Origin of the sequence: Pseudobutyrivibrio ruminis HUN009 (assembly GCF_000703005.1) — a bacterium.
GTDB classification, from domain to species: Bacteria; Bacillota; Clostridia; order Lachnospirales; family Lachnospiraceae; genus Pseudobutyrivibrio; species Pseudobutyrivibrio ruminis_A.
Genome location: NZ_JNLH01000001.1, coordinates 1,180,930 through 1,237,792, shown reverse-complemented (window position 1 = coordinate 1,237,792; position 56,863 = coordinate 1,180,930). Strand labels below are relative to the sequence as shown.

General features: G+C 39.3%; 65 protein-coding genes, 1 tRNA gene, 3 rRNA genes and 1 riboswitch (2 of these 70 running past the window's edge). Of the genes, 9 read left to right on the top strand and 60 right to left on the bottom strand.

Annotation, left to right across the window (positions count from 1 at the left end):
• The 38 genes from ftsH to rpsJ all read right to left on the bottom strand — a co-directional run.
• Positions 1-1,249, bottom strand: partial view of an ATP-dependent zinc metalloprotease FtsH gene (gene ftsH, locus BO15_RS0105640; protein WP_052169790.1) — the 5' portion only. Its footprint begins 755 nt before the window's first position; 1,249 of the gene's 2,004 nt are visible here — the first part of the coding sequence; its start codon is at positions 1,247-1,249; its stop codon lies off the left edge, out of view.
• A gap of 132 nt (positions 1,250-1,381) precedes the next feature.
• Positions 1,382-2,179, bottom strand: a complete 798-nt coding sequence (locus tag BO15_RS0105635) for an ABC transporter ATP-binding protein (RefSeq protein ID WP_033153112.1) — start codon at positions 2,177-2,179, stop codon at positions 1,382-1,384.
• Entirely contained in the window at positions 2,179-3,102 is a 924-nt protein-coding gene (locus tag BO15_RS0105630) for an ABC transporter permease (RefSeq protein WP_033153110.1), read from the bottom strand. Before BO15_RS0105630 ends, BO15_RS0105635 begins: the two co-directional genes overlap by 1 nt.
• Positions 3,103-3,175: 73 nt before the next feature.
• A complete protein-coding gene (locus BO15_RS0105625; protein ID WP_033153108.1) occupies positions 3,176-4,213 on the bottom strand; it encodes an ABC transporter substrate-binding protein in 1,038 nt (345 codons plus the stop codon).
• Between the two features lie 98 nt (positions 4,214-4,311).
• Positions 4,312-5,091 carry a glucose 1-dehydrogenase gene (locus BO15_RS0105620; RefSeq protein WP_033153106.1) on the bottom strand — a complete coding sequence of 260 codons (780 nt, stop codon included), beginning with the start codon at positions 5,089-5,091 and terminating at the stop codon, positions 4,312-4,314.
• Between the two features lie 125 nt (positions 5,092-5,216).
• A complete protein-coding gene (locus tag BO15_RS0105615) occupies positions 5,217-6,581 on the bottom strand; it encodes an MATE family efflux transporter (RefSeq protein ID WP_033153102.1) in 1,365 nt (454 codons plus the stop codon).
• 179 nt (positions 6,582-6,760) lie between these two features.
• Complete coding sequence (locus BO15_RS0105610) at positions 6,761-7,285, bottom strand: bL17 family ribosomal protein (protein ID WP_033153100.1); 525 nt, start codon at positions 7,283-7,285, stop codon at positions 6,761-6,763.
• A gap of 136 nt (positions 7,286-7,421) precedes the next feature.
• Entirely contained in the window at positions 7,422-8,381 is a 960-nt protein-coding gene (locus tag BO15_RS0105605; RefSeq protein WP_033153098.1) for a DNA-directed RNA polymerase subunit alpha, read from the bottom strand.
• Between the two features lie 174 nt (positions 8,382-8,555).
• On the bottom strand, positions 8,556-9,149 hold the full coding sequence (gene rpsD, locus BO15_RS0105600; RefSeq protein WP_033153092.1) for a 30S ribosomal protein S4: 594 nt from the start codon (positions 9,147-9,149) through the stop codon (positions 8,556-8,558).
• Between the two features lie 16 nt (positions 9,150-9,165).
• Positions 9,166-9,558 (bottom strand): 30S ribosomal protein S11, encoded by a 393-nt coding sequence (rpsK, locus tag BO15_RS0105595; RefSeq protein WP_015548335.1) that lies wholly within the window; start codon positions 9,556-9,558, stop codon positions 9,166-9,168.
• A gap of 35 nt (positions 9,559-9,593) precedes the next feature.
• Positions 9,594-9,962, bottom strand: coding sequence for a 30S ribosomal protein S13 (gene rpsM / locus BO15_RS0105590; protein WP_033153091.1), 369 nt, complete (start codon positions 9,960-9,962; stop codon positions 9,594-9,596).
• A gap of 204 nt (positions 9,963-10,166) precedes the next feature.
• On the bottom strand, positions 10,167-10,280 hold the full coding sequence (gene rpmJ, locus BO15_RS0105585) for a 50S ribosomal protein L36 (RefSeq protein WP_004604068.1): 114 nt from the start codon (positions 10,278-10,280) through the stop codon (positions 10,167-10,169).
• 126 nt (positions 10,281-10,406) lie between these two features.
• Entirely contained in the window at positions 10,407-10,625 is a 219-nt protein-coding gene (gene infA, locus BO15_RS0105580) for a translation initiation factor IF-1 (RefSeq protein ID WP_015548337.1), read from the bottom strand.
• Positions 10,618-10,884: a hypothetical protein gene (locus BO15_RS0105575; protein ID WP_033153089.1), complete on the bottom strand. Its 267-nt coding sequence runs from the start codon at positions 10,882-10,884 to the stop codon at positions 10,618-10,620. Before BO15_RS0105575 ends, infA begins: the two co-directional genes overlap by 8 nt.
• On the bottom strand, positions 10,875-11,675 hold the full coding sequence (gene map / locus BO15_RS0105570; protein ID WP_033153088.1) for a type I methionyl aminopeptidase: 801 nt from the start codon (positions 11,673-11,675) through the stop codon (positions 10,875-10,877). The genes BO15_RS0105575 and map overlap by 10 nt, the downstream gene beginning before the upstream one ends.
• Position 11,676: 1 nt before the next feature.
• Positions 11,677-12,321, bottom strand: coding sequence for an adenylate kinase (locus tag BO15_RS0105565; protein ID WP_033153087.1), 645 nt, complete (start codon positions 12,319-12,321; stop codon positions 11,677-11,679).
• A 101-nt stretch (positions 12,322-12,422) separates the two neighbouring features.
• Positions 12,423-13,739, bottom strand: a complete 1,317-nt coding sequence (gene secY, locus BO15_RS0105560; protein WP_033153086.1) for a preprotein translocase subunit SecY — start codon at positions 13,737-13,739, stop codon at positions 12,423-12,425.
• The gene (rplO, locus tag BO15_RS0105555) at positions 13,739-14,182 is read right to left on the bottom strand and encodes a 50S ribosomal protein L15 (RefSeq protein ID WP_033153085.1); all 444 of its coding nucleotides are present in this window, start codon (positions 14,180-14,182) and stop codon (positions 13,739-13,741) included. Before rplO ends, secY begins: the two co-directional genes overlap by 1 nt.
• A gap of 17 nt (positions 14,183-14,199) precedes the next feature.
• Positions 14,200-14,385, bottom strand: a complete 186-nt coding sequence (gene rpmD / locus BO15_RS0105550) for a 50S ribosomal protein L30 (RefSeq protein WP_015548343.1) — start codon at positions 14,383-14,385, stop codon at positions 14,200-14,202.
• Between the two features lie 13 nt (positions 14,386-14,398).
• Positions 14,399-14,908: a 30S ribosomal protein S5 gene (gene rpsE, locus BO15_RS0105545; RefSeq protein WP_033153084.1), complete on the bottom strand. Its 510-nt coding sequence runs from the start codon at positions 14,906-14,908 to the stop codon at positions 14,399-14,401.
• An 11-nt stretch (positions 14,909-14,919) separates the two neighbouring features.
• Positions 14,920-15,288: a 50S ribosomal protein L18 gene (rplR, locus tag BO15_RS0105540; RefSeq protein WP_028242192.1), complete on the bottom strand. Its 369-nt coding sequence runs from the start codon at positions 15,286-15,288 to the stop codon at positions 14,920-14,922.
• An 18-nt stretch (positions 15,289-15,306) separates the two neighbouring features.
• The gene (gene rplF / locus BO15_RS0105535; RefSeq protein WP_033153082.1) at positions 15,307-15,846 is read right to left on the bottom strand and encodes a 50S ribosomal protein L6; all 540 of its coding nucleotides are present in this window, start codon (positions 15,844-15,846) and stop codon (positions 15,307-15,309) included.
• Between the two features lie 84 nt (positions 15,847-15,930).
• Positions 15,931-16,332, bottom strand: coding sequence for a 30S ribosomal protein S8 (gene rpsH, locus BO15_RS0105530; RefSeq protein WP_033153079.1), 402 nt, complete (start codon positions 16,330-16,332; stop codon positions 15,931-15,933).
• 40 nt (positions 16,333-16,372) lie between these two features.
• Positions 16,373-16,558: a type Z 30S ribosomal protein S14 gene (locus tag BO15_RS0105525; protein ID WP_028234421.1), complete on the bottom strand. Its 186-nt coding sequence runs from the start codon at positions 16,556-16,558 to the stop codon at positions 16,373-16,375.
• A 10-nt stretch (positions 16,559-16,568) separates the two neighbouring features.
• Positions 16,569-17,114 (bottom strand): 50S ribosomal protein L5, encoded by a 546-nt coding sequence (gene rplE, locus BO15_RS0105520; protein WP_033153076.1) that lies wholly within the window; start codon positions 17,112-17,114, stop codon positions 16,569-16,571.
• 22 nt (positions 17,115-17,136) lie between these two features.
• Positions 17,137-17,448, bottom strand: a complete 312-nt coding sequence (gene rplX, locus BO15_RS0105515) for a 50S ribosomal protein L24 (RefSeq protein WP_015548349.1) — start codon at positions 17,446-17,448, stop codon at positions 17,137-17,139.
• Between the two features lie 13 nt (positions 17,449-17,461).
• Positions 17,462-17,830: a 50S ribosomal protein L14 gene (gene rplN / locus BO15_RS0105510; protein WP_015548350.1), complete on the bottom strand. Its 369-nt coding sequence runs from the start codon at positions 17,828-17,830 to the stop codon at positions 17,462-17,464.
• 18 nt (positions 17,831-17,848) lie between these two features.
• Entirely contained in the window at positions 17,849-18,103 is a 255-nt protein-coding gene (gene rpsQ, locus BO15_RS0105505) for a 30S ribosomal protein S17 (protein ID WP_028234423.1), read from the bottom strand.
• Between the two features lie 41 nt (positions 18,104-18,144).
• Positions 18,145-18,351 carry a 50S ribosomal protein L29 gene (gene rpmC, locus BO15_RS0105500; RefSeq protein WP_015548351.1) on the bottom strand — a complete coding sequence of 69 codons (207 nt, stop codon included), beginning with the start codon at positions 18,349-18,351 and terminating at the stop codon, positions 18,145-18,147.
• Positions 18,351-18,779, bottom strand: coding sequence for a 50S ribosomal protein L16 (rplP, locus tag BO15_RS0105495; protein ID WP_033153074.1), 429 nt, complete (start codon positions 18,777-18,779; stop codon positions 18,351-18,353). The genes rpmC and rplP overlap by 1 nt, the downstream gene beginning before the upstream one ends.
• A 1-nt stretch (position 18,780) precedes the next feature.
• A complete protein-coding gene (rpsC, locus tag BO15_RS0105490; RefSeq protein ID WP_033153072.1) occupies positions 18,781-19,440 on the bottom strand; it encodes a 30S ribosomal protein S3 in 660 nt (219 codons plus the stop codon).
• An 11-nt stretch (positions 19,441-19,451) separates the two neighbouring features.
• Entirely contained in the window at positions 19,452-19,841 is a 390-nt protein-coding gene (rplV, locus tag BO15_RS0105485; protein ID WP_033153070.1) for a 50S ribosomal protein L22, read from the bottom strand.
• Between the two features lie 22 nt (positions 19,842-19,863).
• The gene (gene rpsS / locus BO15_RS0105480) at positions 19,864-20,145 is read right to left on the bottom strand and encodes a 30S ribosomal protein S19 (RefSeq protein WP_028234427.1); all 282 of its coding nucleotides are present in this window, start codon (positions 20,143-20,145) and stop codon (positions 19,864-19,866) included.
• 11 nt (positions 20,146-20,156) lie between these two features.
• Positions 20,157-20,999, bottom strand: coding sequence for a 50S ribosomal protein L2 (gene rplB / locus BO15_RS0105475; RefSeq protein ID WP_033153067.1), 843 nt, complete (start codon positions 20,997-20,999; stop codon positions 20,157-20,159).
• 82 nt (positions 21,000-21,081) lie between these two features.
• Positions 21,082-21,381 carry a 50S ribosomal protein L23 gene (gene rplW, locus BO15_RS0105470; RefSeq protein ID WP_015548357.1) on the bottom strand — a complete coding sequence of 100 codons (300 nt, stop codon included), beginning with the start codon at positions 21,379-21,381 and terminating at the stop codon, positions 21,082-21,084.
• Entirely contained in the window at positions 21,381-22,001 is a 621-nt protein-coding gene (gene rplD / locus BO15_RS0105465; protein ID WP_033153066.1) for a 50S ribosomal protein L4, read from the bottom strand. Before rplD ends, rplW begins: the two co-directional genes overlap by 1 nt.
• Before the next feature lie 29 nt (positions 22,002-22,030).
• A complete protein-coding gene (gene rplC / locus BO15_RS0105460) occupies positions 22,031-22,714 on the bottom strand; it encodes a 50S ribosomal protein L3 (RefSeq protein ID WP_033153065.1) in 684 nt (227 codons plus the stop codon).
• Positions 22,715-22,950: 236 nt separating this feature from the next.
• Positions 22,951-23,262, bottom strand: a complete 312-nt coding sequence (rpsJ, locus tag BO15_RS0105455; protein WP_015548360.1) for a 30S ribosomal protein S10 — start codon at positions 23,260-23,262, stop codon at positions 22,951-22,953.
• Positions 23,263-23,781: 519 nt separating this feature from the next.
• Here rpsJ and BO15_RS0105450 point away from each other — a divergent pair.
• A complete protein-coding gene (locus tag BO15_RS0105450; RefSeq protein ID WP_033153063.1) occupies positions 23,782-24,669 on the top strand; it encodes a class I SAM-dependent methyltransferase in 888 nt (295 codons plus the stop codon).
• 30 nt (positions 24,670-24,699) lie between these two features.
• Entirely contained in the window at positions 24,700-26,070 is a 1,371-nt protein-coding gene (locus BO15_RS0105445; RefSeq protein WP_033153061.1) for an MATE family efflux transporter, read from the top strand.
• Positions 26,071-26,117: 47 nt separating this feature from the next.
• Here the strand turns inward: BO15_RS0105445 and BO15_RS0105440 are convergent, their stop codons facing one another.
• From BO15_RS0105440 to dapA, 8 genes are all read right to left on the bottom strand, one after another.
• Positions 26,118-27,620 (bottom strand): flotillin family protein, encoded by a 1,503-nt coding sequence (locus tag BO15_RS0105440; protein WP_033153060.1) that lies wholly within the window; start codon positions 27,618-27,620, stop codon positions 26,118-26,120.
• Between the two features lie 104 nt (positions 27,621-27,724).
• The gene (locus tag BO15_RS13115; RefSeq protein WP_052169789.1) at positions 27,725-30,001 is read right to left on the bottom strand and encodes a hypothetical protein; all 2,277 of its coding nucleotides are present in this window, start codon (positions 29,999-30,001) and stop codon (positions 27,725-27,727) included.
• Positions 30,002-30,012: 11 nt separating this feature from the next.
• The gene (upp, locus tag BO15_RS0105430) at positions 30,013-30,651 is read right to left on the bottom strand and encodes a uracil phosphoribosyltransferase (RefSeq protein ID WP_033153058.1); all 639 of its coding nucleotides are present in this window, start codon (positions 30,649-30,651) and stop codon (positions 30,013-30,015) included.
• A gap of 105 nt (positions 30,652-30,756) precedes the next feature.
• The gene (locus BO15_RS0105425) at positions 30,757-32,112 is read right to left on the bottom strand and encodes a uracil-xanthine permease family protein (protein ID WP_033153056.1); all 1,356 of its coding nucleotides are present in this window, start codon (positions 32,110-32,112) and stop codon (positions 30,757-30,759) included.
• A 114-nt stretch (positions 32,113-32,226) separates the two neighbouring features.
• A complete protein-coding gene (locus BO15_RS0105420; RefSeq protein WP_033153055.1) occupies positions 32,227-32,991 on the bottom strand; it encodes a TraX family protein in 765 nt (254 codons plus the stop codon).
• Positions 32,991-33,467 carry a KdsC family phosphatase gene (locus BO15_RS0105415; RefSeq protein ID WP_033153053.1) on the bottom strand — a complete coding sequence of 159 codons (477 nt, stop codon included), beginning with the start codon at positions 33,465-33,467 and terminating at the stop codon, positions 32,991-32,993. Before BO15_RS0105415 ends, BO15_RS0105420 begins: the two co-directional genes overlap by 1 nt.
• A 43-nt stretch (positions 33,468-33,510) precedes the next feature.
• Positions 33,511-35,046: a Na+/H+ antiporter NhaC family protein gene (locus BO15_RS0105410; RefSeq protein ID WP_033153051.1), complete on the bottom strand. Its 1,536-nt coding sequence runs from the start codon at positions 35,044-35,046 to the stop codon at positions 33,511-33,513.
• Entirely contained in the window at positions 35,033-35,917 is an 885-nt protein-coding gene (dapA, locus tag BO15_RS0105405; RefSeq protein ID WP_033153043.1) for a 4-hydroxy-tetrahydrodipicolinate synthase, read from the bottom strand. The genes BO15_RS0105410 and dapA overlap by 14 nt, the downstream gene beginning before the upstream one ends.
• Before the next feature lie 86 nt (positions 35,918-36,003).
• A riboswitch (Lysine riboswitch) is annotated at positions 36,004-36,194 on the bottom strand.
• A 106-nt stretch (positions 36,195-36,300) separates the two neighbouring features.
• Between dapA and BO15_RS0105400 the strand changes: the two genes are divergently transcribed.
• Both BO15_RS0105400 and BO15_RS0105395 read left to right on the top strand, forming a co-directional pair.
• A complete protein-coding gene (locus BO15_RS0105400; RefSeq protein WP_033153041.1) occupies positions 36,301-37,095 on the top strand; it encodes an N-acetylmuramoyl-L-alanine amidase in 795 nt (264 codons plus the stop codon).
• A gap of 28 nt (positions 37,096-37,123) precedes the next feature.
• Positions 37,124-38,086 (top strand): ion transporter, encoded by a 963-nt coding sequence (locus BO15_RS0105395; RefSeq protein ID WP_330372006.1) that lies wholly within the window; start codon positions 37,124-37,126, stop codon positions 38,084-38,086.
• Here the strand turns inward: BO15_RS0105395 and BO15_RS13110 are convergent.
• Entirely contained in the window at positions 38,072-39,562 is a 1,491-nt protein-coding gene (locus BO15_RS13110) for a diguanylate cyclase (RefSeq protein ID WP_081828567.1), read from the bottom strand. The genes BO15_RS0105395 and BO15_RS13110 overlap by 15 nt on opposite strands.
• A gap of 68 nt (positions 39,563-39,630) precedes the next feature.
• Positions 39,631-41,133: an NAD(P)H-hydrate dehydratase gene (locus BO15_RS0105385; protein WP_033153037.1), complete on the bottom strand. Its 1,503-nt coding sequence runs from the start codon at positions 41,131-41,133 to the stop codon at positions 39,631-39,633.
• A gap of 172 nt (positions 41,134-41,305) precedes the next feature.
• On the opposite strand from BO15_RS0105385, the gene BO15_RS0105380 reads away from it, so the two are divergent.
• Positions 41,306-42,895 (top strand): hypothetical protein, encoded by a 1,590-nt coding sequence (locus BO15_RS0105380; protein ID WP_033153035.1) that lies wholly within the window; start codon positions 41,306-41,308, stop codon positions 42,893-42,895.
• Positions 42,896-42,908: 13 nt separating this feature from the next.
• Positions 42,909-43,103: a hypothetical protein gene (locus tag BO15_RS0105375; RefSeq protein WP_033153033.1), complete on the top strand. Its 195-nt coding sequence runs from the start codon at positions 42,909-42,911 to the stop codon at positions 43,101-43,103.
• Between the two features lie 38 nt (positions 43,104-43,141).
• On the opposite strand, the gene rbr is transcribed toward BO15_RS0105375, so the two are convergent.
• Positions 43,142-43,684 carry a rubrerythrin gene (gene rbr, locus BO15_RS0105370; RefSeq protein WP_033153031.1) on the bottom strand — a complete coding sequence of 181 codons (543 nt, stop codon included), beginning with the start codon at positions 43,682-43,684 and terminating at the stop codon, positions 43,142-43,144.
• Positions 43,685-43,782: 98 nt separating this feature from the next.
• On the bottom strand, positions 43,783-44,085 hold the full coding sequence (locus BO15_RS0105365) for a DUF3303 family protein (RefSeq protein WP_049960421.1): 303 nt from the start codon (positions 44,083-44,085) through the stop codon (positions 43,783-43,785).
• Positions 44,086-44,368: 283 nt separating this feature from the next.
• On the opposite strand from BO15_RS0105365, the gene BO15_RS0105360 reads away from it, so the two are divergent.
• Both BO15_RS0105360 and BO15_RS0105355 read left to right on the top strand, forming a co-directional pair.
• The gene (locus BO15_RS0105360; protein ID WP_033153029.1) at positions 44,369-44,746 is read left to right on the top strand and encodes a hypothetical protein; all 378 of its coding nucleotides are present in this window, start codon (positions 44,369-44,371) and stop codon (positions 44,744-44,746) included.
• Positions 44,747-44,757: 11 nt separating this feature from the next.
• Positions 44,758-45,063 carry a hypothetical protein gene (locus tag BO15_RS0105355; RefSeq protein ID WP_033153028.1) on the top strand — a complete coding sequence of 102 codons (306 nt, stop codon included), beginning with the start codon at positions 44,758-44,760 and terminating at the stop codon, positions 45,061-45,063.
• Between the two features lie 36 nt (positions 45,064-45,099).
• Here the strand turns inward: BO15_RS0105355 and BO15_RS0105350 are convergent, their stop codons facing one another.
• The 6 genes from BO15_RS0105350 to BO15_RS0105325 form a co-directional block, all read right to left on the bottom strand.
• Complete coding sequence (locus BO15_RS0105350; RefSeq protein ID WP_033153026.1) at positions 45,100-46,230, bottom strand: SLC13 family permease; 1,131 nt, start codon at positions 46,228-46,230, stop codon at positions 45,100-45,102.
• 73 nt (positions 46,231-46,303) lie between these two features.
• Positions 46,304-46,376: transfer RNA gene (locus BO15_RS0105345), tRNA-Thr, on the bottom strand.
• 74 nt (positions 46,377-46,450) lie between these two features.
• A 23S ribosomal RNA gene (locus tag BO15_RS0105340) occupies positions 46,451-49,344 on the bottom strand.
• Between the two features lie 260 nt (positions 49,345-49,604).
• Positions 49,605-49,722: ribosomal RNA gene (gene rrf / locus BO15_RS0105335) — 5S ribosomal RNA — on the bottom strand.
• A 63-nt stretch (positions 49,723-49,785) separates the two neighbouring features.
• Positions 49,786-51,316, bottom strand: a 16S ribosomal RNA gene (locus BO15_RS0105330).
• The 16S, 23S and 5S rRNA genes sit together here with 1 tRNA gene alongside, the layout of an rRNA operon.
• Before the next feature lie 367 nt (positions 51,317-51,683).
• Positions 51,684-52,145 carry an RpiB/LacA/LacB family sugar-phosphate isomerase gene (locus BO15_RS0105325; RefSeq protein ID WP_033153024.1) on the bottom strand — a complete coding sequence of 154 codons (462 nt, stop codon included), beginning with the start codon at positions 52,143-52,145 and terminating at the stop codon, positions 51,684-51,686.
• 662 nt (positions 52,146-52,807) lie between these two features.
• On the opposite strand from BO15_RS0105325, the gene BO15_RS0105320 reads away from it, so the two are divergent.
• Positions 52,808-54,247, top strand: coding sequence for an EAL domain-containing protein (locus BO15_RS0105320; RefSeq protein ID WP_167541210.1), 1,440 nt, complete (start codon positions 52,808-52,810; stop codon positions 54,245-54,247).
• 34 nt (positions 54,248-54,281) lie between these two features.
• On the opposite strand, the gene BO15_RS0105315 is transcribed toward BO15_RS0105320, so the two are convergent.
• The 4 genes from BO15_RS0105315 to BO15_RS13105 all read right to left on the bottom strand — a co-directional run.
• Complete coding sequence (locus BO15_RS0105315; RefSeq protein WP_033153021.1) at positions 54,282-54,734, bottom strand: low molecular weight protein-tyrosine-phosphatase; 453 nt, start codon at positions 54,732-54,734, stop codon at positions 54,282-54,284.
• A 151-nt stretch (positions 54,735-54,885) separates the two neighbouring features.
• Positions 54,886-56,082, bottom strand: a complete 1,197-nt coding sequence (locus BO15_RS0105310) for a site-specific integrase (protein ID WP_033153019.1) — start codon at positions 56,080-56,082, stop codon at positions 54,886-54,888.
• Positions 56,083-56,174: 92 nt separating this feature from the next.
• Positions 56,175-56,378 (bottom strand): excisionase, encoded by a 204-nt coding sequence (locus BO15_RS0105305; protein ID WP_033153017.1) that lies wholly within the window; start codon positions 56,376-56,378, stop codon positions 56,175-56,177.
• A gap of 117 nt (positions 56,379-56,495) precedes the next feature.
• Positions 56,496-56,863: the 3' portion of a hypothetical protein gene (locus BO15_RS13105; RefSeq protein ID WP_157752321.1), read on the bottom strand. The gene runs 367 nt beyond the window's last position; the window shows 368 of its 735 coding nt (coding positions 368-735); its start codon lies beyond the right edge, outside the window — the gene reads right to left on this strand; it ends in the stop codon at positions 56,496-56,498.

Genomic DNA, 56,863 nt, shown 5'->3' with positions numbered 1-56,863 from the left:
TACGCTTATCTTTGACTGCTAAAATTGCAGCTTCGTTGATAATGTTTGCCAAATCAGAACCAACAAGACCTACTGATGCAAGTGCAATAGCATCCAAATCAACTGTTTCATCCATCTTTACATCCTTTGCATGAACTTTGAGGATTTCAAGACGGCCCTTTTGATCAGGCTTATCTACGATGATTCGTCTATCAAAACGACCTGGACGAAGTAAAGCTTTATCAAGCACTTCTGGTCTATTTGTAGCTGCAAGAATAAGTAATCCCTTGTTAGAATCAAAACCATCCATCTCTGAAAGGAGCTGATTTAATGTCTGCTCACGCTCGTCGTTACCGCCGCCGTAATGAGCGTCACGACTCTTACCAATGGCATCAATCTCGTCGATGAAAACGATACATGGCGCTACTTTCTGAGCTTCCTTGAAAAGGTCACGAACACGTGAAGCACCAACACCAACAAACATCTCTACGAAATCAGAACCTGCAAGTGAGAAGAATGGAACTCCTGCTTCACCTGCAACTGCTTTTGCAAGAAGAGTTTTACCTGTTCCTGGAGGGCCTACTAAAAGAGCACCCTTTGGAAGCTTGGCACCAATTTCTGTATATTTACGAGGATTGTGAAGGAAGTCTACCATTTCTTGTACAGACTCCTTTGCCTCATCCTGTCCTGCTACATCCTTGAATGTAACACCTGTAGCTTTTTCCATATTGTAAAGCTTGGCATTTGATTTGCCGACTCCCATTGGGCCACCACCCATACGTTTCATAAAGAAACCAAGAAGTACCCATAACAATACAATTGGAAGTACAAATGAAAGGACATTATAGATAATTGCTGCTGTGGAGTCAGCAATTGTACCCTCGTACTCTACACCGTGCTCATCCAACTTATCAAGCAAATCATCATCACGAAGATATGCTGTATAAAGCTTGACTGATGTAGACTGGCCTGTGCTCTCGTAAATCTGCTGAAGTGCACTAGCCTCGTCAGATGACATGCCGTATGTTTCGCCTTCAACAAGAGTGATATTGATAACGTCGTTATCAAAATTTACTTCCGCAACTTTGTCGTCTTCAACAAGCTGTAAAAACTCTGTGTAAGTAATCTCCTGATTTGAATTTGAACTAGCCCCTCTATACACCATGCTAGTAAAGAAAAGTGCCACAAGCACTAGTATTCCTAATGTGTAGAAAGGCTGACGATTATTCTTTTTATCTCCACCATTTTGGTTGTTATTATTCTCGTTCACAACTGCCTCCGTTTTGTAGAAAATTCTTATATTAATTTATCATAAAATAGTGGAAAAGTAATGATTTTAATAAAATTTTAATAGATATAAAAAAGAAAACCGCCTGCTATCTTTGCAGACGGTTTTCTTATTTTACTTTGATAAGATTTCAGTATCATTAGTGAACTCTGTTCCAGATACCTCTTCAAATTTATGTAAGAGATCCTCAATTGTAAGATTCTTTTTCTCTTCTCCGGAGATATTAAGAATAACTCTGCCTTCGTTCATCATAATAAGTCGATTTCCGTAATGAATAGCATCTCTCATGTTGTGAGTTACCATCATGGCTGTAAGGTTATTCTCTTTAATCAGCATATCCGTTATTTCTAGGACTTTTGCTGCAGTCTTTGGGTCAAGAGCGGCTGTATGCTCATCTAGAAGTAACACCTTTGGCTTCTGGATAGTTGCCATAAGAAGTGTAAGGGCCTGACGTTGTCCTCCTGAAAGCAAGCCTACCTTTGCTGTAAGTCTATCTTCCAAGCCTAGATCAAGCTGTTTAAGCATTTCATGGTATCTTTCTCTTTCAGATTTTGTAACACCCCAACCTAAACCTCTAGCTTTTCCTCTGCGGGCAGCCAGGGCCATATTTTCATCAATCTGCATATTTGCTGCAGTTCCTGTCATAGGATCCTGGAAAACTCTTCCCAAATAGCGAGCACGCTTATGCTCTGGAAGTCCAGTTACATCTACACCATCTATTGATATAGAACCTGCGTCTACTGGCCATACGCCTGCAATGGCATTAAGAAATGTGGATTTTCCCGCACCATTTCCACCAATAACTGTGCAAAATTCACCTTCCTCTAAATAAAGAGATGCGCCTGATAATGCCACTTTTTCATTTATAGTTCCCGCATTAAAAGTTTTTCTGATTTTATTAGCATTAAGCATTATCGTTTACCTCCTCTTTTTGCCGCCTTAAAGAAGGAGCTATTCATTTTGTTCTTTAAATATGGCACAGCAAGGAATATAGCAACGATTATGGCTGTGAACAGCTTCATGTCGTTTGCTGGCATCTTGAGCCACAATACGAATGCAATAAAAATGTAGTAAAGAATACCGCCTACAATTACAAAGCCAAGAGCAAGCCAAAATGTGCTCTTTTTCTTGAAAAATGCATTGCATAAAACATCGCCTATAATAATGGATGCAAGGCCTATTACGATTGCACCTCTACCCATATTTACATCGGCATTACCATTGAACTGAGCAAATAAAGCGCCTGCGAAGGCTACTAATGAGTTAGATACCACCAAGCCTAATGCCTTCATAACATTTACGTTAATGCCTTGTGCTTTTGCCATAGCTGGGTTTGTTCCTGTAGCACGAAGCGCTGAACCCATTTCTGTTCCAAAAAACCAGTACATGATAGCTATTATGATTACAGCAATAACAAATACTGTCATTAGAGCATCTGTTTTATATCTAAGTGAAACAGCCAAGTTGTACTTATCAACTGAAATAGGAGTATTTGGCTGATTTTTTGCAATTCTTAAGTTGATTGAATATAGTGCCAGTTGGGTTAGGATTCCCGCCAAAATATCAGGGATTCCAAGGACTGTATGCAATACGCCTGTAATCAATCCTGCTAAGGCTCCTGCAATCAAAGCTAGGACTAATGCAAGCACCCATGAGTGACCAGATATAATTACCATTGCTGCAACAGCTCCTCCTGTAGCAAAGGAACCATCTACAGATAGATCCGCAAAATTTAATAATTTAAATGTAATATAAATGCCCAGCGCCATTATTCCATATATTATTCCCTGTGCAACTGTTCCAGGCATTCCTGCTATTAATGTTTCAATTCCCATTTTAAACTCCAAAGAGCAAGGTCAAAACTACTGACCTTGCCCCAAAATAATTATATTTTGTTGCTAAATCTTATTATTCAGCCTCTTCTTCCATTTCAATTGCAACATAATCATCTGGAAGCTCAATTCCAAGTTCTTCTGCAATTACTGGATTGTATTCCTTTGTAAAATCCGTAGCGTACTGAATCTCATATGTTGCTGGATCCTGTCCATTAACGAGGATTTCGTAAGCCATAAGACCTGCAGCATATCCAATGTCATAGTACGAAATAGAAAGTGTTGCGATACCGCATCCCTTACAGATTCCTTCCTCACCAGCGATGATAGGAACACCTGCTGTAAGTGCTACATTGTTGATTGTCTCTGCGCAGCTTGCAGCAACATTATCTGTAGGAACATACAACACGTCGCTCTCTCCGCAAGCTGTCTGTACTACTGTTGCAACGTCTGCTGAGTCAGAGAATGTGTATGCTGTTACATTGTATCCATATTCCTCAAGATATGTAGTAATCTGATTTGCCTGATATAATGAGTTATCCTCACCAGAGCAATAGATAATTCCTACTTCTTTTGCATCTGGGAAAAGTTCATTTAACATTTCTGCCTGTCCATCAAGTGGAGCTAAATCAGATGTACCAGTTACGTTGATTCCTGTTGTGCCTTCCCAATCCTTAATTCCAAGTGCTGTTCCGTAATCTGTAATAGATGTAGCTACGATAGGAATAGAGTTTGTAGCTGTTGAGCTAGCCTGCATAGCAGGTGTAGCATTTGCCATAATCAAATCAACATTATCTGAAACAAATGAATTGGCAATTGTAGCACATGTTGCTGTATCGCCAGATGCATTCTGTACGTTGATTTCTACTTGATCCCCAAGTTTTTCTTTTAAAGCATCTGAAAATCCCTCTGTAGCTGTATCAAGGGCTGGATGCTGTACTAACTGAATTACTCCTACATTGTATGTCTGATTAGCATCTTCTGTAGTTTCCTCTGTAGTTTCGGTTGTTGTGGCTGTTTCTGCTTCCTTCTGAGCGGCTGCATCTGTACCGCAACCAACCATGCTAAGAACCATTACTGACGCCAAAACTGATGCAAGTATTTTCTTCTTCATGTTTTCCCCTCCTGATTATTCTTCTTTGATGTACTTTAGCACTTTTAATCACTAAAGTCAACAAGAACAAAAATATGGGCCAAATAGGCCCATATCTATTACATACATGTATATCCACCATCAACTGGAAGAATAACGCCGTTTACATATGTACTTGCTGGAGAAGCAAGGAAAATCGCTGCTGTATCAAGCTCGCCCTCTTTACCATATCTATTAAGAGGAATCATTGTCTTTGCATATTGCTGGAAAAACTCACTATCCAATGTCTCTTTTGTAAGTGGTGTTTCAAAGTATCCTGGGCAGATAGCATTAACTGTAATTCCTTTATTTCCCCACTCAGAAGCAAGGGCCCTTGTAAGATTTACAACACCACCCTTTGCGGCATGATAAGCAGCAGCTGGAGCAATATTATTTCCAACCAATCCATACATGGAGGCAATGTTGATAATACGTCCATATCCGGCAGGAATCATAGCCTTTTTAGCAATCGCTCTAGCCATCTTAAAGCTGCCTGTTAAATCAATGGCTACTTCTCCTTCAAATTGAGCATCTTCAACATCTTCGGCTGGTGTAGCACCTGAACCTGTACCAGCATTATTAATTAAAATATCAATTCTGCCAAACTCTTTAAGGACTGTATCTACTGCGGCATTTACTTTCTCAGTATCTGTAATGTCGCAAGGTACTCCTATAGCCTTTACGCCAAATGTGTCAGAAATCTCTTTTGCCACCTCTTCGATAAGATTCTGGCGGCGGGCAACTGCTACTATATTACATCCCTGCGCTGCCAATGCCTTGGCCATCTGTACGCCAAGACCTGATGAGCACCCTGTAATAAGCGCTACTTGACCTGATAAATCAAAATACTTTTTTTCCATAAAAACTTCCTCCTTTAATTTTATGCCATTGTATCAAAATCTCAGGAAAAATGTAAAAGCATTTTCGCATAATTTTGTATTTATTTTGTATTTTTCTGACAACTTGTTTGTTAATTATCAAACTTCTATATGTGGATAACATCATCAGCTTTGTATTTGCTTGTTAATTTATTGCAACAATAATAGAAACCAGGCACTAAGAACAAGTCTGCAAACAGCCATGCTACTGGACTGGCCCATATAGCGCCACTAAAACCTATCATTGGAACCAAGGTGAATGCAACAAGAATTCTAGCAATCATTTCCATCACGCCAGCGAATACTGCAAATGTTGAATACCCCATTCCCTGAATTGCAAATCTAAATATATTTACGCCAGCCAGTAATGTATATGTAATACTATTCGCAAGCAGGAACATCCTTGCTTGTTTAATAACAATGTCTGTAGAAGTAAACAAATGTAATATTGTACTTCCACCAAAATATAGAATGATAAAAATAATTATTGCATAAATTGTACCTAACATTTGAGCCGACCATACACCTTTACGAACTCTTTGAATATCCTTTGCGCCGACATTTTGACCAGCATATGTAGCCATGGTACCGCCTAGAGCATCAAAAGGACATACCACAAACATAGATACTTTTGAACCTGCAGTCATAGAAGCTACCGCTACCGTACCAAGGCCATTAACAGCCGTCTGCAATACAACCGAGCCGATTGCGGTTATTGAATATTGCAATCCAAATGGAAGCCCCATTGATATTAATACTGCTGTGTGGTGTGGTCCAAGTTTTAAATCTGACTTTGCAAGTTTAAGAATAGGGAATTTCTTTTTCATATAAATCAGGCAGCTTATACCCGCAATAAACTGAGATATAACTGTAGCAAGTGCTGGTCCATCTACGCTCATGCCCAAAACTATAATAAATACAATATCTAATACTATGTTGATTCCAGCAGCCATAATCAAAAAGTATGTTGGCGTTTTACTATCCCCTAATGAACGCATTATACCGGCTGTAAGGTTATATAAAAATGTTACTGGTATGCCAAAAAATATAATCGAAATATAGGAATATGCCAGCTTGATAATATCATTTGGGGTTTGCATAATCTCCAATATTTGATAACAAAAGATACTTACTACTAATGTTATAACAAGAGCAAATATGCCAGAAATAATAATCGAATTTCCTACAAATTTCCGCATTGAATCATAGGATTCTGCTCCAAATCGTTGGGCAACAGGAATTGCAAATCCCGAACAGACTCCTATACAAAATCCATTAATCAAGAAGTTAATAGAACCAGTTGAACCTACTGCAGCTAGTGCACTATCTCCCAAGGTTTGACCAACTATTATGGTATCCACAAGGTTGTACATTTGTTGGAATAGAAGACCAGCAAGCATTGGAATTGAAAAACCTAGTATAAGTTTCATTGGGCTTCCTTCGGTCATTTTCTTTGTGCTATCTGCTGCCATATAATAGTCCTCCGTTTAATTTCTTTCTTGCTCTTAGAATACACCAGATTTTATTTTTAATATAGTATTTATTTTAGTATTTTATATAATATTATAGATTTTTTACACCTGTGTTTTCTCCATTAATTTTACAATAAAAAAACCAGGACTAATGTCCTGGTTTAAAAAGCAAATATATATTATACAAGCTCAAGAACTACTTCCATAGCTGCATCGCCCTTACGTGGTCCGATCTTTACGATACGTGTGTAACCACCCTTGCGGTCAACATACTTTGGAGCAATCTCATCAAATACAAAGTTAGCCATATCAACCTTGTGTGTTTCGCTCTTCTTAGCACCCTTAGCTGTTGGTGTGTAAAGAACCTGCATCATCTGACGACGAGCGTGAAGTCTTGAAGGAGAATCCTTCTTAATCTTCTTGTCAACTGTATCGTATACAGTTACCTTCTTGCCATCAACAACTTCCTTTACTCTCTTACCATCTTTGTCCTTGCGTGCTACCTTAGCCTGAACTGTAACTTCTTCGAAGTTATCCTTTTCCTTAACACCAAGTGTGATGATGTGCTCAGCAATCTTCTTTACTTCCTTAGCCTTAGCCTCAGTTGTAACGATCTTGCCGTGATAAAGAAGCTCTGTTACCTGGTTTCTTAAAAGAGCTTTTCTCTGTGATGATGTTCTGCTTAATTTTCTGTACTTTGCCATTTCTTTTCTCCTTATAACTGGCGTTACAGGTGCTCATCGGTCTTATCCCGTAACTTGATTAATGGAAAGGCATGCGCGACAGTGCTCATCGGTCTTATCCGTCACGTATTATTTCCTGTTACTATATGCTTTCGAACTAGTCTTCTACCATTCTAAGTGAAAGACCAAGCTCGCTAAGCTTCTGCTCTACTTCTTCCATAGACTTGCGACCAAGGTTACGAACCTTCATCATGTCATCTGGTGACTTGTCGCAAAGCTCTGCTACTGTGTTGATACCAGCTCTCTTTAAGCAGTTGTATGAACGAACTGAAAGCTCAAGCTCATCAATGCTCATTTCAAGAGTCTTACCTGTTGTATCATCAGGCTTGTCAGCGATAACGCTAAGATCCTGAGCAGCATCTGAAAGGTTAACAAATAAATTTAAGTGCTCGCTGAGTACCTTTGCAGCCATAGAAACGGCTTCATCTGGACCCATTGTGCCATTTGTATATACATCAAGTGTAAGCTTGTCATAATCTGTAACCTGGCCTACACGAGTGTCCTCAACTGTCATATTTACACGCTCAACTGGTGTGTAAATTGAGTCAACTGCAATCTTACCGATTGGAGTATCTGGAGTTTTGTTCTTATCTGCAGAGATGTATCCACGATTCTTTGTAATTGTAAGCTCCATGTAAAGCTTGCAATCATTACCACCATTAAGATGTGCAATAACAAGATCAGGATTGATAATCTCGATATCAGAGTCAACCTGGATATCAGCAGCTGTAACAACTCCCTCTCCCTCGAACTCAATATATGCTGTCTTTGGCTCATCTGAAGAGCTATTATTTCTAATAGCAAGCTCCTTGATGTTCATTACGATTTCAGTAACATCCTCTTTTACACCTGGAATGGCACTGAACTCATGAAGAACGCCTTCAATCTTTATCTGGCTAACTGCAGCTCCTGGCAGAGACGAAAGCATAATTCTACGAAGTGAATTACCAAGTGTTATACCATATCCTCTCTCAAGGGGTTCAACAACGAATCTGCCGTATTTTTTGTCCTCAGAAATCTCTACGATTTCAATATTTGGGTTTTCAAAATTTAACACTACATTGCCTCCTTATTTCATAAATTATGAAACTTAATGTACTAGACTCTAAAAAAGGAATATTTAATAAATATTCCATCAGATTACTTATTGCCACATAGTAAAATTGTAACAAATCGCACTTATACAAGCAAGCTTGTATAAGTGCTTTTTGTAAACATTTACTAATAATTATTATTTTGAATATAACTCGACGATAAGCATCTCGTCTACTGGTACATCAATCTGCTCTCTATTAGGAAGCTCTTTAACTGTACCCTTAAGGTTCTCAGCATCAACATCAACCCACTCTGGAGTTGTTCTACCAGCTGTAACCTCTGCGATATCCTTGAATCTCTGAAGGCTCTTTGACTTCTCGCGAACTTCGATAACGTCGCCTGCCTTTACAAGATATGAAGGAACATTTACTGGCTTGCCGTTTACAAGGAACATCTTGTGATCAACAACCTGACGAGCTTCTTTTCTTGTACGAGCGAATCCCATACGGAATACTACGTTATCAAGACGGCTCTCAAGCATTGTCATAAGGTTTTCACCTGTCATACCCTTCTGACGGTCAGCCTTCTCATAATAATTACGGAAAGGCTTCTCAAGTACGCCATAAATGAACTTAGCCTTCTGCTTCTCCTGAAGCTGAAGAGCGTACTCAGACTTCTTGCCTCTTCCTCTATTCTTCTGTCTACGTGACTTTTTATCATATCCTAAAAATGTAGGATCTAAATCAAGAGATCTACATCTTTTAAGAACTGGTGTCTTATTAACTGCCATTAGATTTCCCTCCTAATTAGACTCTTCTACGCTTTGGTGGACGACATCCGTTATGTGGAACTGGAGTAACATCCTTGATTGTAAGAACCTGTACGCCGTTTGCATCGATCGCTCTGATTGCAGCTTCACGTCCTGAACCTGGTCCCTTTACGAATACATCTACACTCTTTAAACCGTGAACTAATGCAGCCTTAACTGCTGTCTCTGCTGCCATCTGTGCAGCATAAGGAGTAGATTTCCTTGAACCTCTAAATCCTAGACCACCAGCACTTGCCCATGAAAGAGCGTTACCCTGAGCATCTGTAATAGTAACGATAGTATTATTGAAAGATGCCTGAACATGTACCTGTCCGTGTTCAACGTTTTTCTTTACACGCTTTTTTGTTGTCTTCTTTGCAACTTTAGCCATAATTAAACTAACCTACTTTCTTTCTATGAATATAATTACTTCTTCTTATTTGCTACTGTACGCTTTGGACCCTTGCGAGTACGAGCGTTTGTCTTAGTCTTCTGTCCACGAACAGGAAGACCCTTTCTATGACGGATACCTCTATAGCATCCGATTTCCTGAAGTCTCTTAATATCAAGAGCAACTTCTCTTCTAAGATCACCTTCTACAGTCATAGTTTCGTCGATAACTGTGCTAATCTTCTTAACTTCTTCGTCAGTTAAATCCTTAACACGTGTGTTAGGATCTACACCAGCTGCTTCAAGAATCTTGTTTGAGCTTACTCTACCGATTCCGTAAATGTAAGTTAAACCAATTTCAATTCTCTTGTCTCTTGGTAAATCTACACCTGCAATACGAGCCATGTGTGTTTACACCTCCATAAATTTCTACTATTAATAAGCGATATAAGTAATACAGCTCCGATTGCTCGGCCTGAAATGTGTGTACACCCATATCTGGAACAAATTGGCCTCGGTATGATAGGCCTATTTATTATGAACAGCCTAAATTAGATACTCTTTAGACTGCAGCCGCACATAATAAAATGCTACATAAACAAACAGGAATTAACCCTGACGCTGCTTATGCTTTGGGTTCTCGCAGATAATACGAATGCTACCCTTTCTTTTGATGACCTTGCACTTCTCGCACATAGGCTTTACAGAAGATCTTACTTTCACGATTTTCCTCCTTTCCATGCCCTTTTATTCAAAGGTTGTGGTCAATCTATATTTGAACATCTTAAAAACGTCCGTTTAATAGTATACCGGGCGTTTTAATGTATGTCAACAAATTTTTAATTATTTTTATTTATCTCTCCAAATAATTCTTCCCTTAGAAAGATCATATGGACTCATTTCAATTGTAACCTTATCTCCAGGTAAGATACGGATGTAATTCTGTCTCAACTTACCACTGATATGAGCAAGAATCTGGTGACCATTTTCAAGCTCTACCTTAAACATAGCATTAGGAAGCTTTTCTACTACAACTCCCTCAACTTCAATAACATCTGCCTTAGACATCTTTGTTCCTCCTATTATAAACTTTAAGAATTCTTTTTATTGATACATCATCTAATGTTTTAATATCCTTTACTTCCTCTAAAACATCAGACGGAATATTTTTTATTAGCTGTAAATGAATTTTCTTTTTCTTTTTAGGCTTGGCAACCAATTTAGTTGTTCCATTTACAAGATAACAATACTCATCATCATCTTTGAGGACCAAGTATACCTGTTTCTTGTCATGTCCAGCCTTTGATGTTGCAAGCATTAAATCCATTTATTTCCCTCCGGATTTGCAAGTTCTGTAGGTGTAAGTGTTAAGATTTCTGGAGCACCATCAGTAATAACAATTGTATTTTCGTAGTGAGCAGATAATGACTCGTCCATTGTAACAACAGTCCATTCATCATCCATCCAAGCTACATCACAGCTACCTGCATTAATCATTGGTTCTACAGCAAGTGTCATACCTTTGATTAGTTTGGGACCTCTTCTAAATCTACGTCTGAAGTTTGGAATCTCTGGCGCTTCATGAAGCGAAGTACCAATACCATGTCCAACTAAGTCCCTAACTACTCCGTAACCAAAACTCTCTGCATAATCACCAATTGCACCTGATATATCATATAGATGATTACCAGCAGTAGCAAATTTCATACCTTGAAAGAAAGACTGACGTGTTCTTTCAATAAGAAGTCTTGCTTCTTCACTGATTTCTCCAACACCAACTGTACGAGCTGCATCGCTATGATAACCTTTGTAAAGCACTCCAGTATCCAAACTAACAATATCTCCATTTACAAGGATATGATCATCAGTAGGAATACCGTGAACAACTTCATCATTTACAGATACACACACACTTGCTGGATATCCATAAAGTCCTTTGAAGTTTGGCTCACATCCATAGCTTCTGATTACCTCTTCACCAAGTCGATCTACATCTAATGTAGACATTCCTTCGTGAATTTCTTTAGCTAAAGTTTCATGAACCTGCGCTAATATCTTACCAGCTTCACGCATCAATTGAATTTCTTCATCAGTTTTAATAGTTATAACTTCTGACATCTTAAGCTCCTAAAATAGCAGTGATATCCTCAAAAACCTTTTCCATAGGCTGAGTCCCATCAACAGACTTCAAAATGTCCTTACCCTTATAGTACTCAATAAGTGGCTGTGTCTGATCATGATAAACATCAAGTCTCTTCTTTACTGTCTCTGGCTTATCATCATCTCTTAATACTAACTGGCTACCGCATGTATCGCATACGCCCTCCTTCTTAGGTGGAATAGAAACGATATGATATGTAGCACCACAGTTTAAACATGCTCTACGACCTGACATTCTATTGATAATATTCTCATCTGGAACATCTACATCGATAGCATAATCCATTGACTGTCCAATCTTAGTAAGTGCAGCATCAAGTGCTTCTGCCTGAGGAATAGTTCTTGGGAATCCGTCTAATACAAATCCGTTCTTAGCATCATCCTGTGCAATGCGGTCCATTACAAGATCACAAGTAAGTTCATCTGGAACAAGCAAACCCTGATCCATGTATTCCTTTGCCTTTTTTCCAAGTTCAGTACCATTTTTAATGTTGGCACGGAATATATCACCTGTAGAAATGTGAGGAATTGAATACTTAGCAGCAATCTGCTTTGCCTGTGTTCCTTTGCCTGCACCAGGTGCACCTAACATAATAATCTTCATTCAACAAACCCTCCTGCTTAGATGTTTTGTAAAAAATTCTATAAAAAACACCTTAAGAGATACGCGAAAATCACGTATCTCCCTCAGTGTCAAAATGACAATTAGTCATTTAAAAATCCTTTATAATTACGAACCATCATCTGTGATTCAACCTGCTTTAATGTTTCTACGATAACACCAACAATAATGATGATTGATGTACCACCAAATGAAACACTAGCGCCAACCAAACCGTTAAAGACGATAGGAAGTAATGCTACGATTGAAAGACCAATTGCTCCAATAAAAATAACATGCTTTAAGATTGCTGTTAAATAATCTGAAGTAGGTTTTCCTGGTCGTATACCTGGAATAAATCCACCTGAACGCTTAAGGTTCTCTGCAATTTCCAAAGGATTGAATGTAATCTCTGTATAGAAATATGCAAAACCAATAATAAGTAATACGTAAACAAGTGCTCCAATTGTATAAATCCAATTTGAAGGATTGAACCAATTAGACTGACTCATTCCACTTAAAATCTTTCCCCAAACACCACTTGGCTGCTTGTTCAATAACTGAACAATCATAACAGGTGTCTGAAGTAATGACTGAGCGAAGATGACAGGGATAACACCAGCAGTGTTAACTCTCATAGGGATGATTGATGAATTGCCACCAACCTGTCTTCTTCCCTGAATCTTATTTGAATATTGAACTGGAATACGTCTCTCTGCGCTCTGGAGTATAACAACGAATACAACAAGAGCAATAATTATTGCAGCTATAATAACTGCAGCTAATACTGCCTTTGGAATCGTTTTTCCAGCCATAAATTGCTCATAGAGCTTTGTTAAATCAGAAGGGATACGGCTAATGATATTAATAGTAAGAACTATAGAAATACCATTACCAATACCCTTTTCTGTAATTCTCTCACCAATCCACATAAGTACTGCAGATCCAGCTGTAAGTGCTACAACAACAAGTACATAGTTGAGGAATGGAACTGAATACGTTACTAAATAACCACTTCTTCCAAAACCAACTGCCATTGCGATAGACTCACCAAGTGCTAAGGCGATTGTAAGATAACGAGTAATCTGTGTCATCTTCTTTCTACCCTGTTCACCATCACGCTGCATCTCTTCTAACTTAGGAAATGCAATTGTAAGCAACTGCATAATGATAGAAGATGTAATGTATGGAGTGATGTTCAATGCGAAAACTGACATTGATGAGAATGAACCACCAGTGATTGAATCAAAAAAGTTCAATGCACTATCACTATCCGCGAAGAGACTGCTAAAGGCATTGCCATTGATGCCAGGCACTGGAAGCAAGCTTCCAAGCCTAACAACAATAAGCATTAAAAATGTAAAACCAATTCGTCTTCTTAAATCTTTAATTTTAAAAGCATCGCGTAGTGTCTGAAACATTAGATCACCTCTGCAGTTCCGCCTAAGGCTTCAATCTTCTCCTTTGCGCTAGCACTAAAAGCGTTTGCCTGTACGTTGAGCTTCTTTGTAAGCTCACCACCGCCAAGAATCTTAACGCCATCGCGAGGGTTCTTGATGATACCACTCTCAACGAGTGTATCAACTGTTACAGTAGCACCATTATCAAATCTCTCTAAATAAGAAACATTGATACCAACGATTTCCTTTGTATTTCTATTCTTGAAACCACGCTTAGGAAGACGTCTGTATAAAGGCATCTGTCCACCTTCGAATCCAAGTCTAATGCTTCCGCCTGAACGAGCCTTCTGTCCCTTATGACCCTTACCAGCAGTCTTGCCATTACCTGAACCGTGACCACGGCCTCTTCTGAAATTATCACTATGCTTTGAGCCTTCTGCTGGCTGTAAGTTAGATAAATCCATTATGGCACCTCCTTCTATTAAATTTCTTCAACTTTTACTAAGTGATTGACCATTCTAAGCATTCCTCGAACGCTGTCGTTGTCAGGAAGCTCAACAGTCTTGTTGACCTTTCTAAGGCCAAGTGCTTCTACAGTCTTCTTGTTCTTTGGAACAGCACCGATTGTAGACTTTACGAGTGTTACTCTTAACTTCTTCTCTGCCATTTACCTTTCCTCCTTAAGCAAGAATGTCTTCAACTTTCTTGCCACGAGCCTTTGCTACTTCCTCAGGTGACTTAAGAGACTTAAGTCCTTCGATTGTAGCAAGAACAACGTTCTGCTTATTTGATGATCCAAGTGACTTTGTACGGATATTTCCGATACCTGCAAGCTCACATACGGCACGTGCTGGACCACCAGCGATGATACCAGTACCTTCTGGTGCCTTCTTAAGAAGTACAGAAGCGCCTGTGTGCTTACCCTGAATGTCGTGTGTAATACTATGGTTGTCATCAAGCTTAACTGTGATAAGCTTCTTCATAGCATCTTCCTTACCCTTGCGGATAGCTTCTGGAATTTCAGCTGCCTTGCCAAGTCCAGCGCCAACGTGTCCGTTCTTATCGCCTACTACAACAAGAGCTGTGAAACGCATGTTACGTCCACCCTTAACAACCTTTGTTACACGCTTAATTTCTACAACCTGCTCAGTTAACTCTAACTGGCTAGCGTCAATGATTTCACGTTTCATGTGTTCTCCTCCTAGAATTCTAATCCAGCTTCTCTAGCTGCATCTGCTAAAGCTGCAACCTTGCCGGCATAAATGTAACCACCTCTGTCGAATACGACTTCCTTGATTCCCTTTTCCTGTGCCTTCTTAGCAATAACTGTACCGAGCTTTGAAGCTGCTTCTACGTTATTTGTCTTTGCAAGATCTGCCTTAACGTCTGCGTCAAGAGTAGATGCTGAAACAAGTGTATTTCCGCATGTATCATCAATAACCTGAACATACATGTGATTGTTGCTTCTGAACACTGCTAAACGTGGTCTTTCTGCAGTACCGGCTAGAGTGTTACGAAGTCTTCTATGCTTTGTCTGGCGAATTACTGATCTAGATTTCTTACTTACCATTTTACATTCACTCCTTTACTATTTCTTACCGGTCTTACCGACTTTACGTCTAATAACTTCATCAGCGTACTTAATACCCTTACCCTTGTATGGCTCAGGTCTTCTCTTATCTCTGATGTTGGCAGCGTACTGACCAACCTTTTCCTTGTCGATACCCTTGATGATAATTTTATTTCCGTCAACTGTTGACTCGATACCCTCTGGATCTTCCATCTCTACTGGGTGTGAGTAACCAAGGTTAAGAGTAAGCTTCTTACCAGCCTTAGATGCTCTATAACCTACACCGTTAACTTCAAGAGTCTTCTCATAGCCTGTTGTAACACCAACAACCATGTTGTTGATAAGTGTTCTTGTAAGACCATGTAAAGACTTCATCTTCTTTAAATCATTAGGTCTAGTAACAACAACTTCTGCACCCTCAAGCTTAATGTCCATCTCTGATGGAAGTGTTCTCTCAAGAGTACCCTTAGGACCTTTTACAGTCACATGATTATTTTCTGCAATCTCAACTGTAACACCAGCTGGAACTGCGATTGGCATTCTTCCTATACGTGACATGCCCGTACCTCCTTAAATTTACTGTATGTCCGGCTTCTGTAACCGGGTTATACTTTAGGTAATTAGTTACTTGTTTGGATATGATTACCAAACATATGCAAGAACTTCGCCACCAACCTGAAGCTTACGAGCTTCCTTATCTGTGATGATGCCCTTGTTTGTTGAAAGGATAGCGATACCAAGTCCACCTAAAACGTATGGGATATCGTCCTTACCAGCATAAATACGAAGACCTGGCTTAGAAATTCTCTTAATACCAGAAATAATCTTCTCGTTCTTGTTTGCACCGTACTTTAATGTAACACGGATATCCTTGAAGTTACCATTATCAACGATGTCGTACTTTGTGATAAATCCTTCATCTACAAGAATGTCTGCAATTGCAACCTTCATCTTTGATGCAGGAACATCTACTGTATCATGTTTTGCAGTATTTGCATTACGGATTCTTGTAAGCATATCTGCTATTGGATCACTCATATTCATGATGCAATTTCCTCCTAATTATCAATCTGTGCTCGTTATCTTACCATGAAGCTTTCTTTACGCCAGGGATCTGTCCCTTGTAAGCTAACTCACGGAAACATACTCTACAAATACCATACTTTCTAAGGTATGCATGTGGACGACCGCAGATTTTGCAACGACTGTACTCTTGTGTAGAGAACTTTGCTGTGCGCTGCTGCTTTACTTTCATTGACTTCTTTGCCATAACTTTCCTCCTATGCTTCCTTAGCGAAAGGCATATTGAATAAACGAAGTAATTCTCTAGCCTCTTCATCTGTCTTAGCTGTAGTTACGAAGATAATGTCCATACCACGAGTCTTGTCAATCTTATCGTACTCAATCTCAGGGAAGATGATCTGCTCCTTGATACCAAGTGCATAGTTTCCTCTACCATCGAATGAATTAGGATTAACACCTCTGAAGTCACGAACACGTGGGAGTGCAAGATTGATAAGACGATCTGCGAACTCATACATCTTCTCTCCACGAAGTGTAGTCTTACAGCCAATTGCCATACCTTCACGAATCTTGAAGTTAGCAACTGAATTCTTTGCCTTTGTTGTAACAGCTTTCTGGCCTGTAATCATTTCCATATCCTTGACTGCAGACTCAAGAAGCTTAGCATTGTCCTTTGCTTCGCCAACACCCATGTTGACAACGATCTTTTCGATCTTAGGAACTTCCATAATATTCTTGTATCCAAACTTCTCAACCATTGCTGGTACGATTTCATTAAGATACTGATCTTTTAATCTACTCAACGAACTGTTCTCCTTTCTTCAATTAGTCAATAACCTCGCCGGTCTTCTTTGCAAAACGGACTTTTTTGTCTCCGTCCATCTTGAAACCAACACGTGTAGGCTGACCGTTATGAAGTAACATAACATTTGAAGCATCGATAGGAGCTTCCTGCTCGATGATACCACCTGCCTGGTTGGCCATGCTAGGCTTAACATGACGCTTTACCATGTTAACACCCTCAACTGTAACGGTGTTATTCTTCTTATCTACTGCGATAACCTTACCTTCGTTGTTTACATCGCCACCTGCGATTACACGAACAGTATCGCCTTTTTTAATTTTCATAGTTGCCATTCTACTCTTCCTCCTACAATACTTCTGGAGCGAGAGAAACAATCTTCATGAACTGCTTCTCACGAAGCTCTCTAGCTACAGGTCCAAAAATACGAGTTCCTCTTGGAGTCTTGTCATCTTTAATGATGACTGCAGCATTTTCATCAAACTTGATATAAGAACCATCTTTACGACGGGCACCTTTAACTGAACGAACAACTACTGCCTTAACAACGTCACCCTTCTTTACAACGCCACCTGGTGTTGCATCTTTAACGGTAGCAGTAATTACGTCGCCGATATTGGCATATCTTCTTGTAGATCCACCCATAACACGGATAACAAGGATTTCCTTTGCTCCTGTATTATCGGCTACCTTTAATCTACTTTCCTGTTGTACCATTATAGTAGCCTCCTTTAATTATTTTGCTCTCTCGATAACTTCAACAAGTCTCCATCTCTTATCTTTAGAAAGTGGTCTTGTCTCCATTACCTTTACTGTATCTCCGATGTGAGCGTCGCCGTTCTCATCGTGAGCCTTAAGCTTATATGTCTTCTTAACGATCTTGTTGTAAAGTGGATGCTTTACATTGTCACGGATTGCAACAACGATTGTCTTATCCATCTTGTCGCTTACAACAACACCTGTACGTGTTTTTCTTAAGTTTCTTTCCACGTTTTTGATCTCCTTTCAAATAATTAAGATTCATGAATTAATTAAGCATTCTTCTCAGCTTCTGTGATAACAGTCTGAATACGAGCGATGTTACGACGAACCTCACGGATTCTTGCTGTATTGTCTAACTGATTTGTAGCATTCTGGAATCTTAAGTTGAAAAGTTCTTTCTTAGCTTCTACGAGCTGAGCATTAAGCTCTGCTACTGAAGTGTTCTTTAAATCTTCTACGTACTTTGTATTCTTCATTATGCTTCACCGCCTTCTAAATCCTCACGGGAAACTATCTTGCACTTGCAAGGAAGTTTATGTGTAGCGAGACGAAGTGCTTCTCTAGCAACTTCCTCAGATACTCCTGAGATCTCGAATAATACACGGCCCGGCTTAACAACAGCTACCCAATATTCAAGTGTTCCCTTACCTGAACCCATTCGAGTTTCAGCAGGTTTTGCAGTAACTGGCTTGTCTGGGAAAATCTTAATCCAAACCTTACCACCACGCTTAATGTAACGTGTCATAGCGATACGAGCTGCTTCGATCTGGTTTGACTTAATCCAAGCTGGCTCAGTTGCAACGATACCATACTCACCGTAAGATATCTTATTTCCTCTTGAAGCTTTTCCAGCCATGTTCCCACGGAACTGCTTTCTATGCTTCGCTCTCTTTGGCATTAACATATTATTGAGCTCCTCCTTCCACATTCTTTCTCTTAGGAAGTACTTCACCCTTATAGATCCAAACCTTTACACCAACCTTACCATAAGTAGTGTCAGCCTCAGCGAATCCATAATCGATATCAGCACGAAGTGTCTGAAGTGGAATAGTACCTTCATTGTAAGACTCTGAACGAGCCATATCAGCACCACCAAGACGTCCTGAACAGCTTGTCTTGATACCCTTGATTCCTGTCTTCATTGCTCTAGACATGCAAGACTTCATTGCTCTACGGAATGATACACGGTTTTCAAGTTGACCAGCGATGTTCTCAGCAACGAGCTGTGCATCACGATCTGGTCTCTTGATTTCCTTGATATCAACAACAAGCTTATCGCTTGTCTGCTTCTGGAGCTCAGTCTTAATCTTGTCGATTTCAGCGCCGCCCTTACCGATAACAACGCCTGGCTTTGCTGTATAAACAGTAACCTTTACTCTACCAGCAGCGCGCTCGATTTCAATCTTAGAAACGCCTGCAGCGTAAAGCTTCTTCTTAAGAAATTTTCTGATATTATAGTCTTCAACTAAGTAGTCTGAGAAGTTCTCGCCCTCAGCGTACCACTTAGAATCCCAGTCCTTAATAACACCGACTCTTAAGCCATGAGGATTAACTTTCTGTCCCATGTTTTGCCTCCTTAATTTTTCTGATCAAGCACGATTGTGATGTGGCTCATTCTCTTTTCGATTCTGTAAGCTCTACCCTGTGCTCTTGGTCTAATTCTCTTCATTGTAGGTCCCTTGTTTGCATAGCACTCAGCTACTACAAGGTCCTTGCGATCTAAGCCGTTATTGTTCTCAGCGTTTGCAATAGCAGACTTAAGTAATTTCTCTATAACACTTGAAGCGTATCTTGGATTGTACATTACGATAGCAAGAGCTGTATCAACATCCTTACCACGAATGGCATCAAGTACGAAACAAGCCTTCTGAACTGACATTCTAGCATAAGATAACTTTGCTGAAGGTCTTGTATCCTTTACATCGTTTCTCTCACGTTTAATTTGAGATCTATGTCCCTTAGCCATGATAAAAACTCCTTTCTGTTAATTAGCGTACCTTTGACTTCTTTTCGTCCTTACCATGACCTCTGTAGGTTCTAGTAGCAACGAATTCTCCAAGCTTGTGTCCAACCATGTCTTCTGTAACATATACTGGAACATGCTTTCTTCCGTCATGTACTGCAATTGTATGTCCAACCATCTGTGGGAAGATTGTAGAACGACGTGACCATGTCTTGATAACTGACTTGTCGCCGCTTGCGTTCATAGCATCAACCTTCTTTAATAAGCTTGCATCAGCAAATGGTCCTTTTTTTAATGAACGTGCCATGTGTATCCTCCTTATTTGATTGCTCTACCATCGCGTCTTCTTACGATGAGCTTGTTAGACTGCTTGTGCTTCTTTCTTGTCTTGAGACCAAGAGCTGGCTTGCCCCAAGGTGTGCATGGACCTGGACGTCCGATAGGAGCGCGGCCCTCACCACCACCATGTGGATGGTCATTAGGGTTCATAACAGAACCACGAACTGTAGGTCTGATACCCATGTGTCTCTTACGACCAGCTTTACCGATCTTAACAAGGTTGTGATCACCGTTACCGATTACACCGATTGATGCACGGCAGTTAAGAGGTACCATTCTCATTTCGCCTGAAGGAAGACGAAGTGTTGCGTACTTACCTTCTTTAGCCATGAGCTGAGCTGAGTTACCAGCTGAACGAACAAGCTGTCCGCCACGTCCTGGATAAAGCTCGATATTGTGAATAAGTGTACCAACTGGAATCTTCTCGAGTGGTAAGCAGTTACCAACTCTAACTTCAGCGTCAGCACCGTTCATAACTGTCATGCCGTCTGTAAGACCAGCTGGAGCAAGGATGTAAGCCTTCTCGCCGTCTGTGTAGCAGATAAGAGCGATGTTAGCTGTTCTGTTTGGATCGTACTCGATACCAATAACCTTTGCAGGAATTCCATCCTTATTTCTCTTGAAATCAATAAGTCTATATTTCTGTCTGTTACCGCCACCATGATGTCTAACGGTAATCTTACCCTGATTGTTACGACCAGCGTGCTTCTTTAATGAAACAACAAGTGACTTCTCTGGAGATGTCTTTGTGATCTCAGCGAAATCTGAACCAGTCATATTTCTTCTAGAAGGTGTATATGGGTTATATGTCTTAATTCCCATTTTGTTTCTCCTTTCGTTTACTCGTTTATTATCGCGCTCGACTGCGCATAAAATTAATTAACTCTTGCCTTTAGGCTATATCTTAAAGACCTGAGAAAATCTCGATATCTTTGCTATCAGCTGTAAGCTGTACGATAGCCTTCTTTGTCTTTGCTGTCTTACCGAATGTCATTCCACGTCTCTTTGTCTTGCCATCAGCGTTCATTGTGTTAACTGAAGCAACCTTTACTCCGTCGAACATCTTCTCAACAGCTTCCTTAATCATTGTCTTGTTAGCTTCTGGATGAACTAAGAATGTGTACTTCTTCTCAGCCATAGCGTTCATTGACTTTTCTGTGATTACAGGTTTAAGGATTACGTCATAATACTGTACATTTGCCATTATGCATATACCTCCTGAATCTGATCTACAGCAGCCTTTGTTACAACTACTGTGTTGTACTTAAGGATGTCATAAACGTTGATTGTGTTTGTAAGAGCTGTCTTAACTGTAGGAATGTTCTTTGCAGACATAACTACGTTCTTGTCATTTGTATCAAGAACAACAAGTGCCTTCTCAACGTTAAGGTTTGTTAATACCTTTGCAAAATCCTTTGTCTTAATAGCGTCAAACTTAAGCTCGTCAACAACGATGAACTTGTTCTCGTTAACTGCAGAAGTGAGTACAGACTTAAGAGCTGCTCTCTTCTCCTTCTTGTTGAGCTTAAATGAATAATCTCTTGGTGTTGGAGCGAATACTACGCCACCACCTGTCCACTGTGGAGATCTTGTAGAACCCTGTCTTGCATGACCTGTTCCCTTCTGTCTCCAAGGTTTTCTACCACCACCAGAAACCTCAGAACGAGTCTTAGCCTTCTGTGTTCCCTGACGGTTATTTGCAAGCTGCTGGACAACTGCCATGTGAACTAAATGCTCATTAATCTCAACTGCGAAGATGCTGTCGTTAAGATCCATGGTGCCAACTTCTTTGCCTTCCATATTATATACGGATACTTTAGCCATCGCTAAGTTCCTCCTTTCCTATCGTAAGATTACTTTCCTGCTTTAACTGACTCTTTGATTGTTACAAGAGACTTCTTAGGTCCTGGAACAGCACCCTTTACTAAAAGCAGATTATTTTCAACATCAACACGTACAATCTCAAGGTTCTGGATTGTTACCTTGTTTCCGCCCATCTGACCTGGCATACCCTTGCCCTTGAATACACGGCTAGGTGAAGAACAAGCACCATTTGAACCCTGGTGTCTGTGGAACTTAGAACCGTGAGCCATAGGACCTCTGTGCTGGCCTAATCTCTTGATAGCGCCCTGGAACCCCTTGCCCTTTGAAGTAGCTGTTGCATCAACCTTGTCGCCAGCTTCAAAGATATCAGCCTTGATTTCCTGAGCAAGTGCATAATCTGCACAATTATCAAATCTGAACTCTCTAACAAATCTCTTTGGCTCAACACCAGCCTTATCGAAGTGACCCTTCTCTGGCTTGTTTACGCCATTGCGATGAATAATTTCTTTGCGTCCGTTTGCATCCTTATTAACAAGCTTTACTTTCTTGTCAACAAAGCCAACCTGAACAGCATCGTAACCATCATTTTCTACTGTCTTAATCTGTGTAACAACACATGGACCTGCAGAAAGAACAGTTACAGGAATAAGCTCGCCGCCTTCATTGAAGACCTGAGTCATTCCGACCTTTGTAGCTAAAATAGCTTTCTTCATGTTTTCTTACCTCCATTTTCTACAGCGGAACGCTTCTTGCCCAAAGCTATGGGGTAGCGGAACCGTTCATCCTAGAACAGTGTCATATAAGTGGAATAAGATAATGACGCTCGCCATTATAATTCGCCATGCGAATGAGGCTCGCGGATGTTCATGATTTTAAGTTAAAATCATGAAAAAGCTTATTACTTCTATATAAAACCATCTTGGATGTTTTCTTAATTAAATGAACTCAATTACTTGTTCTTGATGCTGATCTCAACACCTGCAGGCATCTCTAACTTTGAAAGAGCCTCAACAGTCTTCTGTGTTGGGTCGATGACATCAATCAATCTCTTATGAGTTCTCTGCTCGAACTGCTCGCGAGAGTCTTTGTACTTATGTACAGCTCTAAGAATTGTAACAACTTCCTTCTTTGTTGGAAGAGGTACTGGACCACTAACCTGTGCTCCGTTCTTCTTAACAGTCTCGATGATTTTCTTGGCAGATGAATCTACTAACTCATGATCATAAGCCTTGAGTGTGATTCTCATAACTTGATTTGCCATAAAAAAAGTCTCCTCCTTTTTCGTTTTTCTTTTTGTGAAAAAGCGATCAAGTGGCGACTGTACACTTACCCGTGTGTTTCATGTTTCAAAACTCAAAGTTCGAACCAAGTTCTCACACGTCGTCTCCGCAGATGCGGACGGTTTTCTGTTGTACAGTGACTTGTCGTCAGTTTCCTAACTTGACATTCGCTCCACGGAAAACCAACCTCAGCAAGCTGGGTTGCAACCTCACGCTTCATAGCTATCATGTCACAGCAAGTAATAATATACACGAGAAATGGGAAGTCTGCAATAAAAAGAAGAAAAATATTGTTTTTTATTTAGTACAATCCTGTTTTCTACTAAATATTGTGTTTTTTATACAGTGTTTGCACTATTAGACATTGAACATTGACAATCTTCAAGTATAATATTCAAGGCATAAGAAATTATTACCTATAATATAGGAAGTAATTATTATTGTAAATAATATACTTAATATAGAAAGGATTGTTACTTCCATAAGTAACTTGGTGAAATATGAATACAGCATCAAATTGGAAAGATTACGAAATAATCGATTGCTCTTCGGGTGAGAAGCTTGAACGCTGGGGAGACTACATCCTTCTTAGACCAGACCCACAGGTCATTTGGAACACTCCAAAGAAATCTTCTTATTATAAGAAGTTAAACGCACATTATCATCGTTCAAATAAGGGTGGTGGCGAATGGGAATTTTTTGATTTACCAGAACAGTGGACCATCAGCTATCCCATTTGCGGACATGATTTAAAATTCAATCTCAAGCCTTTTGCTTTCAAGCACACAGGTCTTTTTCCGGAGCAGGCTGTTAACTGGGATTGGTTTTCTTCTATTATAAATAAGGAAGTAACTGAAAAGAAACGCCCTGTTAAAGTCCTTAATCTTTTTGCATATACAGGAGGTGCAACTCTCGCTGCCGCAGCAGCCGGTGCCCAGGTAACTCACGTTGATGCATCAAAGGGCATGGTACAGTGGGCAAAGGAAAACGCTGCCTCATCCGGTCTTTCTGAAGCTCCAATCAGATGGCTTGTAGATGATTGCCGTAAGTTTGTAGAACGCGAAATTCGTCGTGGCAACAAATACGATGGAATCATCATGGATCCACCTTCATACGGAAGAGGATCAAAAAACGAGATTTGGAAAATTGAAGATGATATTTTCCCATTCATACAGCTTTGCGAGCAAATCCTTTCAGATGACGCTCTTTTCTTCTTAGTAAACTCCTACACAACAGGTTTACAGCCAGCTGTATTAAATTATATGATAAGCACAGCTTTATTGGATAAACATCCAGGGGAGGTTAACGCTGACGAAATTGGTCTTCCAGTTACAGAATCAGGATTAGTATTACCATGTGGAGCCAGCGGACGTTGGGTTAGAAAATAACATATTATAATATAGAAGGAACTCAATTATATGACTGAAACAAACGTTATTAATCCTCTTGGTGTACAGCCAGTAGGAAAGCTACTAAAAAAATTTGCTATCCCTAGTATAATCGCTATGTTGGTAGGTTCTCTTTACAACATGGTTGATCAATTATTCATCGGAAACTTTGTAGGGCCACTTGGTAACGGTGCCACAAATATCCAGTTTCCACTTTCAATTTTAAACGTATCGATTGCACTTTTGTGCGGCATTGGTGCTGCTTCAACATTTAACTTGGCGATGGGCCGTGGCGAAACAGAAAAGGCCGGCCATTACATTGGTAACGCTGTAACTGTAATGCTAATAGGCGGTTTAATCCTGACAGTTATAACCGAGCTTTTCCTTGAGCCAATTTTGTTGGCATGTGGAGCAACAGAAAACATTCTCCCATACGCAATGGAATATTCAAGAATATGTGCGCTTGGATTTCCATTCTTCATCTTATCCGGTGGTGGAAGTCATCTTGTACGAGCTGATGGTAGCCCAAATATGACTATGGCAATCAACCTCGTAGGTGCTATCGTAAATACGATACTTGATTATTTATTCGTAGCAGTCTTCGGATGGGGAATGTCTGGTGCAGCTATTGCAACAATCATCGGGCAATATATCGCTGGATTTATGGTTTTATTCTATTTGACTAGATTCAAAACAGTAAAACTTAACAAGGAACATTTCGTTCCACAGCTTTCAATTATCATAGCAATTGCCTCTTTAGGTACAGCTCCATTTATTAATCAAATCGCTATGATGCTTGTACAAATTGTAATGAATCATGTAATGGGTCACTATGGAGCTCAATCTATTTATGGTTCAGATATTCCTATTACTTGCGCCGGCATTATTTCAAAAGTTAATGGTATATGCTTCTCTTTTGTAATCGGCATTTCTCAGGGCTTACAACCAATCATTAGTTTCAACTATGGTGCTAAAAACTACCAGAGAGTAAAAGATGCTTATCACCTTGCCATTAAATTAGCTGCAATCATTACAACAATAAGTTGGTTATGTTTCCAGCTTTTCCCTCGCCAAATAGTTTCAATTTTTGGTTCAGGTTCAGAGTTGTATTTTGATTTCTGTACTAGGTATTTCAGAATATTCTTATTTGGTATTTGTACTGCATTCTTACAGCCTCTTACTTCCAATTTCTTTACAGCAATTGGAAAACCTTACAAAGGAATTTTCATGTCACTCACAAGGCAAGTATTATTCCTTGCACCATTAATTATTCTTTTACCATTTTTCTTTGGATTTGATGGTGTTTTATATGCCGGACCAGTTGCAGATGTACTTTCGTTTACAATCTGTTTCATACTTATTCGACGAGAATTCTCACGTCCTGAATTCAAAAACATATAATAAACGAGCCAATCAGTTATGTACTGATTGGCTCGTTCTTAATTCAATTATTCTGTTTTCACATCTACATTAGCACCTGTGATATTAACGTTTTTGTTAACCTTAGCATCATATGTGTTAGCCTTCATGATTTCAGCAAGATCCACTCCTGTAGCCTCGCTCATTGTATCAAAGACCTGCTTTAAAACTACAGGCATGTTACCTGATATTTTAGCAGCTCCTCCTTCACTTCCATCGCCTGTCTCGTAGATGTTAATCTTATCAATTGCAGCAAGTGGCTTTGCAATCTCAGCAGCAATTTCTGGCATAACCTTGATCATCATCTCTGCCATAGCGGCACCATTGTACTTGCGATATGCTTCAGCTTTCTTTTCCATTGCTTCAGCTTCCGCAAGACCTTTTGCCTTTATAGCTTCAGCCTCAGCCTTACCTTTTGCAGCAATACCAGCTGCCTCTGCATCATACTTAGCCTTAATACCAGCTGCTTCCTGCTCTGCAGCATACTTCTGAGCTTCTGCCTGAGCTTTCTTTGCATCAGCTTCACGCTCCTGCTCATACTTAGCAGCCTCAGCTTTTTTCTGTCTCTGAATTAACTCAGCTTCAGCCTTTTTCTCAGCCTGGTATTTTTCAGCATCTGCCTGCTTTTCAATCTGAGCAGCAAGTTCCTGCTGCTTAACAACAACTTCTTTCTGCTTCAATTCTGCTTCACGTTCTGCCTTAGCAATCTGAGCATTTACTGTAGCAGCCTCAATTGTCTTCTGTTGTTCCTGCTGTTGAATAGAATAAGCTGCATCCGCAACAGCGTTTGCTGTATCAGCCTGCTGTTTCAACTCTGCCTGTTTGATAGCAAGTGCGTTATTCTTTTCGGCAATTTCTGTCTGTGCAGTAACTCTTGCATCATTAGCAGCTTTATCCGCCTCAGCCTGTGCAATAGCAACATCTCTATCTGCCTGAGCCTTTGCAATAGCTGCATCCTTCTTAATCTTAGCAGTGTTATCCATACCAAGATCATTGATAAGTCCATTCTCATCAGTTACATTCTGAATGTTGCATGAAAGGATTTCGATACCAAGCTTGTTCATATCCTTTGACGCTTTTTCCATAACCTGATCAGAAAAGCTATCTCTATCAGTATTGATTGTCTTTAATGACAATGTACCGATGATTTCACGCATGTTACCCTGTAAAGAATCCTGTAAATCCATAGTAATTTGATCTGGGTTCTTATTAAGGAAGTTCTTTGCTGCAAGCTGAATTGAAGAAGCATCTGTACCAATTCTTACCTTTGCTACAGCATCGACATTTACGTTAATAAAATCATTAGTAGGTACTGACTGCTCAGTTTTGATATCAACAGTCATCTGACCCAAATAAAGCTTATCAACTCTCTCGAAAAATGGAATCTTGATTCCAGCTCTTCCCACAAGAATACGTGGTGTCTTACGAAGACCCGAAATGATGTAAGCTCTGTCTGGTGGTGCCTTTACATAACCCGCAACAATTACTAACAGAACTACAATGATTAGTGCAATAATAGGTATTAGTTCCATAACATTTCCCTCTCTTTCAAAAAAATAACTGCCCAAACCTACAAGTTTGGACAGTTATATTAAAGCATATTTAAAGTAGTATGTAAATACTTTTTTAGAATTTATTACATCTTTAAGTATTCCATTCCCTTTTTAACCTCATCAGGTACAACTCCATCATTTTTCTCAACCTTATCAATGATTGTTTTCAAATGATGTAAAGCCTGCGACTGTTTAATCTCATGGCGAGAAATACCTTGCTCAAACATTGGATGAGATTTAACCTTTGCTCTGTAAGCCTTTGAGAAAGTACAGTGTTTGTTTAGAATATTTCTTTCAGCCTTATTCAGACGAATACTTCCCTGGGCCTCAAAATTAATCCATATTGTGTACTGCTTTGTAAAGGCTTCACGCATATTGTTTCGAGAAGATTTAAGAAGCGTCTTTACTTTTTCTTTATTTTCTGCAGAAAGGTCTTTGTTCTTTCTATAGAATGTAAAGTAATCATAAAAATCTGATGTAAGACATTCAGAACCAATATCATTCCATCTTGATCCCTGCTCTTTTCTACAGATTTCCCATCTGAATGCTCCACAGCAGTAAATCATCATCTTGTCGATATCATCAAGGGTAAACATAGGGAATACAAAGCGACCAGGTGAATCCACCTTTATTCCACCGCATTCCTGCCACATCATAGCACGCATTCCCACATTAGGAAGAAGGATAATGTCTGGCTCAACTCGCTTTAAATAAGCCTCGCTCTTTACCCCTGCCTCCATATCTGTAAAATAACCCTCACGCAAGAAAATGCCATAATCGACTTCTTCGATTTTGTTCATAGCTTCCATGAGCTTTGCCTGAGTCAATAATAATCTCATAGGTTCTGCGCCAAAGTCTTCTTTTGTAAGAACTGGACAGAATGCAGTCATTTTTCCAGATGTTGTTCTATTAGCCGACTTGAAGAAATTATCAATTTCAAAAATGACTTTCTGTTCCTGGTCATTCATCCATGTCTGCATTTCAGACTCAGGAATATTTCCAGATTTTCTTTCTTCAAGAACAAAACCTCTATAGTCTAAGTCAAGCTCATTCTTGCTTGGCTCTCTGTCTGCCTGATATACCATGCGAAGCCACTTGTATATTGTGAAAAGATGCTCACTTTCGCAAAGAGTTTCTAAGCGTTCTACCAAATCAGCAAGCTGATAAGTAAGTTCCTCACCCACAGCCTTATAATCTATATAGCCGAAATTCAAAAACATAAGGATAATGGTATCTAGCTCTCCACCCATAGCTTCGAATTCCAATGCTCTAAAGAATGTTTTACGATAAATATCATAAAACAAATCTACAGCTTTCTTTCTTACACGACGTTCATTGTCTTCTTTGCCCTCTCGGTCAGAAAGAGCCAAATAATCATCAAGCTGTTTTCTGTACTCATTCTGCTTATCCTCATCCACCTCAGCAAATTCACAAATATGCTCGAAGGTCTGAGTAAATTCAGCTTGCTTTTGCACCTTTGCTTCATCAAACGCCGCTGCAGAAGCTGCAAAATCGTGTGAATCGTATTCAGCCCATCTTTCTTTGATAAGCTGTTTATCGTAGATTCCGCAGGTTGAAAGATACTTATAAAGCATCTTCATTAGCTTAATAATGCCGTCCTGCTCCATGCCACGTTCTGCCATATGTATTCGAAGATTAAAGAGTGACTCAAACATATCTCCTCTATCTTGAGAAAGAAGAACCGGTGAAAACTCTTCAATGTAAAAGCCCATTGTCTCTGCGCACTCGATAGCTCTGGCCATATAGCCGCAGCTAATACCAATAACACCATTAACGATTTCTGTGCGCTTGCCATAAATATTTTCAATTTCTTTATTGTCGACAGAATTTAAGCTATCAATATAATCATGCTCCCACTTAAGGATTTCGTTTTTCAGCTCAAGTGGTTCCATTTCCTCCAACAAAGGAATCTCTACAGGTGTCATAGAGGCTGCGCGACATAATTTGCGATACTCAGTGTTTATTCCTCTGCAGTAATCTGTAAAATCATCTACCTTCTTTTTGTAGGCATCATAAATTTTGAATACATCCCTGCACTGTCTAAATGCACCTTTTGCAAAGCCAAAAATGTATACTGGTTGTTCATTAAAGATAACATCAAAATCAGCCATCGTCTTATAATTGCATTTAATGACGGTGGCTGTTTCTTTTACAGTATAATCTGCTTCATACTGATGGTTGAGAGCATCAGAAAGCCCAACAACAGTACCAGGGCCTAGACTTAAAGTCTGGCCCTTCCATTGCTGTACTATCTCGCCGGCTATAACAACATACATGCTATCAACCGGGTCGTTCTCATTTATTAACTTTTTACCTGCCTCAATAGTGATAGGTTCCAAAGTCGACTCCTTTACTTGGTTCCGAAGATTCTATCTCCAGCATCTCCTAAACCAGGACAAATATATGCGTCAGAATTAAGCTCGCGATCAATGTGTCCAATGTAAATCTGAACATCTGGATGAGCCTCATGAAGTGCTCTAACTCCTTCTGGAGCAGCAATAATTGCCATGAACTTGATTCTCTTTCCACCATGCTGCTTAATAAGTGTGATAGCATCGATTGCTGAACCACCTGTAGCAAGCATAGGATCTGTTACAACGATAAGACGCTCCTCGATTGGGCTTGGGAGCTTGCAGTAATACTCGTGTGGAATATGTGTTTCCTCATCACGATACATACCAATGTGACCAATCTTTGCTGTTGGTACAAGCTTCTGGATACCGTTTACCATACCAAGGCCTGCACGAAGGATAGGTACAATTGCCATCTTGCGACCTGCAATAACTGGTGCCATGCACTTCTCGATTGGTGTCTCGCACTCGATATCTACTGTCTGTAAATCGTTGAGCGCTTCAAAAGCCTCAAGCATAGCTATTTCTTCTACAAGCGCACGGAACTCTGCTGTTCCAGTGTTCTTATCTCTAAGCATTGTAATTTTGTGCTGAAGTAGAGGATGTGTAAGCTCTACTACGTTATCTAATTTCTCCATTAAATTAGCCTCCAAAAAATTTATCTATTTATCCCTTCTATAATAATGAAAGGGTTGATATCTATATTTATATTCTATCAGCTACAGTGATTTTTTTAAATAGAATTAAATACCTTCTTTATCGAATCTGTATCTTTCAGGATCACCGTATTCGTAATCTCTACCAGGAATGATAGCGTTGAGTACTATACCTGCGATTGCTGCAATTGCAAGACTTGTAAGTGTAATATCAGTGCTTCCAATTGTGAATGTAAGGCCATCTGAAAAACCAAGGCCACATACAAGAATAACTGCTGCAATGATAAGATTTCTTGAGTGTGTAAAATCAACATGATTCTCTACAACGTTTCTTATTCCTATTGCACTTATCATACCATAAAGCATGAAGCTTATTCCACCTACGATTGCACTTGGCATTGTACCAATGATATCAGCCATCTTTGGGATGAATGAAAGTACTATCGCATAACAAGCTGCAATTCTGATTACCTTAGGATCGTGAACCTTTGAAAGCTCAAGTACGCCAGTGTTCTCTCCATATGTTGTATTAGCAGGGCCACCGAACAAAGCTGACATACTTGTAGCAAGACCGTCGCCTACAAGCGTTCTATGTAAACCTGGATCTGTAACAAAATCTTCTCCTACTGTTGCTGAAATAGCAGACATATCTCCGATGTGCTCCATCATTGTAGCAATGGCGATTGGTGCCATAACAAGGATTGCTGAAAGATTAAACTTACAGATGAAGAAATCTGGCAAGCCTACCCATGCTGCTTCATTAACTGCTGCGAAGTCAAGGATTGCACTTCCATCTGCGTTTGTCATTCCAAGTGCATTGAATATAAGTGCGCAAGCATATGAGATTACTACGCCCATAAGGATTGGAAGAATTCTAAAGATTCCCTTACCCCATATGTTGAAAATGATAACAACTGCAAGTGCGATGATTGCAAGCAACCAGTTCTGAGATGCATTGCTTATTGCAGAAGGCGCTAATGACAATCCAATGCAGATAATGATTGGTCCAGTAACAACTGGTGGAAGGTACTTCATAACCTTGTTAATTCCAACAAGTTTTATTACAAGTGCAAGTACCAAATATAATAAACCAGCCACAACAATACCACCGCATGCGTATGGAAGCTTTTCGCCCATTGTCATGTTTTTGAAAATACCTGTATTTAAATTAGCAACTGTGTGAAAACCGCCTAAAAAAGCAAATGATGAACCAAGAAATGCGGGAACTTTGAATTTAGAACATAAATGGAAAAATAAGGTACCGAAACCTGCGAAAAATAAAGTAACTTGAATTGAAAGACCTTCGCCTTCGAAATAGTTGTTGACGAGAATTGGAACTAAAATAGTCGCTCCAAACATTGCGAATAAATGCTGAAGTCCCAAAACTAACATCTTCGGAATACCAAGCTGAGTGGCATCTTTAATTGGTGCATGAGTGTTCATACATATCCTCCTTTTTTGTTTAACCTAAACTGAAAGTTTAAATTAACTTAAACTTTCAGTATTCTATCATTTTGATATAGGTTTGACAATAGTTTTTATTACTATTTATAACTATTATATTTTTAGCACAAATGCTACTAGCCCTAATAGAATTATGTGGGCTGGATAAAAGAGGTAGAAAAATCTGCGCAAAGCCACACTATCAGCTCCACGTTTTCCGTAATAGCATGAAACAGGAATAAGCATCAAGAATGCAAACACTTCTAAAACACTAGACATAAGCGTAAGCATCAACACACCCATTCCAAAGGACAATAATCTTTGTTTTTTAGTTGGCCCATTCAAATAATACATTACTGATATGCAGGTCACACCGGCCATCTTATAATCAAGATGAGCGAAGTAGGCTATTCCCATACCCGCAAACATTACAAGAATCCTACAAGCATATATCGCATATACGTTAATATCTAAATCATCAATAAGCGAATACGCATAAAGAACGCCTAGTCCCAATAATAAAGTCCAAAGAACATTGTTGTAGTTTAAATCAAAGAAACTTCTTCTGAAAAGATAATCAAATGGTACTTCTGAAATCACCGCTATAGTAAGCAAACGAAGGGCATATTTTTTAAGATTTCTAGTGTGTATAAAGCCTTCCACAAGCATATAGCAATATATAGGAAATGCCATACGACCGATGCTTCGCAAGACTGCATCCACAAGAAATACCTTGCCATACAATTCTTGAGATATGACACTAGCATTGCTTGTGAGCCATACTTCAAGCAAACCTGCTCCTATATGGTCTATAAACATAGTAATAACTGCGATCAGCTTAAGACCTGTTCCTGTTATTTCAAAAGATTTATTCTCCATTATTCAACCAACCATTCTATAAATTCTCTAACTGCACCTCTGCCACCATCTTTGCTTGAAACATAATCTGCAAGCTCTATTACTTCCTTTGCTGCATCTGCTGGGCAACCAACAAGACCGCCAGCATCTTTGATATGCTTCATGCAATCATAATCATTTAAATCATCACCGCAGTATGCACATTGTTCCAAAGAATCTCCATTTTTTTCAAGAATCTCCATAAGCTTTGGTAGCTTGTCTGCAACGCCCTGATGTATCTCTGTGATGCTAAGCTCCTTTGCACGATTCTCTACTATCTTGCTAACACGACCTGTAATAATTACAGGTGTGATTCCATTTGGCTTTGCTATGTGACATATGCCATATCCATCTTTGGCTGAAAAGGCTTTCATTATCTCCCCTTCCTGCCCCATATATATATGACCATCAGTAAGTGTTCCATCAACATCTAATACTAAATACTTTATATTCTTCATTAAAAAATCTCCTTAGAAAATCTAAGGAGATTATACAATATTCTTATGCAGTTTTCTTTACAAAAATATTTTTAATAACAAATAATGTGCCAATCATAAGAGCGATGCCTATTATCAAGCATATTGCCCAGTTTCTAACAAAGCCTGAAATAATATATGAAACAAACGAAACAGCTGCAACTGTCATCGCATATGGAAGCTGAGTACTAACATGGCTAATGTGATTACATTCTGCACCAGCGGATGCCATAATTGTTGTATCTGAAATAGGCGAGCAATGATCTCCGCAAACTGCGCCGGCCATACAAGCTGAAATTGCAATAATCATAAGCTCGTTATTTACATCACCACCAAATACATTTACAACGATAGGGATAAGAATACCAAATGTTCCCCATGATGTACCAGTAGCAAATGCCAGGAAAACACCTACTACAAATACAAGAGCTGGTAAGAGACTCATTAGCGCTCTGTTATCCGCAATTACTGCAACAAGACCACCAACATATTCTGCTGCACCAAGAGAATCAGTCATTGATTTTAATGTCCATGCAAAAGTAAGAACCAAGATGGCTGGAACCATACTCTTGAATCCCTCTGGAATAGCATTCATGCATTCGTTGAAGCTAAGAACCTTTGTTGCAAGATAAAAGATAATAGTAATAATAAGTGCTACAACTGAGCCATATACAAGTCCAACTGATGCATCAGAATTTGAAAATGCATCAATGAAGTTCTCACCTGAGAAAAATCCGCCTGTGTAAATCATTCCAATTACACAGCAAATGATAAGCGATATAATTGGGAGCACAAGATGAATAACCTTACCCTTTTGAGAAACAGGTGGATGAGGCTGATCCTCTGCCCCTGTTAATGCTGCTCCATCCTTTTTAACTTTGATTTTGTTCTGAGCCATATGATTAAGCTCTGCTAAATTCATTGAACCATAATCAAAATTCATATATGTGATTGTAAACATCATAACAAGTGTTAATAATGCGTAGAAGTTGTATGGTATTGCCTCAATAAATAATGAAAGACCATTAGCACCATCTACAAAACCTGTTACAGCTGCTGCCCATGATGAAATAGGAGCAATGATACAAACTGGAGCGGCAGTTGCATCTATTAAATATGCAAGCTTTTCTCTAGAAATACCGTGCTTATCTGTAACCGGTCTCATAACTGAACCTACTGTTAAGCAGTTGAAATAGTCATCGATGAATATCAACATACCAAGAACGATAGTAGCAACCTGCGCACCAGCTTTTGTTTTAACATGGGTAACAGCCCATTTACCAAATGCAGCTGAGCCACCGGCTCTGTTCATAAGCATAACCATGCTTCCAAGCACAACTAAGAAAATCAGAATACCAACATTCCAACTATCTGAAAGCTGACCTATCATTCCATCTACAAAGATATGTTCCATTGCAGCTGTAAGGTTGAATCCAGCATACAATAATCCGCCTGCGAAAATTCCTATAAATAGGGAAGAATAAACTTCTTTTGTAATTAGCGCCAAAGCGATTGCAATAATTGGTGGCAATAGCGACCATATTGTATTAGTAAATTCCATATGTCTTCATGTTCTCCTTTAAAATATTAGTATGTCCTTCTTCCATTTCTGTAAGAGGTTTTCTAAGAGGTCCTACTTCAAATCCCATAAGATTAAGAGCTTTCTTTACAGGAATTGGGTTAACCTCTGAGAATAGCGAATCAATAAGAGGTAATGCATCTAACTGCATCTTTGATGCCTTTTTGTAATCTCCGTCCAAGCATGCTTGGCACAAATCATGAGTCTGCTGAGGTGCAACATTTGAAAGAACTGAAATAACTCCAATTCCACCAAGTGACATAATTGGAACGATTTGGTCATCGTTGCCAGAATATACATCAATACATCCATCAGCTAGCTGTAGAAGCTTTGCAATTTGACTTATGTTTCCTGATGCTTCTTTTATTGCGACAATATTTTTTACATCCTTTGCCAAACGTACTGCTGTCTCAGGAAGGATGTTGCATCCTGTACGGCTTGGTACATTGTAAAGGATACATGGGATATTGATGGCATCGGCTGTATCTTTGAAATGAACATAGAGTCCATTTTGAGTTGCCTTATTGTAATAAGGAGTAACTAAAAGTACTGCATCAGCCCCAGCAGCTTCTGCTTCCTTAGACAAATAGATAGCTGTCTCTGTAGAGTTAGAGCCTGTACCTGCAATAACTGGCACACGATGATTAACTGTCTTTATACAATGACGAACCACATCTAAGTGTTCCTCATGAGAAAGAGTTGAAGCTTCGCCTGTTGTTCCACAAATTACAATGGCATCTGTGCTATTTTTAATTTGATACTCAATCAAATTATCAAGTTTCTCATAATTAACTGAACAATCCTCGTTAAATGGTGTGACAATTGCTACTGCTGCACCTGTAAAAATACTCATTACAATTCCTCCTTTTAGCTAAATAATCCCAATTGATGCAATAAAAAAGCCGACCAATAAATGGTCGGCAACATAAATCAAATACATCTTATGATAGCTCCCCATCTATTACTGCAAACATTGCATTAGATGACAGTCATGTGGCTATTAACCATATGCCCAGGACAAGAAGCATCAGGCGCTACTCTCCTTCGGCGAAATCCCCTTTCATCCTGTATCACATGGGCCTGCCCCATCAACAAGATTACTTTTGTCATTCGCAACCTCTATCTCTTATTAAATTTGTGTATATACTACATCGCTATGTTTTACATGTCAACTATAAATTGCTAACAAACGTAAATCTATGTTAAAATTAAACCAAATTTATGGAGGAATATAAGATGAAATCGTTTTTTAAAAAAGGCATTAGTCTTGTTCTTGGACTTGCCCTTGTATCTTTGCTTTTCACAAGCAACTCATTCTATTCTGAAGCAAAATCAAAATCTTCAGCTAAAAAAAATATTGTTGTAGTCCTTGATCCAGGACATGACACTACTCATACAGGATGTCATTATGAAAACTTCGAAGAGGGTATCGCCAATCTCTACATTGCATATTATTGCAAAGCAGAATTAGAGAAATATTCTGGCGTCACAGTATATATGACTCGTTATGGTTTCGAATGTCCATACGGAGCAGACCCTGCTTCCAAGTCATCTTGCTTATCAGCTCGTGTCAACTATGCAAAGTCAGTTAAAGCTGATGTAATCGTTAGCTTGCACAACGACTATGATCCAGATTTAGATGCATCTCAGAATGGTTCAAAGGTTATTGTTCCAAATGCAAACTATAAGCCTAACATATGTGTTGCTGGTACCACACTTGGTCAATCAATTCTGACTCAGCTTACAGCCACAGGCCTTAATGTAAACAACTGGAAGCTTTGTCCAAATGGAACCGGAATCGTTACAAGAGATTCTGAATCAAGCAAATATCCTGACGGTTCAGCAAAAGATTTTTACGCTCTTATTAATCAGTCTAAAACAGCAGGTTTCCCATGCGTCATCGTTGAGCATGCTTTCTGCACAAACTACTCTGATAGAGTTAATCATCTTTCAACACCTGAGCAGTATCAACAGCTTGGTATCGCAGATGCTACTGGCATCGCAAACTACTACGGACTTACATTAAAGTAATTTATATGTACTGGGGAGAATTTTTGTTTTGAGCAAACAAAGAATATTTAATATTATTCAAATTGGAAATAAGGATGATATTCCAAGTAGGCTTTTTGATATCTTTATCACTATCATCATCAGTATCAACATACTGGTGATGATTTTGGAAACCTACAGCGAATTGTCTCCTTATTTTTCTTTTTTAGACAAAGTCGCCTACATCACAATTATTATTTTCTGCATAGAATATGCCCTTAGGATTTGGACCGCAGATTTACTTTACCCAAAACTTCCTAAATACAAAGCTGTATTGAAGTTTTTACTATCCTTTGATGGCATTGTGGATTTATTTACAATACTACCATTTTTCTATTTATCCGGTTTTGTTGCTTTTAGAATTCTTCGTATTGTTCGAATCTTTCACCTGTTTCGTATTAACGGACAGTATGATTCGTTTGCCGTAATCATTTCAGTATTACAAGAAAAAAAGAATCAGATTATGTCCTCTGTTATGATAGTGCTGATTCTTATGCTTGCAAGCTCAATTGGTATTTACTACGCAGAGCATGATGCCCAACCTGATGTTTTCAGAAATGCTTTTTCCGGAATTTGGTGGTCCGTATCCACTCTATTAACTGTAGGATATGGTGATATATATCCAATCACTGTCGCCGGCAGAATTATGGCTATTGTGACAGCTTTTTTAGGCGTTGGCGTGGTTGCTATCCCAACTGGTATTATCAGTGCAGGATTCGTTGAACATTATTCCAGAGTCAAGCTCCTTACAAAATTTGCAAAAGATGAGCACATCGATTTAATTACCGTAAACATCAACGATGCTCATTGCTGGAATGGTTTGCTTATTTCCGAAATAAGCGTGCCTGATCATTTTCTGCCAGCCGTTGTTATGCGGGATGATGAAGCTCTCATTCCTCTGCAAGAGCTCAAATTAAAAACCGGCGACAAAGTAATCCTTGCCGCCGATGTATATTTCCTACATACGTATTAGTCTTTTTATTGTTTGCTGATACACTTCATCTGTTGAATCTATCATCAGTACTTCATCAGCACCTAATTCTTTTGCTTGGAAGCTCTCCTCTGGGGAGCTTGCCATAGCTAGAATTGGTATATGCATAAAGCTTTCTCGTTTCTTTAAATATCTAATAATTATTCCGCTTTCATTTACAAGTAACATATCCACTACTACAAGCTGAAGCTTCTCATGATATTGACTGATGCATCTAAGAGCTTCATCCTCATTATGCGTCTTCACTATTTCAAATCTCTTAGTTGTATCTTCAACTATTCCAAATATTTTATTAATGCCACCATCTGTTAATGCAATCACTACCGACTTTGAAGGATACTCAAAGTTGCTAATTTTCCATGCTGTACACTTGCTTTTGCCAGAAAGCTTAGATTTATACAAAGCATCATCGGCCATTCTAAAAATCTCATTGCAGGTGTGATTTCCATCATCAATTATTGCTCCAATGCTAGCTGTAAATGGTTGTCCGTTTCCAAGATTTATATCTGTCATAAACATTTGGAGCGTTCGACATCTCATCTCCAAAATGGTCATGTCATTCATCTTAGGCATTAGAACGACAAACTCATCACCTCCGTATCGACCTATTATATCGTAAGCTCTAAAATTATCGATAAGAAGCTGTCCTACACGTTCCAATAACCTGTCTCCAGCATCATGCCCCAGATTATCGTTTACATCTTTGAAGTTATCTATATCAACCATAATCATTGCACATGCTTCCTCTGGCTTCTTTTGCATATACTGGTACTCCATTCGCTGCATAAGAGCATCTTTATTAAGAACATGTGTAAGCTTGTCCAATGAACTTAATTGCTTTAGTTCAATCATAGCCAGCCCTTCTCTGCTACGCATTACCAAAATAATGTGAGCTGACAACATAGACATAACATATGCTGCCACTAGCATATATAATTCTCTTGTATATAATTCGGGCTCCTTATAAAAATATGCGATTATAGCATATATAATAATAGCAATAAGCTCTTCACAACCATACTTGTACATTTTATCAATGTAAACCATAGGAAAAAGTGCAATTACAAGAGGCGTCCACACTGCAGGGCGCTCCGAAACCGCCACTGCATCAAACAACATTATGATTATTACTAGTGAAAAATAGAAGATACCACATATTATTCCGGTCATATGAGTACTTACATGAACCCATGGCTTTCTAAGGTGCAGATTAATGAAATAATAAACAACCATTAGAGGAATTATTAAGAAATGCACTCCATGGATTTTAAAGCTAGGCACAACAAAATGAGCCAAGATCAAAAGAAGTGAATAAATAATAGAAGTATACATGCAGACCTTGCGCATCATGTAAAGATTGCTCTTGTCAATATTTTCCATACACTGCTGAAAATATGTTTTAAACTGAGCATTCTCTTTATGTTGAGTTTCTCGAAAAATGTCTACGAACTTAAACATATTTTAACATTAGCATATTAATCCAATAATAATTTGCCTACACTGTGAAATTACTGTGAATTATTAGCTCATAATTTCTTTATTTCTCTGAATTCATCAATGATATGACTTGCTAAAACGCCTCTAACTCCATATTGCTCGGATGCCGCCGTCCCTGCTTTTCCATGAAGATAAGCGGCTGCACAAACCTCCACATCTATTAATGGATTAACCTTTTGAGATATAAGGGACGCTATCGCTCCTGCTAGAACATCTCCAGAACCTGGGGTTGCCAAACCTTCATTACCACTATTTACAAAGGCAACTCTGATACCATTGGTGATAATAGTAGTAAAATTCTTAAGCACAATTATGCAACCATATTCTACCGCAAAGTCTTTAGCTACCTGTTCCATATTGTAGTTAATGTCAGCCACTTTAATACCAGTCAAACGCTCCATCTCTTTTAAATGTGGAGTAATAACAACTGGCACTCTTACTGAAGCGGCCTTTAGTAGCTCTTTCATATCGTCTTCAGCCAATAGGTTTATTCCATCAGCATCAATTACCAATGGCACTTTAGCATCAGATAATACTTGCTTAAGAATGCTTTTTGACAAATCGGATGTTCCAAATCCTGGTCCAATTAATATGGTTGAAGCCCATTCCATTTCCTCAGCCAAACTTTTTTCATCGTATTGATCATAGCCTGCATACATCGCCTCTGGTAAGTTTTGCTGAATACTAGCAATATTATTTTTATGAGTGTAAATTTTCACTAGTCCTGTGCCCGTTGCAAGTGCTGATTTTGCCGAGAGATAGCAAGCCCCGTATATGCTTTCACTTCCTGCAATGACAAGAAGCTTTCCACAGCTACCTTTATTTGCATCTACAGCTCGAGGCTTTACAAATTTAAAAATATCATCATCTATTAGAGTTGCATATTGATCCGTTACATTTTCTAGGTAGATACCAACATCCGCTACAACAATTCTTCCCGCAGCAGCTTTACAATCTCCTAATAACATTCCTTTTTTCATATATGCAAAAGTTACGGTAATATCCGCCTTAACACCATTTTCCCCTAAAAGTTTTCCACTATCAGAATCGTATCCTGAAGGAATATCCACCGCTAAAACGCTATTTGCACATTGGTTAATTATTGCCGCTGCATAATCGTACTCACCTGACAAGCCTCGTGACAGACCTATACCAAACATAGCATCTATGGTTAAATCAGCTTGTTCTATAGATTCTTCAATTAGCTTATTGTGAATTGTCATCCCATAGCTTTCTGCTATTTTTATCTCCTGCTTTAACTGCTCAGAAAACTTTTCAGAGTCTCCCAGCACCATGCAGTCTACTGTTTTACCTTTTAGACGCAACAGTCTTGCAATAGCAACACCATCACCACCGTTATTCCCAGGACCACAAACTACTGAAAAACTATTGGCATTCTCACATTCTTTTTCTATAGTCTCAACCACTTTGAGGGCCGCTCTTTCCATTAGCACTAAAGATGGTATTTCATGCTTTTCAATGGTTCTCTTATCGCAATCTTGCATCTGTTTAGCTGATAATAATTCTGTCATCGTTGTCCCCCGTTTGAATGTTCGTTTGGATTGTAAACTCAAAAATCTAACAACAGTATACTACATTACTCAAAATCTATGTATTTTACAAAATATTTCTATGTTCGATTGACACGAATACGTGTTCGGATATAACATATAAGGTACATAATTGCGAAAGGAGGTCAGCCATATGGAAAAAGAACGTGCTTTTATAGCAATCGATTTAAAATCTTTCTACGCTTCTTGTGAGCTCACAGATAGAGGCTTAGATCCGCTTACAACAAATCTAGTTGTGGCTGATTCCTCCCGTACTGAAAAAACTATCTGTCTTGCTGTCAGTCCTTCACTAAAGGCCTATGGTATTTCCGGCAGAGCCCGTTTATTCGAAGTTATCCAAAGAGTTAAAGAAGTTAATGCAGAACGATTCAGTCGAGCCCGTGCATTAGGATTACTTCCAAAGGATCCAGAGACTGGCAAATACCACTTTACCGGTTCTTCTTCTGACGCCAATGAGCTGGAAAAAGATCCCTCTTTAGAGCTTGATTATATTGCAGCTCCACCTAGAATGAAACGCTACGAAGAAATATCCACTTATATTTTTTCTATTTATCTTCGTTATGTTTCGGATGATGATATTCATGTCTATTCCATCGATGAATGTTTTATAGATGTTACCGGATATTTAAATACCTATTCTTGTACCGCTCACGAGCTTGCAATGCGTATGATTCGCGATGTTCTTAAAGAGACAGGTATCACTGCGACAGCAGGTATCGGGACCAATATGTACCTTGCCAAAATAGCAATGGACATTGTTGCCAAACACGTTCCTGCCGATGAACAGGGTGTTAGAATCGCCGAATTAAACGAAAAGACTTATCGTGAGCTCCTCTGGTGCCATCAACCTATTACCGACTTTTGGCGCGTAGGTGGTGGTATTGCCCGCCGCCTTGCAAAGCTCGGAATATTCACCATGGGCGATATAGCTCGCACCAGCGTGTACAGTGAAGATGTACTATACAAAGCACTCGGTATTAACGCCGAGCTTCTAATCGATCATGCCTGGGGTTGGGAACCTACCGAAATTGCTACTATCAAAAGCTATAGACCACAAACAAACAGCCTTTCCAGTGGACAAGTTCTTATGGAGCCTTACTCGACGGACAAAGCCAAGCTCATAGTCAAAGAAATGACTGAGCTTTTGGTTCTTGATTTAGTAAGAAAGGATTTGGTTACCCAAAAGATTGAATTAACCATCGGATATGATAGAACAAGCCTGGAATTTGAAAAAGAATGTTCAAGTATAGGACGATCTACTTTTAAAATAACTGGCACCAACAAATACTATACCGGAAAAGTATCTGTTGACCACTTTGGTCGCCCCATCCCTTATCATGCTCATGGCACAGGCAACTTAGACCGTTGGACCAGCTCTACCCAAAGAATCATGGAAGTAATGGTTGACCTATACGACCGTATAATCGATCCTGACTTATTAGTTCGCAGAATCACTGTTGTAGCATGTGATTTGATTCCTATTAATAAAATACCTGATGAAGCGCCTTACCAAATGGATCTTTTCACTGACTATAATGCTTTGGAAAAAGAAAAAGAAGCAGCTGATAAAGCTTATGAAAAAGAGCGTAAGCTTCAAAAAGCCACCCTGGCAATGCATGATAAATTTGGAAAAAATTCTGTGCTAAAAGGTATGAACCTACAAGATGGTGCCATGACCATGAAACGTAATAAACAAGTTGGCGGCCATTCTTCTGGCGAATAAAAGGAGTAAAACTTTGGCAAATAGATATAGAAAAAACGAACCCGACCCACGAATTGTATACAAAGATATAATTGATATGCCTCATCATCAATCTCTCACTCATCCCCATATGAGCTTGTATGATCGTGCTGCCCAATTTGCCCCCTTTGCAGCTCTTACCGGTTACGAAGATATGATTAACGAAGAGGCCCAAAAATCTCATGAATAAAAACGCTGGAGCTTATTTGCTCCAGCGTTTATTATTTATTAATAATTCTCTGCTCTTACTTCAAAATATGCCTTTGGATGTTTACAAACTGGACAAACCTCCGGTGCTTCTACACCAACAACTATATGTCCACAATTACGGCATTCCCACATTGTTACACCACTCTTTTTGAAGACCTCCATAGCTTCCACGTTATTTAAAAGCTTACGGTATCTTTCCTCGTGTTCCTTTTCAATAGCTCCTACACCTCTAAATTGAGCTGCAAGCTCTGGAAATCCCTCTTCCTCAGCTTCTCTAGCCATTCTGTCATACATATCTGTCCATTCAGCATTTTCGCCTTCTGCAGCATGTAAAAGATTGGCAGGTGTATCTCCTATTTCGCCAAGAGCTTTAAACCAAAGCTTTGCGTGCTCCTTCTCATTATCAGCTGTCTTTAAGAATAATGCTGCAATCTGCTCATAACCAGCTTTCTTAGCAACTGATGCAAAATATGTATATTTGTTTCTTGCCATTGACTCGCCAGCGAAAGCTTCCCATAGGTTTTTCTCTGTCTTTGTACCTGCATATTTGTTTTCTGCCATTAGATCTCCTCCTTAAACATTAATCATGTTCCTAGGAAGATTGTAACATATCTAATGTTTATGTTGTGTAAAATTAATTAGTGCAATTTAGTGCATTATTAATATGCGTACTCAACATGTGTTGTAACATCAACAAATGGGACTACTGTCTCCTTCATAGCTGCACTCCACATTTCATTATTTTCTCTTTGTTTTAATGATGCTTCATCTTCAAATTCTGCTACCATAATAACATCACCATTAGATGAACTCATGCATTCACTATGCACCTCAATTCTATTGAGCCCTGGAACCTGTCCGTTTAGCTCTTCGAATCTTGTTTTAATATTGCCTTTGATGGCACTAAGATTTGGACCAAAACACTTATCCTGCAATGTCCAAATTACTACCTGTTTTAACATTCTCTTTCTCTCTCTAACATTATATCTTTTGAGTAAAAATCAAACTCGAAGCCTATTATAGCGCTTTTACTCCAAAATTCAAAATAAAATAAGGATTGTATTTTGACTATAAGCATTTTTATTTAATATTAAATATAGCAGGTATTCCCTATTGGAATATCTACCATATCTTTTTGAATATACAAATTATGGAATTTCCCTATAATAGTTGTATTTTCGCTGTTATAATTATTTGAGATTCATTACAAAATTGAATCAATCAATACATTTAAGGAGGGGAATTATGGCTTGCTTTACTGTTCCAGCTGGAGAAGCTGTCGTAACAACAATCATTAAGAAAAGAATGGAAAAACAGGGTACTGAAAAACATGAAGAAAACGCTTCAGTTCCTATGACAAGAAAGTTAAAATGGCTTTCAAATCTTTTATGGGGAGGCTCTGCTTTACTTGCATTTGAGCATGTATGGCATGGCGAAGTACAACCTTTCTTCCCATTTTTAACAGCAATGTCAAATCCAGAAGATACTCAAGAAATGCTTCATGAAATCGCAACTGTAGGTGTTTCTATGGCAGTTCTAGTAACAGTTATTTGGATTGGCATGTGCGTTACAGCTGATATGATTGTAAAAAGACCAATTTCTACAATGAAAACAACTAATTAAAGGGGGATACTATGACATTACTGATTACAGTTATCGCTGCGGTTATAAGTACAGTATTATGGTATAATCGCAAGAATAATGATATGCAGCTTCATGTGTTAATGTTTATGTTTTGGGGTGCATCAATAATGTGGTTCGTAGATGCAATCTTTGAATATGCTGAACTACGTGCCGAGTACTTTACTCCAGCCTTAGAAGATATGATCAATGATACATTCCTCGGTTTTTCTGTTATTGCATTAGCACTTGTAATTTGGATTATATTTATTTTAATCAAAGATCCAAAAGGTGTAATTAAACATTCATTATCAAACTAAAAGATTAAAAGCCTCGTGCTGAGCACGAGGCTTTTCTTATACCAAGTTTATTATCATATATTCAATTAACATGATGATCAAAAAGACAATATTAAATATAGAAAATACTTTTATATACTTTTTGCTATCAGCTCCATCTATATAGCTATATTGTTTAAATGAAATTAAGCTAGCCATAGATGCAATAAGTGTTCCCAATCCACCTAGATTTGTACCTATAATAAGTTTTGGAATAGCATCAGTAAAACCGGAACAAAGTATAGCCGCGGGCACATTGCTTATAACCTGACTCAAAACAACCGAAACGATTACTTCATTGTTCTTAATCAGTGTTTCTAGGAATGTACTAATAACAGATATATTTTTAATGTTACCAATAAATATAAACAGAAAAACAAATGTAAACAGCAATGAATAATCTGGCTTTCTAAGAACTCTTCTATCAAATATCACAACCAGCAAAATTACCACAAGCAAAGATATATAATATGGTATAACTCTTGCTACCACTAACAACGATGCAAGAAATGCAAATATATATAATCCTATCAATTTCTTTTCGTATGGTGTTCTACCATATACCTTTTTTGAATCCCCTGAAACAGATACAGGTGCATCTTTTACAAAGATATATGTACTTAAAACTAAAAGAATTAATGCACATATACTATAAGGTAACATTATGGAAATAAAGCTTATCAGATTCATGTTTGACAATGAATATAAATAAAGATTTTGTGGATTTCCCAAGGGAATTAGCATACTTCCAAGATTTGCGGCGATAGTCTCAAGCACGATGACAACAATAAACAAATCTTTTCTATTTGAAATCGAAAGTGTAATTATAGAAAACGGTACAAATGTTAGTAGTGCTACATCATTTGTTATAAACATGCTTGAAAAGAAGCACAATCCTAATAAGATTAGGACTATCCCTCTTATCGAATTCATCTTACCAACTAATATTTCACCGATTTGTCTGAATACTGATAGTCGCTGAAAGCCAGCCATTGTTATCATCAAAGATAAAAGAATACTAAGAGTACGATAATCAATATAGTTAAAATAATCCCTACTTGGATGAACAAAAAAACAAGAAACAATAGCTAAAACCAAGGCTACACACAATACAATTTCATTTTTAATAAAATGTTTTATAGCTTCCACAATACAATCCCCACATATAATAAAAAATTATAAAAAAAAATCGCAAGCTATTAAGCATGCGATTTAAAGTCAAAGCCGATGATCGGACTCGAACCGATAACCTGCTGATTACAAATCAGCTGCTCTGCCAATTGAGCCACATCGGCTTGTTATAAATAACAACCTCAAAACTTCACACAGTAAAACTTAGTGTCCGAAAATTCGCTACACATCTTCCTTTTAGAATAAACCTTCGATCTATTAGTATTCATCAGCTGAATGCGTTACCGCACTTACACCTTGAACCTATCTACCTTATCGTCTATAAGGGATCTTATTTCCTTGAAGGAATGGGATATCTCATCTTGAGGGGGGCTTCACGCTTAGATGCCTTCAGCGTTTATCCCGTCCAGACTTGGCTACTCAGCTATGCCGTTGGTCGACAGCTGATACACCAGTGGTCCGTCCACCCCGGTCCTCTCGTACTAGGGGCAGCTCCTCTCAAATATCCTACGCCCGCGCCGGATAGGGACCGAACTGTCTCACGACGTTCTGAACCCAGCTCGCGTACCGCTTTAATGGGCGAACAGCCCAACCCTTGGGACCTGCTACAGCCCCAGGATGCGATGAGCCGACATCGAGGTGCCAAACCACTCCGTCGATGTGAACTCTTGGGAGTGATAAGCCTGTTATCCCCAGGGTAGCTTTTATCCGTTGAGCGATGGCAATCCCACTTTATACCACCGGATCACTAAGTCCTACTTTCGTACCTGCTCCACCCGTCGGTGTCGCAGTCAAGCTCCCTTCTGCCTTTGCACTCTTCAAATGGTTTCCGACCATTCTGAGGGAACCTTTGAGCGCCTCCGATACCCTTTCGGAGGCGACCGCCCCAGTCAAACTCCCCGCCTGGCATTGTCCCACCACCGGTTCACGGCGGCTGGTTAGAAATCCAATACTACAAGGGTGGTATCCCAACAGTGACTCATATGAAACTGGCGTCCCATAATCTTAGTCTCCCACCTATCCTGTACATGCAGTACCGAATCCCAGTACCAAACTGGAGTAAAGCTCCATGGGGTCTTTCCGTCCTGGCGCGGGTAACCAGCATCTTCACTGGTACTTCAATTTCACCGGATGCATTGTCGAGACAGTGCTCAAATCATTACGCCTTTCGTGCGGGTCGGAACTTACCCGACAAGGAATTTCGCTACCTTAGGACCGTTATAGTTACGGCCGCCGTTTACTGGGGCTTAAATTCAAAGCTTCGCTTGCGCTAACCTCTCCTCTTAACCTTCCAGCACCGGGCAGGCGTCAGCCCATATACATCACCTTACGGTTTCGCATAGACCTGTGTTTTTGCTAAACAGTTGCTTGAGCCTATTCTCTGCGGCCTACATAAGTAGGCACCCCTTCTCCCGAAGTTACGGGGTCATTTTGCCGAATTCCTTAACAATGCTTCTTCCGTCGGCCTTAGGATTCTCTCCTCATCCACCTGTGTCGGTTTACGGTACGGGTACAATAAATACAATAGCGGCTTTTCTCGGCACAGACTCTACTTACTTCTCTACTTTAATTTCGATACGCATCACGCTTTTGTGTTGATAGGCGGATTTGCCAACCTATCCACTCTTTCGCTTGCACCAGTCTTTCCATTCCTGGCTTAAGTTTTATCCATGCGTCCCCACAGTTCTGATTTATTGCAGTACAGGAATCTCAACCTGTTATCCATCGACTACGTCTTTCGACCTCGCCTTAGGCCCCGACTTACCCAGAGCAGATCAGCTTTACTCTGGAAACCTTAGATATTCGGCCTGAAGGATTCTCACCTTCATCTCGCTACTCATTCCGGCATTCTCTCTTCTTGTTCCTCCACTGCTCTTTACAGTACAGCTTCGTCGTACGCAAGAATGCTCCTCTACCAATTAACTTACGTTAATTCCTAAGCTTCGGTGTTGTGTTTTAGCCCCGGACATTTTCGGCGCAGGACCTCTCGACTAGTGAGCTGTTACGCACTCTTTGAATGTATGGCTGCTTCTGAGCCAACATCCTAGTTGTCTATGAAATCCCACATCCTTTACCACTTAACACACACTTTGGGACCTTAGCTGTAGGTCTGGGCTGTTTCCCTTTTGACTATCCAACTTATCTCGTATAGTCTGACTCCCGTACATCGGCTATCTGGCATTCGGAGTTTGATATCTCTTGGTAAGCTTTGACGCCCCCTTAAGAATTCAGTGCTCTACCTCCAGTAGTCTAATACGAGGCTAGCCCTAAAGCTATTTCGAGGAGAACCAGCTATCTCCGGGTTCGATTGGAATTTCTCCGCTATCCACACCTCATGCCCACCCTTTTCAACGGATGTGGCTTCGGCCCTCCATTTCCTTTTACGGAAACTTCAGCCTGGACATGGATAGGTCACCCGGTTTCGGGTCTACAACCACTGACTACTCGCCCTATTCAGACTTGGTATCCCTTCGGCTCCACACCTTTGGTGCTTAACCTTGCCAGTAATCGTAACTCGCCGGACCGTTCTACAAAAAGTACGCCGTTCCACCTATAAAGTGGTTCGACAGCTTGTAAACACAGGGTTTCAGGTTCTCTTTCACTCCCCTCCCGGGGTTCTTTTCACCTTTCCTTCACAGTACTATGCGCTATCGGTCACTAAGAAGTATTTAGGGTTACGGGGTGGTCCCCGCTCATTCAGACAAGGTTTCTCGTGTCTCGTCCTACTCTGGATACTACCATGTCGCTCATCTTTTCGCTTACGAGGCTTTCACTCTCTTTGGCTGGCTTTCCCAAAACCATTCTGCTAAAACTTGCGAATCAATTATGTAGTCCGAACCCCGAAATGCACGCATCTCGGTTTGCCCTCTTTCCATTTCGCTCGCCGCTACTTTGGAAATCGATTTTTCTTTCTCTTCCTCCGGCTACTTAGATGTTTCAGTTCACCGGGTTCCCGGCCTAACGTTATGTGTTGGCGTTAGGTCAACTGGAGTCTTTCCAGTTAGGTTTCCCCATTCAGATATCTCTGGATCATTGCTTATTTGCAGCTCCCCAAAGCTTTTCGCAGCTTATCACGTCTTTCATCGGCTCTTAGTGCCAAGGCATCCACCCTGCGCTCTTGATTGTTTAATCTCTCAAAATATGTAGCTTGATATTTTTTCAAAATCGTTCAATAAGAACTTGTTTGGTTTGTTAATTCTCGGATGTCTTGATATTTAAGAAATTTTCTTTTCTATCAATTCTCTACTGTATGAAGTTTTCAAGTTGCTATTTTGATCAAAAGCTTTCGCTTTCAACCATTTGAAAGTTTAACTTTGTTAAGCTCTCAAATGATCGCCGCTTTTAGCGGTGATGTTTATATATGAAAGCAAGTTTCCTTGCTGTTTTAGCAAACCCGGCAGCCACCTGCTTTCCCATGCCGTCTCCAGCATAGTATCATCGGCCGATTAGGTCTTAACCATCGTGTTCGGGATGTTAACGGGTGTTACCCCTAACCGCATCGCCACCGGAAATCAAATATTTAATTCAGGATTAATACCTGAACAGTGAAACAAATCTCTACTTTTTCCTTAGAAAGGAGGTGATCCAGCCGCACCTTCCGATACGGCTACCTTGTTACGACTTCACCCCAGTTATCGAGCCTGCCTTCGGCTGCTCCCTCCTTACGGTTGGGTCACAGACTTCGGGCATTCCCAACTCCCATGGTGTGACGGGCGGTGTGTACAAGACCCGGGAACGTATTCACCGCGACATTCTGATTCGCGATTACTAGCGATTCCAGCTTCATGTAGTCGAGTTGCAGACTACAATCCGAACTGAGACGTTATTTTTGAGATTTGCTCATGGTCACCCAATTGCTTCCCTTTGTTTACGCCATTGTAGCACGTGTGTAGCCCAAATCATAAGGGGCATGATGATTTGACGTCATCCCCACCTTCCTCCCGGTTCACCCGGGCAGTCTCTCTAGAGTGCCCATCCGAAATGCTGGCTACTAAAGATAAGGGTTGCGCTCGTTGCGGGACTTAACCCAACATCTCACGACACGAGCTGACGACAACCATGCACCACCTGTCACCACTGTCCCGAAGGAAGAGTACATTACATACTTTGTCAGTGGGATGTCAAGATTTGGTAAGGTTCTTCGCGTTGCTTCGAATTAAACCACATGCTCCACCGCTTGTGCGGGTCCCCGTCAATTCCTTTGAGTTTCATTCTTGCGAACGTACTCCCCAGGTGGAATACTTATTGCGTTAGCTGCGGCACCGACTCCCTATGGAAGCCAACACCTAGTATTCATCGTTTACGGCGTGGACTACCAGGGTATCTAATCCTGTTTGCTCCCCACGCTTTCGAGCCTCAGCGTCAGTAATCGTCCAGTAAGCCGCCTTCGCCACTGGTGTTCCTCCTAATATCTACGCATTTCACCGCTACACTAGGAATTCCACTTACCCCTCCGACACTCTAGTTCTACAGTTTCCAATGCAATACCGGAGTTGAGCCCCGGGCTTTCACATCAGACTTGTAAAACCGCCTACGCTCCCTTTACACCCAGTAAATCCGGATAACGCTTGCACCATACGTATTACCGCGGCTGCTGGCACGTATTTAGCCGGTGCTTCTTAGTCAGGTACCGTCATTATCTTCCCTGCTGATAGAGCTTTACATACCGAAATACTTCTTCGCTCACGCGGCGTCGCTGCATCAGGCTTTCGCCCATTGTGCAATATTCCCCACTGCTGCCTCCCGTAGGAGTTTGGGCCGTGTCTCAGTCCCAATGTGGCCGGTCACCCTCTCAGGTCGGCTACTGATCGTCGCCTTGGTGGGCCGTTACCTCACCAACTAGCTAATCAGACGCGGGTCCATCTTATACCGAAAAACTTTTCACACCACTTCATGCGAAGTTGTGCGCTTATGCGGTATTAGCAGTCGTTTCCAACTGTTATCCCCCTGTACAAGGTAGGTTACCCACGCGTTACTCACCCGTCCGCCACTCAGTCAACAAATCGTCACCCCGAAGGGATCGTAATAAGCTGCTTCGTTCGACTTGCATGTGTTAAGCACGCCGCCAGCGTTCATCCTGAGCCAGGATCAAACTCTCATGTTAAAAAAGAATTTAATTCCGAATCAGTATAAAACTGACTTGTTTACTAATAAAGGTTTTGTTTCGTCTTAGAAACTAAATGAATTTCAAGGATACATGTTTAAATAAAAACTTGTATTAATTCAAGGTTTGTTTCACTGTTCAGTTATCAATCTTCGCTTATTTGTTTTGCACTGTGTGACTTGCTGTCCCTCAGTGCTCGATTATAATATCACCTGTAACTTCACTTGTAAAGCCTTTTTTGAGGATTTTATTAAAGTAAATCTATTCACCCAAAATCGCTCTTTTGTTTGAATTGCACTAATTGTTTGTACAATATTTGTAAATACCCCACAATACCTAATCTAATACCTTATCTAATGCTTTACCATTACTTTACTGGAACGCAATGTTTATCATTGATCTCGCACACCTTCTGTACTCTTCTTCTGTACTTTTCTTCCATAAGTGGGTCTGTGTTTAACCAAGTCTTTACTACTTCCATTGCCATCAAGCCGCCAATGATTTTAGCGCCAAGACAAAGAATGTTTGAATCTGTATGCTGGCGAGCAAGTGTTGCACATAATGGATCCTGACATACTGCTGCATAACATCCATTTATCTTGTTTGCAATAAGTGCGCTACCATATCCTACTCCGTCACAAAAGATTCCTCTGTCACATTCACCCTTAGCTACTGCTAAAGCTGCTGGATAAACAAAGTCAGATAAGTCGCAGCTGTTATCATCATATGTTCCAAAATCTTCTACTTCATATCCTTCACTTAATAAATAAGCTTTAATTTCCTCCTTCATTTGAGTACCTGCATGATCGTTAGCCATTGCAATCTTCATATTTATTTCCTCCTAATATTTAATATACATAACAATAATCATCTTTTAGTAGATAACATGTCTAACTTAAATGATAAGAAGCTATTTACTTAATTGCAACATATTCTTAATTCCGTCACAAATTGTTCATTGGAATCAGACGATATAATAACATACAATTATTTGTAGGGAGAGCTATGAATAGGATTTGGTAGGAGATTCGTATGTGGGATTATAGTTTCGCTATTCCTAGCATTTTAATATTGACTATATTGTTACTCAATTACTTTATGCTACAAAGGCTGCCTGTTAGAGTAAGTAAGAACTTTGTCAGTCTTTTATTAATTGAGACAATAGTAATCTCTTCTGATATATTCTCCAGTTGGGCCTGTGAGAACTATTTAGTGTTACCTAAATTTATTGTTATTTTTAGTAATATTCTCTTCTTTGTATTTTTCAATCTAAGAGCATATGCTTTCTTTGTGTTCACATGCAGTATTCTCGAACTCGATCCAGTAGAAAACAAATTTAGAACATTTTTATGCAGACTACCATTGTTTATTACAGAAACAGTTACTTTGACATCACCTTGGACTAAAGCTGTCTTTTCTATAGAAATTACCGGCTATCAACGTGGCTATTTTTACAATATTATAGTATTGAATTTCGCCATTTATCTATTTATGAGTGCCTATGCTGTAATATTTTTTAGAGGCAAACTTAAGGCCAAAAGAGATCTTTACGGCACTTTATTCTACTTACTGTTGCTTACATCTGGTCTGATCATGCGAGTTCTATTTCCTAAGTATCTACTGATGGATACTTTCTGCGTTATGACCATAATCTCTATTAATCTTCTTTTTATGAATCCAGAGTATTTCATAGAAAGAAGGACACGTTTATTCAATAGTGAAGGACTACGAATCATTCTTCAAGATACAACCAGGCAAAAATATGACACTATATTTACTTTTGTGATTAGACATTATCAAGAGGCCGTAGAAATCTATGGTACAAAGCAGATGGATGTTGGTATTCGCCTCATCGGTTCATACCTTAGACGAATTCTTCCAAGGGAGAAGCTGTTCTATTATCGCTCTGGTAGATTTATCATTATGGCAAAATCCAACGTAGATGTTCCGGCTGTAATCAAACAAATCGAAGAACGTTTCAAGTCTCCATGGTTATCCGACAATGTTGAGCTATACTTGGAGGCAAGATTTGTTGAAGTGAGCCCGGAGTACGAATTATATGATTCAGACGTTGTCATCAATACTTTAGTAAACGCCTTGAACAAGGCCAATAATACCACCGACAAATCTCACGTACTTGTAGATCGAGAGATGTTCAATGCCACACAGGACAATACGACAATTAAAAGATCCCTTGAAAAGGCCATCGAAAATAATACTGTTGAGGTATTTCTGCAACCTATTATGGATGCAAAAACAAATACTCTAGTTGGCGCTGAAAGCCTATGTAGAATCAGGGATGATAAGGGCAACATAATATCTCCTAATAAGTTTATTCCAATTGCCGAAAGCAATGGTCGAATAAATCAACTAGGAGAACAGGTTTTTGATAAAACATGTAAATTCATCAGCGAAAACGACATGAGTGCATTAGGCTTAGAATGGATTAATGTAAATCTATCTGCTGCACAATTTATGAAAAAGGATTTAGCATCAGATTTCAGTAATCTCATTGAGAGATATAATCTTCGTCCTTCAGATATTCATCTCGAAATAACCGAAGCGGCAATCGTTGATGATGATATTATGGATAATCAAATTAACATCCTTCGTCAGAAGGGATTCCTGTTTTCTCTTGACGATTATGGCACAGGTTATTCAAATATTGGTAGACTTAAGCATTCGCCATTTTCTAATGTTAAGATTGATATGAGCCTCGTATGGGACTACTGCAATAATCCGGATTTGCTTTTACCTATGTTGATAAAAGCATTCAAAAAAACCGGATATAGCATTACTGCCGAAGGTATCGAAACAAAAGAAATAGAAGAAACAATGAAATCTATCGGATGCGATTATCTGCAAGGAATGTACTATTCGCCTCCAATTCCAATGGACGAATTTATAAAGAAATTTACTAAAAGCTCTTAGCCATGTTGACTAAGAGCTTTTCTTTTTATCTGTATTAATAGTTTAGATGCTTTAAAAGGCCTTCGCAGCCTGCCAACACATCCCTATAGCAAATATCAAACTTTCGGGTGTACCAAGGGTCATCAATATCACGTGGTCTATCGGTAAAATCCAAAAGTCTATATATTTTATTATCCCTGTCTTCACCGAATTCATAGCGCAAATCTCGCATGTTTTCTGCATCCATGCCAATTATATAATCATAATCTCTGTACTCGTCTTTTCTAATATGACGAGCGCCATAGCCGCTACAATCTATGCCCTTTTCATTAAGCAGTTGTCTAACTGGCGGATATACTGGATTGCCAATTTCCTCGTATGTCATGGCTGCACAGTCGATATAGAAATCCTCTGCAATTCCACGCTTGTCTACAATATCCTGCATTACATATTTGGCCATAGGCGAGCGACAAATTGAACCATGGCAAACAAATAATATCTTAATCATCCTTAAAATCCTCTTATTTTCAGGCTTTACAGCCTTTTTTGTATATTAATAACTTGGTATAATTTCGCATATTTTGGCATAGTTTTTCAGGCTTTAGGTATAAAATCGGGTATAAAATTTTCAAATTTATACCTCAGTATTTTCAAGGCTTTTAGACGATTTTTAGCATTCTGATTTCCTTTTGAGCATCCTCAAATCCTATGTGAGTATATGTATTAAGTGTCACACTTATATCTGAGTGCCCCATCAAATACTGCAACGTCTTTGGATTCATACCCGACCTAGCCATCTTACTACAATACGTGTGTCTGCAAATGTGCGGTGAAACAAAAGGCATTTGGATTTTATAAATCTTATTGTACTTTTCTCGAATATGCTTAAAATAGTGATCCCAATGTAATGAGTACATAATGCTTCCATTTTTATCAAAATATAAAAATCCTGTATAACCATCTACCATTGGTTCCACTGCTGGTGGTTTTCTATTCTCTATGATTTTCTTAAAACAAGCTTCCACCTCTGGTGTCATAGGAATCTTCCTATTACCACTTTCAGTTTTAGTAGTCTCTATGAAATAACCAACATGTGCCTTCTTCTGTAGCTGATGATTTACGGTAATATAATGCTTCTTAAAATCTATATCAGAAAGAGTCAAGCCACAAAACTCTGATATTCTCATACCAGTATTAAAAAGAATATAAACACCTTCATAATATCTACTAAAATGACGATCCTCTTTAATAAATTTTAAAAATTTACGCTCATTCTCAGGGGACAATGCATCTCTTCTGACTGTGTCATTTACGATAACATTGACCAACTCGAAATCAAAAGGATTCTTTCTTATCAAGTCATCATCAACCGCAAGCTTAAATGCAGGTCTAAGCATTCCCCTGATAGTATGAATCTGGCTATAGCTTTTCCCCTTTTCCCGTTGTAATTTGATAAGCCATATCTTAGCATCTGATTTTCTTACTAAGTCTATACGCCTTTTACCAAATTCATCTTTCTCAAGGAAATTCAGAACAGTCCTATACCCCATCTTAGTGGATAATTTAACGCCTACTCTGGTTGCAACATACTTATTAACAAGCTCAAGAACCGTAAGCTCTCCGCCATTGGTTACTATATGATCAAAGCTATCTGCCTGAATTCTTTTTTCCATTTCTCTCAATGACTCTGTGCGCTTTTTACCAACTGGTGCTCTGTCATTGTGATTCAATCTCCAACTATAGACAACCTTAGTTTTTCCGTCCCAAGAAGTATACTTGAAACGATATCTACCGTCCTTCATTTGCATTTCTCCGTCATGGAGAATTCTTCCTTTATTATCACGCCTTCTTTCCATATTGCTCCTTCCATAATTAAACATGAGAAGAGCTTTCTTTAACAATACTTGTATTATACATATTACTTTGTGTTAAAGAAAGCCCACTTTTGCTATATAACTGCCATTTCATCTAATCGCTCTGCGAATTTTTCTCGTTTAATTCGTATGTGCGAACCGATGGTTATAAAACAATCATCATCCTGTCCATATGCTATAAATTCTCTTAGTCGTTTTTCACCTATACCGAAATAAGCTGCTGCTTCTTGTATGCTTAAAGAATATTTTCTCCAAACAGGTATTTCTTCTCTTTTCATCTATACTCCTTTCCTTTTCTTTGCTTGTTCAATCTGTATCTATCTAATCTGGATGGTCAAGGATGCCCCGTAGGGGCACTTGCGAAGTCCTTGATTATTCAGATTTGATAGATATAATTACGAGCTGCAAAGAAATTTTCTTTTAAATAAGTGTCTCAGTCCAATTATGCCTAATTTAATTAAAAGCCAACCTGCAAGAAGATTATATTTGGGTTCAAATCTAATCAATGTAGCAAAGCCAATCATTACAACATTTGCGATTGCTAATGTTTTTGCTGTTTCATCATCAATAGTTTCTATAGCTATCTTTAGAAGCTTTAATATTACAAATAATGGCAATCCATAAACTATAATAAATAAAGCAATCCATACTATTACATGAACCACTCCTTGCAGGACAATATTACTATTAGTCTCTCCAACATTTATGATATTTCCAGCACTATATCCTGTTTTTACTATGAAACTAAAACTATTTACCAAGA

Bases quoted from the DNA above. Each gene is read 5' to 3' on its own strand.
- BO15_RS0105635 (WP_033153112.1), bottom strand. From the start codon at position 2,179: ATGCTTAATGCTAATAAAATCAGAAAAACTTTTAATGCGGGAACTATA.
- BO15_RS0105630 (WP_033153110.1), bottom strand. From the start codon at position 3,102: ATGGGAATTGAAACATTAATAGCAGGAATGCCTGGAACAGTTGCACAG.
- BO15_RS0105625 (WP_033153108.1), bottom strand. From the start codon at position 4,213: ATGAAGAAGAAAATACTTGCATCAGTTTTGGCGTCAGTAATGGTTCTT.
- BO15_RS0105620 (WP_033153106.1), bottom strand. From the start codon at position 5,091: ATGGAAAAAAAGTATTTTGATTTATCAGGTCAAGTAGCGCTTATTACA.
- BO15_RS0105615 (WP_033153102.1), bottom strand. From the start codon at position 6,581: ATGGCAGCAGATAGCACAAAGAAAATGACCGAAGGAAGCCCAATGAAA.
- BO15_RS0105610 (WP_033153100.1), bottom strand. From the start codon at position 7,285: ATGGCAAAGTACAGAAAATTAAGCAGAACATCATCACAGAGAAAAGCT.
- rpsD (WP_033153092.1), bottom strand. From the start codon at position 9,149: ATGGCAGTTAATAAGACACCAGTTCTTAAAAGATGTAGATCTCTTGAT.
- rpsK (WP_015548335.1), bottom strand. From the start codon at position 9,558: ATGGCTAAAGTTGCAAAGAAGACAACAAAAAAGCGTGTAAAGAAAAAC.
- rpsM (WP_033153091.1), bottom strand. From the start codon at position 9,962: ATGGCTCGTATTGCAGGTGTAGATTTACCAAGAGACAAGAGAATTGAA.
- infA (WP_015548337.1), bottom strand. From the start codon at position 10,625: ATGTCTAAGGCAGATGTTATTGAAGTTGAGGGAGTTGTAGTAGAAAAG.
- BO15_RS0105575 (WP_033153089.1), bottom strand. From the start codon at position 10,884: ATGGATTTAATGCTTGCAACATCAAAGGCTGGACATGACAAGAAACAG.
- map (WP_033153088.1), bottom strand. From the start codon at position 11,675: ATGTCAGAAGTTATAACTATTAAAACTGATGAAGAAATTCAATTGATG.
- BO15_RS0105565 (WP_033153087.1), bottom strand. From the start codon at position 12,321: ATGAAGATTATTATGTTAGGTGCACCTGGTGCAGGCAAAGGAACACAG.
- secY (WP_033153086.1), bottom strand. From the start codon at position 13,739: ATGTTTCAGACACTACGCGATGCTTTTAAAATTAAAGATTTAAGAAGA.
- rplO (WP_033153085.1), bottom strand. From the start codon at position 14,182: ATGGATTTATCTAACTTACAGCCAGCAGAAGGCTCAAAGCATAGTGAT.
- rpmD (WP_015548343.1), bottom strand. From the start codon at position 14,385: ATGGCAGAGAAGAAGTTAAGAGTAACACTCGTAAAGTCTACAATCGGT.
- rpsE (WP_033153084.1), bottom strand. From the start codon at position 14,908: ATGAAACGTGAAATCATTGACGCTAGCCAGTTAGAGTTAACTGAGCAG.
- rplR (WP_028242192.1), bottom strand. From the start codon at position 15,288: ATGGTAAGTAAGAAATCTAGATCAGTAATTCGCCAGACAAAGCATAGA.
- rplF (WP_033153082.1), bottom strand. From the start codon at position 15,846: ATGTCACGTATAGGAAGAATGCCAATCGCAGTTCCAGCTGGTGTTACA.
- rpsH (WP_033153079.1), bottom strand. From the start codon at position 16,332: ATGAATATGAGTGATCCAATAGCAGATATGCTTACAAGAATCCGTAAT.
- BO15_RS0105525 (WP_028234421.1), bottom strand. From the start codon at position 16,558: ATGGCAAAGAAGTCAATGAAAGTAAAGCAGCAGCGCACAGCAAAGTTC.
- rplX (WP_015548349.1), bottom strand. From the start codon at position 17,448: ATGGCAACTATGAAAATTAAAAAAGGCGATACTGTTCGTGTAATCGCA.
- rplN (WP_015548350.1), bottom strand. From the start codon at position 17,830: ATGGTACAACAGGAAAGTAGATTAAAGGTAGCCGATAATACAGGAGCA.
- rpmC (WP_015548351.1), bottom strand. From the start codon at position 18,351: ATGAAGAATACAAAGTACGTAGAAGATTTAAAGAACACTTCAGTAGCA.
- rplP (WP_033153074.1), bottom strand. From the start codon at position 18,779: ATGTTAATGCCAAAGAGAGCGAAGCATAGAAAGCAGTTCCGTGGGAAC.
- rpsC (WP_033153072.1), bottom strand. From the start codon at position 19,440: ATGGGACAGAAAGTTAATCCTCATGGCTTAAGAGTCGGTGTTATTAAG.
- rplV (WP_033153070.1), bottom strand. From the start codon at position 19,841: ATGGCTAAGGGACATAGATCTCAAATTAAACGTGAGAGAAACGATGTA.
- rpsS (WP_028234427.1), bottom strand. From the start codon at position 20,145: ATGGCACGTTCATTAAAAAAAGGACCATTTGCTGATGCAAGCTTATTA.
- rplB (WP_033153067.1), bottom strand. From the start codon at position 20,999: ATGGGAATTAAGACATATAACCCATATACACCTTCTAGAAGAAATATG.
- rplW (WP_015548357.1), bottom strand. From the start codon at position 21,381: ATGGCAAATGTACAGTATTATGACGTAATCCTTAAACCTGTAATCACA.
- rplD (WP_033153066.1), bottom strand. From the start codon at position 22,001: ATGGCTAAAGTATCCGTATATAATATGGAAGGCAAAGAAGTTGGCACC.
- rplC (WP_033153065.1), bottom strand. From the start codon at position 22,714: ATGAAGAAAGCTATTTTAGCTACAAAGGTCGGAATGACTCAGGTCTTC.
- rpsJ (WP_015548360.1), bottom strand. From the start codon at position 23,262: ATGGCAAATCAAGTTATGAGAATCACACTCAAGGCTTATGATCATGAG.
- BO15_RS0105450 (WP_033153063.1), top strand. From the start codon at position 23,782: ATGAATACAGCATCAAATTGGAAAGATTACGAAATAATCGATTGCTCT.
- BO15_RS0105445 (WP_033153061.1), top strand. From the start codon at position 24,700: ATGACTGAAACAAACGTTATTAATCCTCTTGGTGTACAGCCAGTAGGA.
- BO15_RS0105440 (WP_033153060.1), bottom strand. From the start codon at position 27,620: ATGGAACTAATACCTATTATTGCACTAATCATTGTAGTTCTGTTAGTA.
- upp (WP_033153058.1), bottom strand. From the start codon at position 30,651: ATGGAGAAATTAGATAACGTAGTAGAGCTTACACATCCTCTACTTCAG.
- BO15_RS0105425 (WP_033153056.1), bottom strand. From the start codon at position 32,112: ATGAACACTCATGCACCAATTAAAGATGCCACTCAGCTTGGTATTCCG.
- BO15_RS0105420 (WP_033153055.1), bottom strand. From the start codon at position 32,991: ATGGAGAATAAATCTTTTGAAATAACAGGAACAGGTCTTAAGCTGATC.
- BO15_RS0105415 (WP_033153053.1), bottom strand. From the start codon at position 33,467: ATGAAGAATATAAAGTATTTAGTATTAGATGTTGATGGAACACTTACT.
- BO15_RS0105410 (WP_033153051.1), bottom strand. From the start codon at position 35,046: ATGGAATTTACTAATACAATATGGTCGCTATTGCCACCAATTATTGCA.
- dapA (WP_033153043.1), bottom strand. From the start codon at position 35,917: ATGAGTATTTTTACAGGTGCAGCAGTAGCAATTGTCACACCATTTAAC.
- BO15_RS0105400 (WP_033153041.1), top strand. From the start codon at position 36,301: ATGAAATCGTTTTTTAAAAAAGGCATTAGTCTTGTTCTTGGACTTGCC.
- BO15_RS13110 (WP_081828567.1), bottom strand. From the start codon at position 39,562: ATGTTTAAGTTCGTAGACATTTTTCGAGAAACTCAACATAAAGAGAAT.
- BO15_RS0105385 (WP_033153037.1), bottom strand. From the start codon at position 41,133: ATGACAGAATTATTATCAGCTAAACAGATGCAAGATTGCGATAAGAGA.
- BO15_RS0105380 (WP_033153035.1), top strand. From the start codon at position 41,306: ATGGAAAAAGAACGTGCTTTTATAGCAATCGATTTAAAATCTTTCTAC.
- rbr (WP_033153031.1), bottom strand. From the start codon at position 43,684: ATGGCAGAAAACAAATATGCAGGTACAAAGACAGAGAAAAACCTATGG.
- BO15_RS0105365 (WP_049960421.1), bottom strand. From the start codon at position 44,085: ATGTTAAAACAGGTAGTAATTTGGACATTGCAGGATAAGTGTTTTGGT.
- BO15_RS0105360 (WP_033153029.1), top strand. From the start codon at position 44,369: ATGGCTTGCTTTACTGTTCCAGCTGGAGAAGCTGTCGTAACAACAATC.
- BO15_RS0105355 (WP_033153028.1), top strand. From the start codon at position 44,758: ATGACATTACTGATTACAGTTATCGCTGCGGTTATAAGTACAGTATTA.
- BO15_RS0105325 (WP_033153024.1), bottom strand. From the start codon at position 52,145: ATGAAGATTGCAATGGCTAACGATCATGCAGGTACTCAAATGAAGGAG.
- BO15_RS0105320 (WP_167541210.1), top strand. From the start codon at position 52,808: ATGAGTGCCTATGCTGTAATATTTTTTAGAGGCAAACTTAAGGCCAAA.
- BO15_RS0105315 (WP_033153021.1), bottom strand. From the start codon at position 54,734: ATGATTAAGATATTATTTGTTTGCCATGGTTCAATTTGTCGCTCGCCT.
- BO15_RS0105310 (WP_033153019.1), bottom strand. From the start codon at position 56,082: ATGGAAAGAAGGCGTGATAATAAAGGAAGAATTCTCCATGACGGAGAA.
- BO15_RS0105305 (WP_033153017.1), bottom strand. From the start codon at position 56,378: ATGAAAAGAGAAGAAATACCTGTTTGGAGAAAATATTCTTTAAGCATA.